We start from the raw sequence: 57,671 nt of genomic DNA, 5'->3' as shown, positions 1-57,671 counted from the left end.
CGGCAAGACCCTGAACATGAGCATGCTGGAGCAGTTCTTTTCCCTGGAATATGCAAACCGGGGCGACCTGTTCCAGGGGCTTGCCATCTGGGAGGAAAAATCCTCTGACGGAGAAAATTCTCTGGGAGGGGAAAATCCTCCGGAAGGGGATTACAAATACAGGCAGCTACAGGGGACATATCCCGTTATCAGCCTTTCCTTTGCGAATGTAAAGGAGATATCCTTTTCCAATGCCAGGAAAAAGATATGCCAGATAATCACGAACCAGTACAATAAGTTCGGTTATCTATTGGAGGGCGATTGCCTGAATGCGGATGAAAAGGAAAGATTCCACAAGGTATCTACAGAAATGGAGGATTACATCGCATCCGATTCCCTGAACGCCCTGTCGAACTATCTTTCGCGGTATTATGGAAAGAAAGTCATCATTCTGCTGGACGAATATGACACACCCATGCAGGAGGCGTATGTGAATGGTTACTGGAAGGAACTGGTCGGCTTTATCAGAAGCCTGTTCAACGCAACGTTCAAGACGAATCCTTATCTGGACAGGGCAATCATGACCGGAATCACGCGGATTAGCAAGGAGTCTCTGTTCTCAGATTTGAACAATCTGGAAGTGGTGACCACTACCTCTGATAAATATGCGGATTCCTTTGGTTTTACAGAGGAAGAAGTTTTTGCGGCACTGGAGGAGTGCGGGCTGGGAGACAGAAAGGCAGATGTGAAGAACTGGTATGACGGTTTTGTATTTGGGGGGAAACGGAACATCTATAACCCCTGGTCCATCCTGAATTTCCTGAACAAGGGAAAACTGGCGGCCTATTGGGCAAATACCAGTTCCAACAGTCTGGCAGGGAAACTGATTCGTGAGGGTGACCCCGAAGTAAAAATAGTGATGGAAGGCCTGCTGAAAGGTGAGGGCTATCATACGACGCTGGATGAGCAGATTGTTTTTGACCAGCTGGATTATAAACGCAGCGCGGTCTGGAGCCTGCTTCTGGCCAGCGGCTATCTGCGCGCGGATTCCATGGTCTTTGATGCAGAGAGCGGCAGGCAGGAATATGATCTGTCCCTGACCAACAGGGAGGTTCGTTCCATGTTTGAAGAGATGATAAGAGGGTGGTTCAGGGATTATACCCCGGCTTATAATGGATTCGTGAACGCATTGCTGAAAGGGAACCTCCGGGAGATGAACCACTATATGAACAGGGTGGCCTTGAGCACATTCAGCTTTTTCGACAGCGGCAACAGGCCTTCAGAGGCCAAGGAGCCGGAGCGGTTCTATAATAGAATCGAAGAGACGATTCTATTATCAAAGTTCTATCATGGTTTTGTGTTGGGACTGCTGGTGGATTTAAAAGGGCAGTATACCGTCACTTCCAATAGGGAAAGCGGTTTTGGAAGGTACGATGTGCTGTTGGAGCCTTGCGGCAAAAAAGACGCTTCGGCTGTGAATGGCGATGAAAAAGATGCCATTATCCTGGAATTTAAGGTTCATGACCCGGAGGACGGTGAGAAGACGCTGGAAGATACGGTGCGGTCAGCGCTGGAGCAGATTGAAAGCATGAAATATGCGGCAAGCCTGGAGGCTAAGGGCATTCTGGCAGAACGGATCCGAAAGTATGGTTTTGCATTCCGGGGAAAGGAAGTGCTGATAGGGTAAGGAAACCTGAAAGGGAAAGCAGCTTCGGGCGATATGATATCGTGCTGGAGCCCAGGGTCATCGGGATAAGTAAGGAGCCGGAGCCTCACGGCACCCAGGGCATCTGCAGCCCCGGCTGCCAGGACGCGATCATAAATAATCGCGGTAAAGATGCGATCATAAATAATCGCGGTAGAGATGCAATCATAAATAATCACAGTAAAGATGCGATTATTATAGAATTCAAGGTAAAGAACCCCAAAAGGGAGAAGACATTAGAGGATACAGTGCAGACAGCTCTTGACCAGATTGAAACGATGCGTTACAACGCAGCGCTGCTGGCCAAAGGGATTCCGGCAGAACGAATCCGAAAGTACGGTTTTGCGTTCTGCGGAAAGGAAGTACTGATCGGATAACGGCCGTCAGGCAAAGACATAAGGCAGGGGAGAGGACTGATTGAAAGATGATACAGCCGGAGATGCTTATACGGGAAATACAAAAAGGACTATTGCACTGGTACGATTTCGCGCCAGCAGCAGAAGAAAAAAAGCCCCATATCCTATACATCGGCAGACCTGAAGACCCCATAGCAGAACTGCTCACCGACCGCCTGTTCCAGGTCACGTCTGCCCCCTGCGAACAGACCATCCGGGAACCCCGGCACCAGGAGTGGCAGGGAAGCTTCGACTACATCATTTGCATAGAAAATCTGGAGCAGCACCCTGCCCCGGAAACCTTCCTTGCGTCCTGGCGCAGCCTCCTAAAGCCGCAAGGCCGCCTGCTGTTAGGCCTCAACAACCGCTTCGGCATCCGGTATTTCTGCGGCGACAGAGACCCTTACACAGAGCGCAACTTCGACGGAATCGAAAACTACCGCAGAGCCTACTCCAAAAAGGAAGATACCTTCAAAGGCCGCATGTACAACCGCGCAGAAATAAGACAGATGCTCCGGAACACAGGCTGGACATCCGCCCGTTTCTTCTCAGTCCTCCCCGACCTAAGGAACCCAAACCTGATCTACGCGGAAGACTATCTGCCCAACGAGGACTTGGCCAACCGACTCTTTCCCACCTACAACTATCCCGATTCCGTCTTCCTGGAGGAGGAGAGCCTGTATGCCGGCCTAATCAAAAACGGCATGTTCCACCAAATGGCCAATGCCTATCTGATTGAGTGCTCCCTGGACGGAAACCATTCCGACGTCCTCCAGGTCACAAGCTCCCTGGAGCGGGGCAGGGAGGATGCTATGCTCACCATAATCCGGGATGCGGCGGCCCCACAGGAAACCGCCAGCCAGGCAGGAGCGGCAGAGCATCATACAGCAGCAGTCAGCCGAAAAAACAGGCGGACGGTAGAGAAAATCGCAGCCTATCCGGAGGGGCGGACAAAGCTGGAGAGACTTGTGGAGCATGGCAGAGACCTGGCGCAGCATGGAATCCCCGTGGTGGATGCCCGGATGGAAGACGGCATCTACGTCATGCCATACATGGAGGCAGAAGTAGGCCAGGTATATTTAAAAAACCTGCTCTTGACAGATACGGAAAAATTCCTGCAGGAAATGGACAGCTTCCGTGAAATGATTCTGCATTCCTCTGAAATCCTGGAGCCTGACAAAGGAGACGGACAGGGAGCTATCCTGAAAAAAGGATACCTGGACATGGTTCCCCTGAACAGCTTCCATCAGGACGGAAAATTCCTGTTCTACGACCAGGAATTCTGCCAGGAAAACTATCCGGCCAATGCCATCATCGCCCGGATGATCGCCACATTCTATTCCGGCAACATAGAACTGCAGAAAGTGCTGCCCATAGATGTGCTCTTCCAGCGCTACGGGCTGACCGAGCGGCTGGATCAATGGAGACGGATGGAATGGGAGTTCCTGACAGCCCTGAGAAAGGAAAAAGAACTGCGCTCCTACCATGAGAAATGCAGGCGCAACGCCGAGGTGGTGAACTCCAACCGCCAGCGCATGAACTATTCGGAGGAGGAATATCAGCGGTTATTTGTGGATATTTTCCGCAATGCGGACACCAGGAAGCTGATTCTCTTCGGCTCCGGCGCCTTCACCCGAAAATTCCTCGCTCTGTACCGCCAGGATTACCCGGTCTACGCCATTGTGGACAACAGCCGGGAAAAATGGGGACAGGAACTGGAAGGCATTCCCATACAGTCCCCGGAACTGCTCAGACAACTGCAGAGCGGAGAATACAAGGTGCTCATCTGCATCAAGAACTACCTGTCTGTCATGAAGCAGCTGGATGCCATGAACGTGAAAGAATACAGCATTTACGACTCCCACAAAGCGTACCCCAGAAAGCGGAGACCCACCATGGGACGACCCGATACGCCGCCCCATTCGGAAGCAGGATGCCCCCTGGCTTCCCCAAAGCCCCAGGACGCCGGCACATGCCCGGAACCGAAAAAAGCCGGGGAAGCAGGAACTCCCACAGCCGTGCCGGAGCATGCAGAACCACAGGAACCTCCGAACCGAAAAAAATACCACACAGGCTACATAGCAGGCGTATTCGACCTGTTCCACATAGGCCACCTGAACATGTTCCGGCGAGCCAAGGAACAGTGCGACTACCTGATTGTAGGCGTAGTCACGGACGAAGGGGTCAGGAAGCATAAGGAAGTGGAGCCCTTCATCCCCTTTGCCGAACGGATAGAAATGGTGCGCTCCTGCCGCTATGTGGACGAAGCGGTGGAAATCCCCCTGAATTACAATGGCACCAGGGATGCCTGGAAACTGTACCGATTCGACTGCCAGTTCTCCGGCAGCGACTACGTAGACAACCCCGACTGGCTGGCAGAGAAAGAATTTCTGGAAAAACACGGAGCCGAGATGGTATTCTTCCCCTATACGGAAAGCACCAGCTCCACCCGCATAAAGTCCCTGATCGAGAAGAAGCTCCTGTAATCCGGTGGCCTGACAGACCACAGCCTGAGCGGAATCAAGGCTGAGAGGAGCCAAGGCTGAGCGGAGCCCTTTCCGTTGGCTTAGCCCATATATTTTGCTTGCGGAATCCTCGCCGAGGCTGAAACAACCAGGCTTTCAGCCCAGCCTTCACTGGTCAGCCGAAGCAAAACGTTGGTTGGGTAAGCCCAGGAAAGGCGAGACGTATGCTTACGGTCTCTGAAACCCTTGGTTTTACTTGGAGTGGATTCGCTTTTAGACATAGAAAGTTGACGCTACCTCAGGCAGGGAGGAGAAAATATTGAATGTGATATGCGCCCCCTCCGGAAACGTGGACACAGAACGCCCGGGACAGGGGATTTCGGACATAGCAAAAGCAGGGTTTGAAAACATACTGCTTGATTTTACAATGTACTGCCCTCCGGCGGAACTGGAAAGCGCCGGGAAACCCTGCGCCCAGGCAGGGCATCAGAACGGAACCATAATACCAAAACAGCCCTCCGCCCCGCAAAGCGGGAAACCGCCCCAATGTCCTGAGGGAACCTGGCTCCAAAGCCTTGTACAAGCCCCCGCGCAACATTCCGGTGAAGAGCTGCCGGAACATCCCGCCGGAAAACTGCTGCGCAGCTGCAAAGAGACACATCTGACCCTCCCGATAGCCACGGCCCCATACTTAAGCAGGGATACAAAGCAAAGAGACGGAAAGGAACTCCTGACCAGGCTGACCCGGGAAAGCATCCGGATCTGCGGCGAGGCGGGCAGCAGATACCTGATTGTGCGCCCCCTGCCCGCCGCCATGCCATCCGCAGAGGCATGGGAGACGAACAGGGACTTTTATCTGAGCCTTGGGGCTTCTGCCAGGAAAAGCGGCGTCACCATCCTCCTGGAGAACCAGTGCCGGAGCCTGAACGGCCATCTGATCCGCGGAGCCTGCGCCGAGGCAGAAGAGGCGGCATCCTGGGTGGACAGCCTGAACGAAGCCGCAGGCGAGGAGCGCTTCGGCTTCTGCATGAATACAGGCACCTACAACCTGTGCGGCCAGAACATGCGGGAGATCGCGGTACAGCTGGGAAGCCGCGTAAAAGCCGTGCTGCTGCGGGACTGCGACGGACAGCGGGAAAGCTCGCTGCTCCCTTTCACCGCCGTATGCGGCGGCCAGCCCCGGACGGATTGGCTGGGCCTGATCAGGGGGCTGCGGGAAAGCGGCTTCGACGGAGAGCTGGCACTGGACTTTTCGGATACGGCAGCGGTATTTTCGCCCATACTCCGCCCGCAGCTTCTGACGCTGGCGAAGTCTGTGGCCGAGTACTTCAAATGGCAGATTGGAATAGAGAATACCTTAAAAAAATACCCCTCCATCGTGCTGTTCGGCGCCGGGAACATGTGCCGGAACTACATGAAATGCTACGGTGAGAAATACCCGCCTCTGTTCACCTGCGACAACAACCCCTCCCTCTGGGGAACCACCTTCTGCGGCCTGGAGGTAAGGGCTCCCGAGAGCCTGGCCTGCCTGCCGGAAGGCTGTGCCATATTCATCTGCAATATCTATTATCGCGAGATTGCGCAGCAGCTCCGTGGGATGCAGGTCACCAATCCCATCGAATTCTTTAATGACGAATATATGCCCTCTTTCTACTTTGACAGACTGCAGAGATATTGAGCGAGCCGCAGGGAGGCGGAGCAGACAGCGGAGAGGCCGCTTCGATTATACTCACGAGCGATAAAACCTGCCGTGATGCCCACAGACTCTACGGCTCGTGAGCCTGGTTCCATGGCAAGTTTTTTGACTGGGAGTATAAGCTACGGAAACCGGAGCGAACGATGGCTTTGGACATTTGAAGCAACAGGGACAAGGCACGGAAAATTTTGTGACTGCGGGCGTAAACTGTGGAAAGCGAAGCAAACGATGGGCTGTCTGCATGGTTTTGGAACAGGGGGAACGATAGCCTTGGACATTTGGAGCAACAGGGATGAGAAGCAGGGGCAAGAGGCAGTGACAAGGAGCGGAATAATGAGGATTGGCGTACAGACCAAAAATGTCGTATATGATGACCGCCCGGAGGACGGTTTCCGGAGACTGAAGCAGGCGGGCTTTTCCTGTGCCGATTTCAGCCTGAACGGGTATCTCACCAATATCAGCCTGTATCAGGGGGAGCGGAATGCCTTTTTCGACAAATCCATCCAGGAGCTGGAACAGTACTTCGCGCCCCATAAGCTGGGAGCAGCGAAGGCAGCCATAGAAATCAACCAGATGCACATGCCCTATCCGAACTATGTGCCCGGAGGAACCAGGGAGCTGAATGCCTATCTGCGGGAGGTGGTGGCGCCTAAGAGCCTGCAGGTGTGCGCTTACTTTGGATGCCCGCATATCGTAGTCCACGGCTTTAAACTGGCCCATTTCCTGGGCTCCGAAGAGGAAGAGTGGAACGTCATGGAACAGTTCCTGGACTTCCTGGCTCCTATGGCGAAGGAGATGGGCATCACCATATGCATCGAGAACCTGTATGAGAGCACAGGCGGCCATATCGTGGAGGGCCCCTGCTGCGACGCCGGAAAAGCAGCGGAGCGCATTGACCGGATGAACGACAGATACCATGCGGAAGTGCTGGGATTCTGCTTTGACACCGGACATGCGAATCTGGTGGGGCTGGATTTTGAAAGCTTTATGACCGTTCTGGGCCCGCGGCTCAAAGTGCTGCACATACATGATAATGACGGCGTCGCGGATCTCCATCAGATACCATATACCTTTGCCAGGAGCCGCGAGAATAAGGCGTCAACGGATTGGGAGGGTTTTATCCGTGGCTTAAGGGGGAGCGGCTTCGGAGGGACGCTGAGCTTTGAGACCGCACCCGTACTGACGGCCTTCCCGGAGGGGATGAAGGACGAAGTGCTGGCGTTTGTGGCGGGGATAGGGAGGCACTTTCGGCGCGCACTATCAGACTGAACTTTAGTAAAAGGCAAATCACATGGCAGATTCCTCTTAAATACGCTGCCATAATAACGGGAAGAACAATCCAGAGCGGGCGCTATAAACGCATGTACCAAAGATAAAATGGATAGATTCTTCCCTTTTACTATATTGAGGGCAGAAGCGGGGGCGGTACAGCATGGCAAGGACAGTGTGTATTGGACACCAGGACTAGAAGGAAACGTACAGAAAGCTTCAGGGCACCTATCCGGTCGTCAGCCTTTCTTTCGTCAATGTGAAAATTCATCGCGCACTATAGAAAAAGATTGCAGGAAGCATCAAAATATGCTAAAATAAGACCCGGAAAGATATATCCAGAACGATTGGAACAAACCATTTACAAAAGATAAAATGGATATGTCTTTCTTTTTTCATGCCCATATCCCAAAACGGAAAGCAAAAGGCGCGCCAGACAACGCCTTGCATCAAATTAAAATGAGAAATAACGCGCTTCGGATCAAGGGAAATTCAGGAAGGCCTCCGAAAGTCCCAAACCGCGAATAAATCCCCCTAAACCCGCAGACCCTAAAAAGAACAATCTCGAACAGGGGGCCTGCAAATGAAAAGAAAGCGCAAATCCCATACCCGCATCCGAATCTCAATCATAATCATAGCCATAATCCTGCCATCCGCCCTGGCCATATGGACAGCCAGGGCAGAAACCTGCGCCCACTATACCCCGGACTACGCAAAAACCGACCTCCTCCCCATTCTCCAGAAGAAAACCCCGTCCTCTGCAGACTACGAAATCCTGCTCCAACAGACAGGCCTGGCCCGCCCCGGCGTAGAAGAACTCTACGAATCCAGCCAGCAATGGAAGCTCCTTGGCCTGCAGGACAGATTCCATGCCGCAGCGGAGGTGGAATGCCGCCGCGACAACCTGCTTGCCAGGAGCGAAAGATTAACGAATTTCCGTGAACTGGTATATGATGGAAATCCTCCGCAGCTGCAGGTGGCCTCCGCCGGAATGACAGAGGCGGGAACGCTGTCCGAATTCTATTTTATGCCCACTGTCCAGACCGGGGACATCCTGATCACTTTCAACGGCCATGTCTTCGGCTGGCGAAGCGGCCATGCCGCCATAGTGGTGGACGCCGAAAAGCGCCTGACGCTGGAGGCCATCATGCCGGGCTTCGATTCCGAAATCTGCTCCCTGGACGACTGGCAGGAATACCCGGGCTTCGCCTTGCTGCGCCTGAAAGGTGCCTCCCTGGAGGAGCGGGAGCAGATTGCCGCATATGCGCAGAAGTATCTGACCGGCCTGCCCTACAGCCTTACGGCCTTTGCGGACAGCGGCGGAGAGGGCCTGAGGGCTGTGCGCAGGGACTCTGCCGGAGGGGCGTTCCCGGACGCGGACGAAAAAGGAAGCGGTGATTCGGCGGATTGCCCTCCGCCCCTGTCAGGCACTCAGTGCGCCCACCTGGTCTGGTACGCCTACCGGCAATTCGGTTATGATCTGGACAGTGACGGAGGCCTTATCGTCACGCCGTATGACCTGTACCGCAGTGACCTCCTGGAGCTGGTCCAGCTATACGGCCTGAACCACGATTAAGTTCCATTAAGCCTAATTTCTTAAGAAAATCTAAAATATGCAATTTTCTTGATTAATTTTGAATTACCCCTTGAAAAAACATACGGAAAATCGTATATTATTCTTGTACACTTGATTTACTGCTTGATATGGAGGAAAGAAATGACAAAAGCAGAAGTATTAAAGAAAGAAATTTTGGGACAGTATCGCAGCGTACGTCAGTTTGCTCTGGAGATGAACATCCCTTACAGCACATTGGTGACAGCATTAGAGCGCGGAATCGAGGGTATGGCCTATGGGACCGTTATCAAGATGTGCGACAAGCTGAGCCTGAACCCGGTGGATTTCTCCTCTTTGGAGAGGGACGCTTCCCTGGGAGCCCAGCTTCTGGAGAACCGTGTGATGCAGAATTATGTGAAGCTGAACCAGGCAGGTAGAGATAAGGTGCTGGAGTTGATGGATGACTTCGTACAAATTGACAAGTATAAGGCAAAGGGGAAAAAGAACAAGCAGGATAAGTAGTTGGCATAGCCAGGATAGTCAAGCAAGGCAAGTGGTATGAAGAAGGGAGTATCACGCATGGATGCTCCCTTCTTTGGCAAGATAGAGCATAAAAAAGGCTGCACCGGAGAAGTATTTCCCCGACGCAGCCTTTTTTGACAGATTTTGTCAAAAATGTGTACTTTTTCTTAAAAATATCCGTCGAACATCATTCCGCTGTAGGCGCTGGTGATGTAAGGGTTCGGATAGTTATGACCCGGATTCTTGTAAGCTACCATGACTTTCTCCACATAGTCCATGGGATTCAGCGATACCTGATCGCTTTTGCGCAGGAGCATGTTGGAGAAGCTCTTCAGGGGACTGAAAGTCTCATTGATGTCCCGGGTCTGGGTAGCGGTCTGGCGCAAGGCATCCTTGTCGATGGCCAAAGTCCCATCCTCTTCCAGGTTCAGCCCCATGGTCTCCAGGGAATTGCCGTATACGGAAGCGATTCCTTTCATCTCACGCACCAGCTGCCTGCTTCTGGACTGTGACTCCAGGTAGGCGGATGCCGCCTTGATGAAATCATTGTACCCGCCTACCAGATGGGAGACATTGTCCGTCAGAGACTCCACATCTGTCTTCAATCCGATTTTGGCAGATTGGCCGCCGGAACTGATGCCAGTGAGCTGTACCTCGAAAAGCTTATCCAGCGTCAGGCGGTTGGATGGCGAGGTAAGCTCTTCACCGTTCACGGAAAAGCTGGCATTGGAAGCCTCTCTGCTGGTATAATCCAGCCCAAGGTATTCCACCGCCCCATGGGTCTTGCTGGTATGGTCATCGCTGATGGCAAAAATATAATCCTTACCCGAGGCAAGTCCTGTGGCCTCGGAGGTCAGTCTCAGGGAAGTGCGCCCCTCCGACTCTGCTAAAGAAGCCCGCAGGCCGATATCGGAATTGTTGATCAGGCGTACCAGACGCTCCTGCATCTCCAGATTCGTCTCGTTCTCCCCCACCGAGAACTGGAACTCGTAATTCATGTCATTGATGTTCACGTCAAAGGAATAGGTATCCGGCGACAGGGATGCACGGCCGTTGCCGGGCAGGAACAGTCCCAGATTCTCCTGTGAAGTTGCCAGTGAATGGACTTCCACCATAAAGTCGGGAACTTCCGGACCGGAACCCTCAGGACCGACATAGGAAGCAGTGGCGATACCCTCATCGGTGGAGTATGCGCGTTTCTTGCGGAACAGTCCGTCCTTTTCCAGTCCTCCAATCTGCGCGATGGTATTGCGCAGATCCCTTGCGTTTTCTTTTAAATTGACAGCATATTGCTGCGTGTCCTTGCTGGTGGTGGGCAGATACCAGGGCTCGTCTTTATTTATTTTGACAATGGAATTATATACATTCCGGAGCTCACTTTTTTTGTGGGTATCGTATTTGGTCAGCGGTTTCGACGTATAAGTGGTAAGATAATTGTTATATACCGTATTTAAAACGGGTCCCATTGCCAGGCCTCCTTTCCTTGTCTCAAAAGCAATCCGTTGCTTAGGTAATCCATTGTGTATAATATCGGATGAAAACTTCCATTCTTTAACAGTGTAACATACAAATTATTAAGAAACAAGAAAAAAGAAACGCACAAAGCCGGAAAAATGCCAGAAAAACATAGGACAAATGCGAAAAAACAGTTGACGGAGGTCAGTTTCTATGTTATAGTTGGAAAACGAGATAAGGTTTTAGGTCTTTTTTTTATGCTTAAAATAAGACGGCGAGTTTTAAAGTAAAGAACATGCGGAGGTAGCAAAATGCGTACAAAAATCACTTTGGCCTGCACTGAGTGCAAGCAGCGTAACTACAATACTACCAAGGAGAAGAAGAACCATCCCGAGAGAATGGAAATCAAGAAGTACTGCAGATTCTGCAGGAAGCACACGCTGCACAAGGAAACCAAATAAGAGCCGGGCGGCTGTGTGGGAGGATTTCCCGCGCACAAAGCGCATTTCATGCGCCTGGGAAAGGGATGGTTGAAATGGAAAATTCTGCGGAAAAGAAAGCAAAGGCCGGCCCCGGTTTTTTCAAAGGGGTAAAGGCTGAATTCAAGAAAATCATATGGCCGGACAGACAGTCCACCCTGAAGCAGTCGGTGGCTGTAGTGGCGATTTCGGTGGTAGTGGGCGTCGTCATCGCGATACTGGATTATATAGCGAAGACCGGCGTGAACTTCATTACATCAATTTAGGGCGAGGGTGATTGCATGGCAGAGGCAAAATGGTATGTAGTCCATACCTACTCAGGATATGAAAACAAGGTCAAAGCCAATATTGAGAAGACCATCGAGAACAACAAGCACCTTGCGGAACAGATTCTGGAAGTGCGGGTTCCCCTGCAGGATGTGGTGGAGATGAAGAACGGTGCCAGAAGGACTGTCCAGAAGAAGATGTTCCCGGGGTATGTGCTCCTCAATATGGAGATGAATGACGATACATGGTATGTTGTCCGCAACACCCGCGGGGTTACGGGGTTCGTGGGACCGGGGAGCAAGCCTGTGCCGCTGACGGAGGCGGAGATGAAGCCTCTGGGCATCAAGACGGAGAACGTTTCCATCGACTTTGGCGAAGGGGACAGCATAGCCGTGGTTGCGGGTATCTGGAAAGATACCATCGGTATCGTGCAGAAACTGGATTACAGCAAGCAGACAGCTACCATCAATGTAGAACTGTTTGGAAGGGAGACTCCTGTGGAGATTAGCTTTGCGGAGGTCAGAAAGCTTTAGAATCAGGTATTTCCCGCCTGAGAAGGCGGTTGGATACAAGGGTGTCGGACATGTTTCGCACACCCGAGAGTGGGAGCGGCCCTGACGTTTGGGGCTGCGCCGGATTGCCGCATGGATTTAAGCGGCTTACCACATTATAGGAGGTGCCAAAATGGCAAAAAAAGTAACAGGTTACATCAAATTACAGATTCCTGCCGGTAAAGCGACACCGGCTCCGCCCGTAGGCCCCGCGCTTGGACAGCACGGAGTGAACATCGTGGAGTTCACCAAGCAGTTCAATGCAAGGACAGCGGACAAGGGCGATGTCATCATCCCCGTAGTCATTACGGTATACGCGGACAGGTCTTTCAGTTTCATTACAAAGACTCCTCCTGCGGCGGTGCTGTTGAAGAAGGCCTGCAATCTGAAGACCGCTTCCGCAACGCCTAACAAGACGAAGGTCGCCACGCTTCCCAAGGCGAAGCTTCAGGAGATTGCAGAGATGAAGATGCCTGATTTGAATGCGGCCAGCCTTGAGGCAGCCATGAGCATGATTGCCGGTACGGCGCGCAGCATGGGTATCACAATCGAAGAGTAACGGCTTTCCAAGACACAGGCCGTCAGGCGAAAACAATTGGGAGACAATGAGATATTGTCGCTTGAACCTAGGAGGGTATAAGAATGAAACATGGCAAGAAATATAATGAAATCGCAAAGCTCGTAGACCGCGCGGCTGTCTATGAGCCGGAAGACGCAATCGCGCTGGTCAAGAAGACGGCGGCTGCGAAATTTGACGAGACGGTAGAAGTGCATATCAGGACAGGCTGTGACGGACGTCACGCTGAGCAGCAGATCCGCGGCGCTGTGGTACTGCCCAACGGAACCGGTAAGACTGTCAAAGTGCTGGTGTTCGCCAAGGGCGATAAGCTGGCAGAGGCAGAGGCGGCCGGCGCGGATTACACAGGCGGCGAGGAGCTGATTCCGAAGATTCAGAAGGAAGGCTGGCTTGACTTCGACGTAGTGGTAGCTACCCCCGACATGATGGGCGTGGTAGGACGTCTCGGTAAGACACTGGGTCCCAAGGGCCTGATGCCCAACCCCAAGGCAGGTACCGTTACTATGGACGTCACCAAGGCAGTGAAAGATATCAAAGCCGGTAAGATTGAGTACAGGCTTGATAAGACCAACATCGTGCATGTGCCCGTAGGAAAGGTTTCCTTTACAGAGGAAGCTCTGATGCAGAACTTCAACGCACTGATGGATGCCATCGTAAAGGCAAGGCCCAGCGCGCTGAAGGGCCAGTATCTGAGAAGCATCACCCTGGCAAGCACCATGGGCCCCGGCGTAAAGGTGAACGTGACCAAGTTCTAGATGCGCAGAGGTTTTTAAGCCTGCATCTTCAAAAAGCGAAAATAGGGGTTGACGCAAGGGAAACCCTTATGATATGATACAAAAGGTTTTAAACCAGGCCGAAGACAGTAGGTGCAAGGGATTCCGAGCGTAAATCCTACCGAGGAGAAGAGCGCAACGCCCATAGATGGGGCGTGGAAAAGTATTTCCTCCCTGAGGCTTCCCTGGGGAGGATTTTTATGCTATAAGTTCGCTGAAAACCGGAAGAATTCGGCAAAAAATCTAACAGGAGGTAAAGAAATGGCAAAGGTTGAGTTAAAGAAACCCATTGTAGACGAGATTTCCGCTCATATCAAGGATGCCCAGTCAGTGGTTCTGGTTGACTACCGCGGGTTGACTGTAGAGCAGGATACCAGGCTCCGCAAGAGCTTGCGCGAAGCAGGCGTCGTCTACAAGGTGTACAAGAACACTTTCATGAATTTTGCGTTCAAGGGGACGCAGTTTGAAAGCCTTTCAGAGTATCTGGAAGGACCTACCGCGATAGCCATCTCCACTGAGGATGCCACGGCTCCCGCAAGGCTTCTCACCGAGTTCGCCAAGACGGCTGAAAAGCTGGAGATAAAGGCCGGTGTGGTAGAGGGCAATATCTATGACGCCAAGGGCATGGAGACCATCGCGAGCATTCCTTCGAGGGATGCACTTATTTCCAGACTGCTGGGAAGCTTGCAGAGCCCTGTCACCAATTTCGCTCGCGTCATAAATCAGATTGCGGAGAAAAATGGCGGAAGCGACGCCGCCTAAGAACAGCTAAATTTCGCACGGAAGAATTCGCAGAGCTGAATTCTTCTTGAAAACGGAATATGCAAACAATAGAAAATGGAGGATAATGAAATGGCTAAATTAACAGCTCAGGAATTAATCGATGCTATCAAAGAGATGACCGTATTAGAGTTGAACGACCTTGTAAAGGCTTGCGAGGAAGAGTTCGGCGTATCCGCAGCAGCTGGCGTTGTTGTTGCAGCAGCAGGCCCTGCGGCAGAGGTCGAGGAGAAGACCGAGTTCGATGTAGAGCTGACTGAGGTTGGTTCCGAGAAAGTTAAGGTCATCAAGGTTGTACGTGAGATTACCGGCCTTGGCCTGAAAGAGGCAAAAGATGCCGTTGAGAGCGCTCCGAAGGTACTGAAAGAGGGCGTTTCCAAGGAAGAGGCAGAAGAGATCAAGAAGAAGATCGAGGAAGTAGGCGCAAAGGCTACTCTGAAGTAATTTTGCCGAATGGAATGAACATCTGGCCCTGTGCCAGACAAAAGGCAGCCTTGTATGGGATAGAAGGCTGCCTTCTCTTTTATATGAAAAATAAAGTTAAAATTTCCTGAATTTTCTAAAATTCAACTTGACCCCTTTTACAACTTGTGGTAATATGGATAGTGCACTATTGTGCGGTATTGTGGTGCGTTGCATGATAATGTGAGGCGTTGTGATGCAGGCATCATAATATCTTTTCATGCCTGTTTCAAGGAATGCGACAGGCTTTTTGGCTAGGAACTGTACAGTTCCTTATTCCCTGAAAGGAATCAAGTCCCGTGTCCGCAGCAGGCATAAAAGTGTGAAAACGGTTTTCAGGCAGCGAAGACAGGCTGCCAGGGAAATCCGGATTTTGCGCAGAAAGAATGGGGTGAAATGTCAATGGAGAAAAACAGAATACGTCCGACAGCCGGTACCAAGGTTACGCGTATGAGTTATGCACGACAAAAAGAGGTCCTGGAGATGCCAGATCTCCTTGAAGTCCAGAAGAATTCCTATCAGTGGTTTCTTGGCGAGGGCTTGAAGGAAGCTTTTGACGACATATCTCCCATCGCGGACTACAGCGGTTCCTTAAGTCTGGAATTTGTGGACTTTGAGCTGAGCAAGAAGGACGTGAAGTATTCCATCGAGGAATGCAAGGAGAGGGACGCCACCTACGCGGCGCCTCTGACAGTTACTGTACGCCTCTATAATAAAGAAAAAGAAGAAATCAGCGAACATAAGATTTTCATGGGCGATCTGCCCCTGATGACTGAGACCGGTACTTTCGTGATAAACGGCGCGGAGCGTGTCATCGTCAGCCAGCTGGTCCGTTCCCCTGGCATCTACTATGCCATCGGCCATGACAAGCTGGGTAAGAGGCTGTATTCCTGTACGGTCATCCCCAGCCGCGGCGCCTGGCTTGAGTATGAGACGGACTCCAATGATGTCTTCTATGTGCGCGTGGACAGGACCCGTAAGGTTCCCGTGACGGTGCTGATTCGTGCGCTGGGCATTGGCACCAATGACGAGATCAGAGAACTTTTCGGCGATGAGCCCAAGATAGAAGCCAGCTTTACCAAGGACACTGCTGAGAATTATCAGGAGGGTCTGTTGGAGCTGTACAAAAAGATTCGCCCCGGCGAGCCTTTGAGCGTGGAGAGCGCGGAGAGCCTGATTAATGCCATGTTCTTCGATCCCCGCAGATATGACCTGGCGAAGGTAGGCAGATATAAATTCAACAAGAAACTGGCGCTCCGAAACCGCATCAGGCATCAGATTCTGGCCGCAGATGTGGTGGATCCCTCCACAGGGGAAATCCTGGCGGCGGCAGGAGAGAAAGTGGATATGGAGCTGGCGGACAGGATTCAGAACGCCGCTGTTCCTTTCGTATATATTCAGACAGAGGAGAAGAATGTCAAGGTCCTCTCCAACCTGATGGTGGATCTGACGGCTTATGTGGACTGTGACCCCAAGGATTTCGGCATCCGTGAGAAAGTGTACTATCCTGTGCTGGCCCAGATTCTGGAGGAGTTCTCCGATGATCCGGAGAAGCTGGCGGAAGCCTTGAAGAAGAACGTCCATGAGCTGGTGCCCAAGCATATTACCAAGGAGGACATCATTGCCTCCATCAATTACAATATGCATCTGGAGTACGGCCTTGGAACCGACGACGATATCGACCATCTGGGCAACAGGCGTATCCGCTGCGTAGGCGAGCTTTTGCAGAACCAGTACCGCATCGGCCTCTCCCGCATGGAGAGAGTGGTGCGCGAGCGCATGACCACCCATGACGCGGACGAGATTTCGCCCCAGTCCCTGATCAACATCAAGCCCGTGACGGCTGCGGTGAAGGAGTTCTTCGGTTCCTCCCAGCTGTCCCAGTTCATGGACCAGAACAACCCGCTGGCGGAGCTGACCAACAAGAGGCGTCTGTCCGCTCTGGGGCCTGGCGGTCTGTCCAGAGACCGCGCCGGATTCGAGGTGCGTGACGTGCACTATTCCCATTATGGGAGGATGTGCCCTATCGAGACCCCTGAAGGTCCCAACATCGGTCTGATCAACTATCTCGCAAGCTACGCGAGAATCAATGAATACGGATTTATCGAGGCCCCTTACAGAAAGGTGGATAAAACCGACCCGAAGAATCCTGTGGTCACGGACGAAGTCGTCTACATGACCGCGGACGAGGAGGACAATTATCATGTGGCGCAGGCCAGTGAGGCCCTGGACGCGGAGAGGCATTTCGTCCGTACTACTGTGTCCGGCCGTTACAGAGAGGAGACTTCCGAGTATCCCCGTGCCATGTTCGACTACATGGACGTGTCTCCCAGAATGGTATTCTCTGTGGCCACAGCGCTGATTCCTTTCCTGCAGAATGACGATGCCAACCGCGCCCTGATGGGTTCCAACATGCAGCGCCAGGCAGTGCCCCTTTTGTCAACGGAGGCGCCTGTGGTAGGTACCGGCATGGAGCCCAAGGCGGCCGTGGACTCCGGCGTCTGCGTGGTGGCGAAGAAGCCCGGAACCATCGATTATGTATCCGCCTCTGTCATCCGCATGACCTATGACGACGGTGAGAAGGCAGAGTTCCACCTGACCAAGTTTACCAGAAGCAATCAGTCCAACTGCTACAACCAGAAACCCATCGTGTTCAAGGGAGACCATGTGGAAGCGGGAGAAGTCATCGCGGACGGCCCGTCCACAGCCATGGGAGAGCTGGCGCTGGGCAAGAATCCACTGATCGGCTTTATGACATGGGAGGGCTACAATTATGAGGACGCCGTACTGATCAGCGAGAGGCTGGTACAGGATGATGTATATACTTCCGTGCATATCGAGGAGTATGAGGCGGAGGCCCGCGACACCAAACTGGGCCCCGAGGAGATTACCAGAGACGTGCCCGGCGTGGGCGACGATGCCCTGAAAGATTTGGATGACAGGGGAATCATCCGCATCGGCGCTGAGGTCCGCGCAGGTGATATCCTGGTGGGCAAGGTCACTCCTAAGGGAGAGACCGAGCTGACCGCGGAGGAACGTCTGCTGCGCGCGATTTTCGGCGAGAAAGCAAGGGAAGTCCGTGACACCTCTTTGAAAGTGCCTCACGGGGAATACGGCATCGTAGTAGACGCCAAGGTGTTCACCAGAGAGAACAGCGACGAGCTGTCCCCCGGCGTGAATCAGGCAGTCCGTATCTATATCGCGCAGAAGAGAAAACTTTCCGTAGGGGACAAGATGGCAGGCCGCCACGGCAACAAGGGCGTGGTTTCCCGTGTGCTGCCCGTGGAGGATATGCCCTATCTGCCCAACGGCCGTCCCCTGGACATTGTGCTGAATCCACTGGGCGTGCCTTCCCGTATGAACATCGGGCAGGTGCTGGAGATTCATCTGTCCCTGGCGGCGAAAGCCCTTGGATTTAACGTTGCGACGCCGATTTTCGACGGCGCTAACGAGAATGATATCATGGACACTCTGGATCTGGCCAATGATTATGTGAATCTGGAGTGGGAGGAATTTGAGGCGAAGCATAAAGAGGAGCTGCGCCCCGAGGTCCTGCAGTATCTGTCTGACAACAGAGATCACAGGGAGCTGTGGAAAGGCGTGCAGATTTCCACCGACGGCAAAGTCCGCCTGCGGGACGGAAGGACGGGCGAATTTTTTGACAGCCCTGTCACCATTGGCCACATGCATTACCTGAAGCTGCACCATCTGGTGGACGACAAGATTCATGCCCGTTCCACAGGCCCGTACTCTCTGGTGACGCAGCAGCCTTTAGGCGGCAAGGCCCAGTTCGGCGGACAGCGCTTCGGAGAGATGGAGGTGTGGGCGCTGGAGGCTTACGGCGCGTCCTACACGCTGCAGGAGATTCTGACCGTGAAGTCTGATGATGTGGTGGGCCGTGTGAAGACCTACGAGGCCATCATCAAGGGCGACAATATCCCTGAACCCGGCATTCCGGAGTCCTTTAAGGTGCTGCTGAAAGAACTGCAGGCACTGGGACTGGATGTGAGGGTGCTGCGGGAGGATCAGACCGAGGTCGAGATTATGGAGACCATCGATTACGGCGACACGGATTACCGCTATGAGATGGGAGAAGACCGGAAATACGATGATTATGACAATGGCTCTCTGGGCGCGATGGGATATCAGGCGCAGGAGTTTGACCAAGAGAGCGGTGAACTTATGAGCTCCGAGGAGGATGAAGATGAGGATGAGGATTTCGAAGAGGATGAGGACCTTGATTACGAGTCGGATTCCGAAGACTTCGATGGCGGCGAGGATTTTTGATGTCAGCAGACACGGCATTTGAAGCCGCACAGAGCGATTACCGGCAGGAAAAATAGAAGGGAGTGCCATTAATGTCAGAAACAAAGAATGAAGCAACGGCATATCAGCCAATGACTTTTGACGCTATCAAAATCGGCTTAGCTTCACCTGATAAGATTCGCGAATGGTCCCATGGCGAGGTAATGAAGCCCGAAACCATTAACTACAGGACGCTGAAGCCCGAAAGGGACGGCCTGTTCTGCGAGAAGATTTTCGGACCCAACAAGGACTGGGAGTGCCATTGCGGAAAATACAAGAAAATCAGATACAAGGGCGTGGTCTGCGACCGCTGTGGCGTGGAAGTCACAAAGTCCAGCGTCCGCAGAGAGCGCATGGGCCACATCGAACTGGCGGCGCCGGTGTCCCATATCTGGTATTTCAAGGGGATTCCCAGCAGGATGGGACTGATTCTGGATCTCTCCCCCAGAGTGCTGGAGAAGGTGCTCTATTTCGCGTCCTATATCGTGCTGGATCCCGGCGGGACCGGCTTGGACTATAAGCAGATTCTGTCCGAGAAGGAATACCAGGACGCAAGGGAGACTTATGGAAATAAATTCCGCGTGGGCATGGGGGCAGAGGCCATCAAAGAGCTTCTGCAGGCCATTGACCTGGAGGCAGAGGCGGAAGAGCTGAAGACCGGATTGAAGGATTCCTCCGGCCAGAAGCGCGCCCGCATCATCAAGAGGCTGGAAGTGGTGGAAGCTTTCAGGGAGTCCGGCAATATGCCTGAATGGATGATTATGGACGTCATCCCTGTCATCCCTCCCGACATCCGTCCCATGGTCCAGCTGGACGGCGGCAGATTCGCCACCTCCGACCTGAATGACTTATATAGAAGAATCATCAACAGAAATAACCGTCTGAAGAGACTGCTGGAGCTGGGCGCTCCCGACATCATTGTCCGCAATGAGAAGCGTATGCTGCAGGAGGCCGTGGACGCCCTGATCGACAATGGCCGCAGAGGCCGTCCTGTCACAGGCCCCGGCAACCGGGCACTTAAGTCCCTGTCCGACATGCTCAAAGGTAAGACCGGGCGCTTCCGTCAAAACCTGTTGGGCAAGCGCGTGGACTATTCCGGACGTTCCGTTATCGTGGTGGGACCGGAGCTGAAGATTTATCAGTGCGGCCTGCCCAAAGAGATGGCCATCGAGCTGTTCAAGCCTTTCGTGATGAAAGAGCTGGTGGCAAAGAGCATCAGCCAGAACATCAAGAACGCCAAGAAGCTGGTGGACAAGATGGACAATCAGGTCTGGGACGTGCTGGAGGAGGTCATCAAGGAGCATCCCGTGATGCTCAACCGCGCCCCGACACTGCACAGGCTGGGCATCCAGGCATTTGAGCCCATTCTGGTAGAGGGTAAGGCCATCAAGCTGCACCCGCTGGTATGTACCGCGTTCAACGCCGACTTTGACGGAGACCAGATGGCAGTGCATCTTCCTCTTTCCGTGGAGGCCCAGGCAGAATGCCGTTTCCTGCTTCTGTCGCCCAACAACCTGCTGAAGCCCTCCGACGGCGGTCCCGTGGCCGTGCCGTCCCAGGATATGGTGCTTGGCATCTACTATCTGACCCAGGAGAGACCTGGTTCGCTGGGTGAGGGCAAGTTCTTTAAAAGTGTGAACGAAGCTATATTGGCGTATGAGAATAAATATTGTACTTTGCATTCCAGGATCAACGTGAGAGTGTCCAAGAAGAATGCGGAGGGTGAAATCATCACCGGCAATGTGGAGTCTACGCTGGGACGTTTCATCTTTAACGAAATCCTGCCTCAGGATTTGGGATTCGTAGACAGGAGCGTACCTGAGAACTTCCTGAAGCCGGAGGTGGATTTCCATGTGGACAAAAAGGGCCTGAAGAAGATTCTGGAGAAAGTCATCAATACCCACGGCGCTTCCAGGACCGCGGAGGTGCTGGATGATGTGAAATCCATCGGCTACAAGTATTCCACCCAGGCTGCCATGACGGTATCCATCTCTGACATGACAGTGCCGGCGAAGAAGCCGGAGCTTTTGTCCCAGGCCCAGGCTACAGTGGATAAGATTTCCACCAACTTCCGCAGAGGTCTGATTACGGAGGAAGAGCGCTACCGCGCGGTGGTGGAGACCTGGAATGAGACCGATAAAGAGCTGACGGACGTGCTGCTGGCAGGTCTGGATAAATATAACAATATCTTCATGATGGCTGACTCCGGCGCCCGTGGTTCCAACCAGCAGATCAAGCAGCTGGCAGGCATGCGCGGTCTGATGGCCGATACCACAGGCCGTACCATCGAGCTGCCGATCAAGTCCAACTTCCGTGAGGGTCTGGACGTGCTGGAGTATTTCATGTCGGCCCACGGCGCCCGCAAGGGTCTGTCCGATACGGCGCTGCGTACCGCTGACTCCGGGTACCTGACCAGGCGAATGGTTGACGTATCCCAGGAGCTGAGTATCCGCGAGGTGGACTGCAGCGAGGGCAGGACGGAAATCCCCGGCATGACGGTGAAAGCTTTCATGGACGGCAAGGAGACCATCGAGGGTCTGAAAGACAGAATCACGGGAAGATATTCCTGTGAGGATATTTACGATAAGGACGGGGAGCTGATCGTAAAGCACAATCATATGATCACTCCCAGCCGTGCGGCCAGGATTCTGAGCATGGGCGTGGACGGGAAGGGCGAGCCCATCGAGGCCATCAAAATCCGTACCATTCTCACCTGCCGTTCCCATGTGGGAATCTGCGCTAAGTGCTACGGCGCCAACATGGCTACCGGTGAAGCCGTTCAGGTGGGTGAAGCGGTAGGCATCATTGCCGCCCAGTCCATCGGTGAGCCCGGAACACAGCTGACCATGCGTACTTTCCATACCGGCGGTGTGGCAGGCGACGATATCACACAGGGTCTTCCCCGTGTAGAGGAGCTGTTTGAGGCCAGAAAGCCTAAGGGTCTTGCGATCATTGCGGAATTCGGCGGCAAGGCGGAGCTTCGCGATACCAAGAAGAAACGGGAGGTAGTCATCACTAACGATGAGACCGGCGACAGCAAGGCATACCTGATTCCCTATGGTTCCCGCATCAAGGTGCTGGACGGCCAGGTGCTGGAGGCCGGCGACGAGCTGACAGAAGGAAGCGTAAATCCCCACGACCTGCTGAAAATCAAGGGCATCCGTTCCGTGCAGGACTACATGCTTCGGGAGGTTCAGAGAGTGTACCGTCTGCAGGGCGTGGACATCGCGGATAAGCATATCGAGGTCATCGTACGCCAGATGCTGAAAAAGGTGCGCATCGAGAACAGCGGAGACACAGAGTTCCTGCCCGGGACGCTGGTAGATTTCCTGGAGTACGAGGATATGAACGAGGCCCTGATCGCGGAAGGCAAGGAGCCCGCGGAAGGAAAGCAGGTACTGCTGGGTATCACCAAGGCCGCCCTTGCCACCAATTCGTTCCTGTCGGCCGCTTCGTTCCAGGAGACCACGAAAGTCCTGACAGAGGCCGCCATCAAGGGGAAGGTGGACAATCTGATCGGTCTGAAAGAGAACGTGATTATCGGTAAGCTGATACCTGTGGGTACCGGCATGAAGCGCTACCGCAACACAAGGCTGAATACGGATGAGGTAAAGAACATTTCCTTTGAGGAGCTTGGGGAAGAAGAGGAGTTTGTCCCCGGGGAAAGCGGGGAGGAGACAGGCAGCATTCCGGAAGAAGCCGGATTGGATGAGGTGGACGAAATCGAAGAGATTGAGGATACCTATTTCGAGGAAGACATGGAAGAGGACGAGGACTTCGGGGAAGAGCCGGAGGACGACTTGGAAGGGACAGATTTGGAAGACGTGGATTCGGAAGATATAGAATAAGACAGCGGAAGCTGCTGTAAAGGCAGGAGGGTGTGGTTGAGAGGACGGCACCCTCTTGTCGTATAAAAAAACAGATAAGGGAGACGAATATGAAGATTCTGGTAACGGGAGTAAAGGGACAGTTGGGCTATGATGTGGTGAACGAGCTGGAAAAGCGGGGGATCCAGGCAGTGGGCGTGGACATCGAGGAGATGGATGTGACGGATGCGGAAAGCGTGGACAAGGTCATCAGGGAGGCCGCGCCGGACGCTGTCATCCACTGCGCCGCCTATACGGCAGTGGATGCCGCGGAGGAGCATGAGGAGCTCTGCCGAAAAGTGAATACCGAGGGACCCAGGAACATAGCCAGGGTCTGCAAGGAACTGGATATCAAAATGGTGCATATCAGCACGGACTATGTATTCGGCGGCGAGGGCACCGCGTTCTGGAAACCGGAGGACGCCTGCGATCCCCAGAGTGTGTACGGCATGACGAAGTACGAGGGAGAGTTGGCGGTGCAGGAGCTTCTGGAGAAGTATTTCATCGTCCGACTGACCTGGACCTTTGGCATAAACGGTAAGAATTTCGTAAAGACTATGCTTAATTTGTCTAAAAACCATGATACAATCCGCGTAGTCAATGACCAGATAGGATCGCCCTCCTATACTTACGATCTGGCAAAGCTTCTGGTAGATATGGTGCTCACGGATAAGTATGGTGTCTACCATGCCACCAACGAGGGAATCTGTTCCTGGTATGAATTTGCCTGCGCGATTTTCAGGGAGGCGGGCATTGAGATGAATGTGGTGCCGGTGACGACACAAGAGTACGGAGCCAAGGCCAAGAGACCGGCCAACAGCCGGATGGACAAGGAGAAGCTGACCCGGAACGGATTTGAGAGACTGCCCTCCTGGCAGGATGCGCTGACCAGATATATAAAGGCATTGAGGGAGAATCATTTCTTTGAGGAATGAAATCAGGACTGCCGTCCTTATGCGTCAGTGACGGCTTGCGCTTTGCTGTGGGGAGTTGGCGGGTACAGTATCTAAGGAGTAATAAAGTGAAACGTTATACAGATACCTTTCGATTTCAGATACTTTCTCTGTTCCTGCTGATCAGTATACCGGCGGCAGGCTTGTCTCTGGCGGCCAGCCACTTTAATTTCGAGGTGGCCAGCAAGCAGGTGCTGAACGCGAAACAGACCAGCATGAATATTCTGGTGGAACAGTATGATACGAGCCTGGAAGGAGTGGAGAATTATCTGAAATTGCTGCTGTATACGGACAATTCCTATGCGGCCCTGCGGCGGGAGATAACAGGCACGAGATATCAGCAGGCGAGAGTCTGGCTGAATGACGAGCTGTCTAACCTGATGAGCTATTTTCCGCTGGTGTCGGGGTTCTACGTATATGTATTCAATAACGATGATATCTATATGTCAAAACGAAAGGACCAGATTCCCATTGACGCTCAGGAATATCTGCAGCTCAGGATTCCTCTGGACAAGCCCTATATACAGCCCTGCGTGATTGAGTGTGAGGAAGGAAAATACCTGATTTCCGGATATCGGAATTCTTTTCTTGAGATTGGATTTGTGATATATCTGAACGAATTGCAGGCACAGCTCAGGACGGGTTTGGGGCAGGATGATATCCTGACACTTTCGTTTCTGGGCAGTGGGGAGGAAATATTTCTGGGGGAGGGAGAAATTCCGGATAAATCCGGTTATGCTATGCTGGAGAAGGAGTTTTCCGTGATGCCGGTGAATCTCAGGCTCTATTTCCCGGAGGACACCATGCGGAATGGAATCTCTTTCAGGGACAAGCTGCTGATGTCCATGACACTTCTGCTGGCAGGATTCATTCCTGTCTTCCTGATCGCCATTAAGAGGTGGTTCCTGATTCCCATGCGCAAGGTTTCCTCTGCCATGCAGGAAATATTGAATGGGAACATTGACTACCGAATCCAGAAGTTTTCCGACACAAGGGAGTTCTGCGATATTGAACAGGCATTCAACCACATGCTGGACTACAGCCAGAACCTGAAGATAGAAGCTTACGAACTGAAGCTGGAAAAGGAAAAGGAGGAGCTGATCAATTTAAAGCTTCAGATAAATCCCCATCTGCTCTTAAATTCCCTCAGCGTGGTACACAGCCTTGCCTTTAACCAGAAGACAGAAGAAATCAGGGACTTTACTTACAATCTGTCCAAGTATTTCCGGTATGCCCTGCGCAATGCCTCGGAATTCGTCACGGTGCGGTCTGAGCTTGAGTTTGTCAAGACATACAGTCAGGTACAGAGAGTCCGTCACCCGGATGCCTTTTATGTCATGTACGATGTAGACGAGGAGTTGATGGAGGAGCTGATACCTCCTCTGATAATACAGAATTTCGTTGAAAACAGTACGAAATATGCGATTAGGCCGGATAAGGAAATAGAGATTTTCGTCATACTGCGGAGAGATGAAGAGATGCTTCGCCTCGCCATATGCGATGACGGAAGAGGAATGGACACCGGGCTGGTGCAGAAGGTTCTGGCGGGAGAAATCGTGGAGGACAGCAGGGGGCAGCATGTGGGAATCTGGAACTGCCAGAAGCGTCTCCGCAGTTTTTATGGGGAAAAAGCGAATTTCAGGATTACTTCCCGAAAGGGGGAGGGGACGCAGGTCTGGATGGAATTTCCTCATATAGAAGCGTGAGGCGGAGCTGTCCGCATGTGTGGAGGAAAAGATGAATTTGCTGATTGTGGAGGATGAGAAGGAAATCATCAATGGAATCATGGCAGGGGTGGACTGGGAAGAGGCGGGAATCGATACGGTCTGCCAGGCTACTTCGCTGGAGGTGGCTGTCAGGCAGCTGGATGCGGTCAGGATTGACATCGTGCTCTGCGACATTGAACTGCCGGACGGATCGGGACTGGATTTTCTGGAGTGGCTCAAGGGAAAATATCCGGGAACCGTGAGTCTGATCATGACATGCCATGAGGAATTCGACTATGCCAAGAGGGCAGTTTCGCTGGGGTGCCGGGATTTTATCGTAAAGCCTATCATCTATGGGGAGCTGGAAGAGAAGCTCCGGGGCGTAAAGCGGGAGATTGCCGCACGTCAGGAGAATGACAGATACCAGGCTTTCGGCAGGGAGTGGATGAAACAGATATCGAAGGAGCAGGAATCGCCCCTTTCCACGGTCAACAAAAAGGAGCTGATCTGCCAGGTGAAAGCCTATATCACCCTGCACTTGAAGGAGGATCTGCGGGTGGAACAGATGGCCAAGCGGTTCTGCATTTCGGCGGACTATCTGTCGAAGCTGTTCAAGCGGGAGGAGGGAACCGGCATAGGGGATTACATCGTGGAGGAAAGGATGTTCCTGGCCGCGGAGCTGATGAAAGCGGGGCATGCCTCGGTGTCGAGAATCGCCTATGAGTGCGGCTACGATAATTACAGCTATTTTACAAAGGTATTTAAAAAAAGATACGGAATGACGCCCCGGGAGTTCATACAGGATGAGGGCAGCAGAGAAAATGGCAATTTGCAGGATTGAACGGCAAATTGCCATTTTTGTTCGGATAAGTTCTATTATTGTTTGGCTATAATGCATATAATAAAGGCACTGTATTAAATATGGCGGCTTTAAATATGACAATAGAAGGAGCATAAATATACGCCGGATTGTCTATCTGCTGGTAATATTTGCCGCAACTGGAGGGGAAGGACGAGGATGAAGAAAAAGAAGAAGAGAAACTGGAAGAACGCCCTGCCGATTTACTGTATGATGCTTCCGGGAATTATCTATCTGCTGGTCAACAATTATGCGCCTATGTTCGGGCTGGTAATCGCGTTCAAGAAGATTAACTGGAACAAGGGAATCCTTGGAAGCGACTGGGCAGGATTTTCCAATTTCCGCTATCTGTTCGCCTCCTCCGAGGCATTGAACATGACGAAGAACACGGTGCTGTACAATCTGGCTTTCATTGTGGTGGGAACGGTGGTATCCATCACGGTGGCCATCCTGCTTAATGAGGTCACCGCGAAGTTCGCCAGCAGGGCCTATCAGACATTGATTCTGCTTCCTTACATGATATCCTGGGTCATCGTAAGCTACCTGGTATTCGCTTTCCTCAGCGCCGAGACGGGAATGGTGAACCAGAGCATCCTGGGGCCGCTGGGAAAAGAGCCTATCGTCTGGTATCAGGAGAAAAAGTACTGGCCCTTTCTCTTGGTGTTCGCGTATCTGTGGAAGAGCGTAGGATTCTCCATGGTCATCTATCTGTCCAGCATTGTGGGAATCAGCAAGGAGTACTATGAGGCGGCCAGGATAGACGGAGCCGGGAAGTGGAAGCAGATAAAGTATATTACCCTTCCCCTGCTGAAATCAACAGTCATCACGTTGCTGATCATGAATATAGGAAGCATCTTTTATTCAGATTTCGGTCTCTTCTATCAGGTGCCCAGAAACTCGGGCGCGCTGTACGATGTGACCCAGACCATCGATACATATGTGTATAACGCGCTGATGCAGCAGGGAAATATCTCACTGTCTTCGGCGGCAGGTTTTTATCAGTCCATTGTAGGCTTTGTGCTGGTGCTGGCGGCCAATGCCATTGTCCGTAAATACAGTAAAGAGAGCGCACTGTTCTAGGAGGGGGAAGCCATGACAGGAAAAGACGAAAAAAGAATACGCATCATTGCGCATATAGTGTTGACGATTTTGAGCCTGATGTCGGTGCTGCCCTTTGTCCTGCTGATATCTTCCTCGCTGACGGATGAAAAAGCCGCAATCGTATCGGGATTCCGCTTTCTTCCGACGCAGTTCAGCACAGAGGCCTATCAGTACATCATGCAGCAGAGCACCATGATATTCCGCGCCTATGGCATCACCATTTTTACCACTCTGGTGGGAACTGCCATCGGCCTGTCCGTCACCTCCCTGCTGGGGTATGGTCTCACCAAGGATATTCCGGGAAAAGGATTTTTCAACTTTTTTGTGGTATTCACCATGCTGTTCAATGGCGGCCTGGTGCCCACCTATCTGATTTATACAAAATATCTGCACATCGCGGATACCATCTGGGCGCTGATTGTTCCCTCCCTGCTGGTGAATGCGTTCCAGGTGATGCTGGTGAGGAACTATTTCTCTACCAGTATACCGGAATCTCTGCTGGAGAGCGCAAAGCTGGACGGCGCCAGCGAGATGTCGATTTTCAGGCTGATTGTTCTGCCGCTGTCAAAGCCCATCCTGGCTACGGTGGGACTGATGATGGCACTGGCTTACTGGAACAACTGGACGAACGGACTCTATTACCTGAACGACCCCTCATTGTACTCCATCCAGAACGTGCTGAATGCCATTAACAGCAATATCGCGGCGCTGACATCCATGGCGGGAAGCGGCCTTTACATCAACAAATCAGATATCCCTACCCTGACGGCGCGTATGGCCATCGCCGTGCTGGGCGTGCTGCCCATGCTGATCATTTATCCGTTCTTCCAGAGATATTTCGTAAAGGGTATCACGCTGGGAGCGGTAAAGGGCTAGGAGGAAAATATTTTTTGATAAATGGCTTTTGCGGGAATGCATTTTTACTGCGGAAGTGATTTATAAATAGTAAACAGTGGACAAGAGGAAAAAGGAGGAAAGTATGAAAAAAAGATTGCTTACAAAAATTCTCGCGCTGGCAATGAGTGCCGTACTGTTGACAGCCTGCGGATCCGGTGACGGCGGAAATTCCGGCAGCGCCGGCAGTACATCCGAGAGTTCCGCAGAGGAACAGGGCGGAGAGCAGGAGAGCAGTTCCGAGGAGGAAAATCAGGAGAGCCAGGATGAGCAGCCGGCTGCAGCAGGAGATGCTGTTACCGTAAGGATGACCTACATCACGGGCGGCGTGGAGCCCGACGGGCTTGACCGCGTGGAGGCGGCTCTGAACGAGCAGTCTCTGGCAAAAATAGGCTGCAATATCGAGCTGGTGCCGGTAGCTCATGCGGACGAGGCCGCTACTTACAATAAGTGGTTTGCGTCAGGCGAGGATGTGGATATCATCTGCACCGTATTCCAGGATTATCTGTCAATGATCAATGCGGGGGGGTTCCAGCCCCTTGATGACCTGATTGCCGAGTGCGGAAAGGACATGCTGGAGAAAGATAAGGAGAAGTCTTTCCTGGGCGCAGGAAGATACAAGGGCCAGCTCTACGGCATCCCTACCATTCCGTCAGCGCCCGGCAACGGCGGCGCGCTCTATATCCGCAAGGATGTCCTTGACCAGCTGGACACCGAGGGTATCGACCTGGAAGGCTACATCGGATATGAGGAGCTGGACAGCCTGCTTTCTCAGATTTATGAGAAGTTCCCCGAGTACACGGCCCTCGGCGTATCCGGTAAGGACAGGACTAAATCAAATTTCTTCTTTGTAAAGAATTATGACAACCTGGGCGTCGGGGAATCCAGCGGTGTGGTAGTGGATGCCCTCAACGACACCACAGTGGAGAACCTTTATGCCACAGAGGAATACCGCGAGTACCTGGACTGGATGAGGAAATGGTATCAGGCGGGCTATATTTCCAAAGATGCGGCTACCTCCGATGAAAGCGGCGGTGACTTGTTCGACGCAGGTAAGGCTGCAACCTGTATTGGTATGAGCACTCCCGGTACAAGAGAAAATACTGAGCTGGAGAGCGGTACCGAAGTTGTACAGATTGATTTGTGTCCTACATGGATGACCACAAACGTGTATACAGGCGTTCTGTTCTTCATCCCTACCAATGCAAAGAATCCCGAGAAAGCAATGGAAGTGCTGAATCTGCTGTTCACTGACGGAGAATTTTCCAATGTTCTCGCCAACGGCGTGGAGGGTGAGGATTACACCATTACCGATGCCGAAAACGGCGTAATCGAATTCAACGGAAGCGCTGAGAAGAAGTATACCAACATGTTCGGCGTATGGGGTGATGGTGCACAGTGGTACATCAGCCCGCCTACCACACCTGATATCTATCAGCAGCGCGAGGACTATCTGGCAGAGACCGTTGCCCATACCTCCAAGGTATACGGCTATAAGTTCGATGCCAGCAGCGTAGAGACAGAGCAGTCCACAGTCAAGAATGTAATCGCCAAGTATCTGACACAGTTAGAGTATGGCACCGTAGATGTGGATACCGTTCTTCCCGAATTCCTGAACGATCTGGAGAATGCAGGGATGAGCACCATCATCGAGGAGAACCAGAGACAGCTTGACGAGTGGCTGGCCGGGCAATAAGGAGAGGCTATGGACGCTGGCTTCTGACATAATGTGATAAAGGCTATTGTTGTGTAGAAATGATATGCAACAGTAGCCTTTATTAATATTGTGGTTTACATTCTTCTGAAGATTTTCTTTTATATATACATAACCGGTTATGAAACAATAAAAATTTTAAAAAGGAGATTCGATTATGGATGAGATGGTTAGAAAGACCCAAATTTATTTGAATACAACTTATAGGAACAAACCTGGATACAACATTGTTGCCATCATCCAGGGTGCGCTTTGGTGTAAGGGATACAGCACTGGCATATATGATATAGACCAGTATAAGCTTGTGAATAGTGGTTCCCCTACAATCCGAATGATTCAGCAGAAGCTCAACCGGCGTTATGAACGCTTTACAGGCATGGTTCCAAACGCCATCTGCATGACCTGTGGCCGGGTCAGTCCAATATCCAAACGCAAGCCCTTTGAGGAATTGGCGATAATGTTTGAGGGGAGCACCGCCAGCGGCGCGGAGAGAGCGTATCGGCGGGCAGTGGAGAAATTGACCGTCCTGCTGGTGGAGGCTGGTACGCTCCACGCCATCAGGCTCCGGCGGAAGTCAGTGAAGCGGATAAAAAAGAAAATCGCCGCCGCAGTCTATGAGTATCAGGCAGACTGCGACGGCGGGTGGGGCGAGATTCAGTTTGATTTTGAGAACGGCACAGCGGTGATTGTCCGGCTGGCGGAGTGGGATACGATGGTGGGCAAGCTATTTGCGGAGCAGATAATGAAATATATCAGGGCTTGTGACGCAGATAATCTGCCGAAAAAGTCGTTACTTGCGTTTTGAGGGCGGCTGTATATAAACAACCACTTTGCCAATTAAAATCGATTCAATCAACAACAAATTCTTCTGTGGCGGGAGAACCTTGCCATGTGTTCCCGTCTGAACGGTGATACTCTCTCACAACAGAGCCATCCGTCTTTGTATAGTCAATTACGAATACCTGACCCGTTTCAACTTCCATCGGATAATTGTTGTAAGGTAAGACATTTCCAGTCGTGGAATTATCTTTGAAATCATCGTATGCGTTTTCTAAGCGCCAAAATTCCCTGTATTGGTAGTCGGGAAAAACTGCTGATAAATCTACCTTTCCAAAATATAGTGCAGTATACTCTTTCTCCCCAATTTGGATGGTATCAGTCCGAGATGCCTCATTATTGAGAGCCAGTGAAGTCAAATCTTCCGTATGCAACGCGTTACCGTATTTTTTGTAAAGCTGATTTGCCATGCAGGGAACGGAATTTGTTGCATAAGCCATCGCTTCTATGTTGGTGTGAGCTGAACCGTATATCCCCATCACATCGACACCATTCAAACTGTCAAATTCTCGAATAAAGTTTTCAACCATTGTATTTTCGCGATATGCGTTATCGGAATGCTGATAGTAATATTGCCCTTGTTCGATGTTTGCCTGTGACAGCCGGTACAGCTCGGACTGTTGCTGTCCTATGGACTCAAGGTATTCCAGAAAGCGTTTTCCTGTCGTATCATATTGATGACCAACATCTGTTCCGTGAAAAACAGTCTCCGGACATTCATTTTTAATTCGTTTGTAGAAATTGACAACCTCTTGAGAGTACATAGCCGTTCCAGCCCAATCTTGATATAGCGAATCCAAAATGTCATCGTCATCGGACTTCATCCACAAATTCATATACTCTGCTGTATAATACGGAAGTTCTACAAAGAGATCCCGCACACCGTCATTTTGATAATATGATGACCACAATTCAAATTCTTTTTCTAAAATATTTTCGACAGAGTGTTCTTCCCCGTATAAGAATATTTCTCCCGATGACTGTCCGCGTTTTGCAAAAAATCGCATAATAAAATATCCCAAAATGATAAGCGCAACAACAGCGATTGCTATTGCAATTATCATTTTCTTATTTCGCTTGGCTTTCATATTCACCACTCCTTTGTTTTTGCTTGTTTGTTCAGCCGGAGCAATTCGATTTGACACATAAGCAATCCGACTACAGAAATAGCGCCAAAAACACCCCATACCCATGTACGCATCAGGATGCCCAATACCACAGACACAAGAAACAGATAGAGCCATGGACGGCGCATCTGTTTGCAATAGTTGGCCTTATCCTCATAGGTGGTGTGCAATTCAAACGGCTTGCCGTCAGTCTCCTTTTCAACAATCAGCAGCTCCCGGTTGAATGTGGTGCTGTTTGTGGCAAGCCGTCCTCCCTGCTCAGCCCAAGGACGTACTACTACTTTTCCCACATTCCAGTTGAGGTTGATATTTTTGAAGAACACGCGATAGCCGACATCCTCCAGGAAGCGGGCGTAGTCTGCGGCACTCTCCTTTGACATCTGCCCAATAAATCCAACGCAATACTGATATTGCCCAGGGGTACATTCCTCAAATTCATAAAGCATTTTTCCTGTGCGGATCAGTCTGTATCCCTTTTCCGCCATCTTGTTAAGCCAGTTTGCCTGCGATACGAGCAGGCTGCCATAATAGCGATAGCACTTCTTACTCATAAATCCCTCCGATTATCTTTACCGCTGTCTGCGTCAATTCCTGCAACCTTGCTAGTTCTTTTGTGGCAATTTCTCTGCCGAGATCAGTGATGAGATATTCTTTTTTTCTGCCCTCGCTGTTCCCGTATAGTGAAATCCAGCCCTTTTCTTCGAGAGTATTTAATGCTCCGTATAATGTTCCTGCTCCTAAAGCTAAACGCCCACCTGTCCTTTCTTCAATAAATTGCATAATCGCGTATCCATGTTTTGACGTGAACAGAGAGAGTAAAATATAGAACGTCACCTCGGTTAGCGCACCACCCTTCGCGTTATCTCTCATAGCATCACCTCTCTATTACGGTTACTGTAAATATAATATCACTAACCGTAATAGTTGTCAACTTCTTATTTTTTCCTCACCCCGTAACAGCTGTCAGATATTGCTCAGGGGTCTCCGTTCAATATCAGGTCAGCATGCCCAATCGGGTCGTTATACACCAGCCAGTCCAATTCTGACCGCTGGCGGATGGTATGTGCAACTTCGTCCTCTACGGCTGTTCGGCTATCTGGCGCACATTATGCATGCTGTGCTGCGCTTGCAAACTATTTGTATTGCGAATTGGAACAATAAGTTAAAAAGGCTCCCCATAGCGCAATCGTGGGGAGCTTTTATAGATGGATAAAAACAGATTGGCTTGCAAAATATGTGATTCTTAGGTATGCTGAACAGAGAAAGTCATATATATGGAGGGGCGACTATGAAGCCAAAGACTTTGAAAATTCTTTTATTGATTCAGTCCATTGCAATGGTATTAGCCTTGGGGTGGCTTTGCTTAGAGATTATAATAAGTAGTGAGAGAACAACATTAATATGTGAAAATTCGCCGGATGGGGCTTATACGTTACTCGTTCACAAAAGTTCAAAGATTCTTTTATTTCATCCGATTGACCATATTCAGGTGGTGCTTTGTGATAATGATTCTGTAGGTTATAAAGCGTTCGATGTTGATATTTCTGATTTTGCCAGATGTGAGATTGAATGGGAGGAAGATGGTGTCCGGATAGTTTTGCATGGGCAAGAAGCTCTATACTATACTTTACCATTTAGAGTAGAAACAGAACAATAATGGATTATGTATTGTGAGGGAATGTATATGAAGACTAAAACTTTGAAAATCTTGCTTGTTGTTGAATTTGTGATAACAGTATTCGTTTTATATATCTTACTTTCTGCTTTTAGGGAGGGAGGGCTGGGGGACGAGATGTTCCGTGAGTTTTCACCGGATGGGAAATATGAGCTGGTCATAGAAGGAAAAACTGCTCCAAATGGACTTTATTCCGCGGTTTCCTTTTTTAAAGTGAAGCTCTGCGAGAACAAAGCCGAAAATCCTTATATTGTCTGGTTCCGTGCACAGATTTCCGATGAAGGCGGCCCTCCGAAATATGAGGCTGAATGGATGGAGGACGGTGTCAGGATAAATTTGTATGGCAGGAGGCTTGTAAGCTACGAATATATTTTACCGTTCAAGACGGCAGAGGATGCAGAGAGGCCTCGGCAATGACTGGTCTATAAGAAGTTCTAAAGACATTTCAGGTTTGTCCACTGAAGCCCGATTAGAGGCTGTATGAATTTCCGCAGAGTCCCTGTCCCTGACCAGGGACTCAGAAACTATTGATGGTTTTCTTTATTGACATATGATTCTACAAGATGTAATATAAAAACACTACAACTTGTAGGACAGGAGGCGGCAGCATGGGCGAATTGAGAATGGGGACGGCAGAAGCGAGATTTGCGGATATAATCTGGGACAACGAGCCGATTTCATCAGGAGATCTCGCGAAGCTGGCAGACAGGGAATTCAAATGGAAGAAGACAACCTCGTTTACGGTATTGAAGAGGCTGTGCGAGAGGGGGCTTTTCCAGAACCAGAACGGGACGGTCACTTCCCTGGTATCCAGAAAGGAGTTCTACGCGCGACATAGCCAGCAGTATGTGGAGGAGGCGTTCGGCGGCTCCCTGCCTGCTTTCCTGGCAGCGTTCGGCACCAGGAAGAAGCTTTCGGAGCAGGAGATTGAGGAGATTCAGGGCATTATCGATTCCATGAGGGGGTAGGCATATGCTGGAGCAGATTTTCCTGAAGGTGCTGGATATGAGCCGGACGGCCGGCATGATTATCGTGGTGGTATGCATTGCGCGCATTTTCCTGAGACGGTTCCCCAAGTGCATCTCCTATATGCTCTGGAGCGTCGTCCTGTTCAGGCTCCTCTGCCCGGCCACCTTAGAGCTTGGAATCAGCCTGGTTCCGAGCCTAGAGCCTGTGCTCTATGAGTACGCAGCGGAAAAAGGAGGGGCCCCGGCGGAACAGGCAGACAAGGCAGCCGTGGCCGATACGGGCAGTAGGGCAAAGGAGAGCCAGGGAAAGGCGGAAGGGCAGGAAAAACAGGAAAAGTCCGGATCCGGACCGACAGCTCCCATGGAATCCCTGCCAGAGAGAGATGCCAGGGCCGCGGAGCCTTCCTGGCAGGAGTTGTTCCTCTTATATGGAAAATATGTGTGGATATCCGGGGCAGGCATCATGCTCCTGTATTTTCTGGTATCCACTGCCAGGATTCGCAGCAGGGTAGCGGCATCCATTCCCCTGAAGGAGAATATCTATATCGTAGACGGAAGGATGTCCCCTTTCGTCATGGGCATCATAAGGCCCAAAATATACCTGCCAGAGGGCCTAAGCGGGAAGGAGCAGGAATACATCGTCCTGCATGAAAGGCTCCATATCAGGCGGCTGGACCATATCGTCAGGCCCGTGGCCTTCGCCGCGCTGTGCGTGCATTGGTTCAACCCGCTGGTATGGGCAGCGTTCGTCCTTTCCGGCAGGGACATGGAGATGAGCTGCGACGAGGCGGTTGTGAAAAGGTTGGGGGAAGGCATCCGGGCGGACTATTCCGCGTCCCTGCTGGCCCTTTCCGCACAGTGCCCCGCCATCCGGGGGATTCCGGTGGACTTCGGGGAAGGGGACACAAAGGGCAGGATCAGGAACCTGGCATCCTTCAGGAAGACCGGGAAGGGCGCATTAGCGGTGCTGGCTGCCGGGGCCGTCATCCTTATCGTATGCCTGGCAACGACCCATAAGACGCTGGTTCCGGACACGGGCGATTCGGAGGCCGGAACAGAGGTGGCTGCAAACAGGGGGATGCAGGACGGACCTGAAGCAGATGGGACGGAACCGGCCCGGACCGGGGCTGATGCCCCCGAATCTGAGGGGCCGGACGGATTAGAATCGGACGCGCCAGAGCCTGACAGGCCCGAACCCGGTAAGCCCGATGAGGCGGAGGCCCCAGAGCCGCTGAACGTCTCCCTGGACATCAGGGAGCACTATGCCACGCTTAAGGCAGGTCCGCATAACCTCTTTTATATTGATGGGGACAATGTGCTATGGGGGAACGGGGGGAATGAGTACGGGCAATTGGGGCAGGGGACGCAGGGCTATGAGTTCCATGATGAAATGGTGAAGATTGCGGAGGGGGCCGTCCATGTAGACTATTCCCAGAATGGGTTCGCCATCTTCCTGACGGAGGACCATAAGCTCTACGGCATGGGGAATGCCGGGTGCGGGGCCCTGCAGCAGTACGAGGAATTCGACTGGGGGCGATATACGAACGGAGAACATTATACAGTGACAGAGCCGATTCTCCTTATGGAGGATGTGGCCTATGCATGCTGCGGCAGGACGGACGTTGTGTGCCTGACAACGGATGGGACGGTCTGGACTTGGGGAACCGTTTATTTTGAGGGCGCCTATTATTCGATGAATGTCTATTATTTGCAAAATCCCAAAAAGATTTTAGAAGACGCGGTGCTGGTCACCGGAGGCTGGTTCAACCATGCGGCATTGCTTCGGGACGGGACAGTCTGGACCTGGGGGTACAACATGTCCGGGAATTGCGGTGTTGAGGACCCGGCCCCAATCGGCGAGCCGACGATGGTGGCGGAGGATGTGGTCATGGTGTGGACAGACCTTGAAGTGGGCTATGACTTAGAGCCAGGCACAGAAGATGCGGTAATGACCTGGCTGGGAAAACAGAAATATAATATGGAATATGACGGCATGGCAGAATCTGAGGGTGTCTTTCCAAGACATTTTAATAATACAGTGATTCAGAAGTCGGACGGCTCATATTGGGCATGCGGCGAGGACGTGGGTACGGAAGAGAAGTCGGTGCGCGGCCAGGAGGCGTACTATACTGTTATCTGCACGCATGAGTTCCAGCCATGCAATTAGCCTGGCGGCAGGGCGGAGATGCGGGAAGGGATTGAGGTGGTGAGATGGATAAACGGACAGGAGCTACATGTATACTGATATTGCTGCTTTTAGGATGCATCGTATTATTGAAGAGGAATGACGCAGGGAACCATGAGAATCCATTCCCCATATCAGTCATTGGCGGAGAGCTGCTCATGAGTTCAAGGGAGGGATTCGATTCTGTTACGATATACAGGATGGGGGATTTATTGGTCATCAATGCGGAATCGGATGCGGAATTTTTTGATGGCGCGCAGTTTACGGTGGAGCCTGAGGGGGAGATAGGGCCTGAGGATATTGAAGTCATATGGACGACCCTGGGCGGCAGAATCAGAAGAGAGGATGAGGGGGCAGAGGATCATGACTTTATTATCGCGGAGATTAAAATCACAGAGAATGGCGAACTGATATTCGACACCAAGGTCAATTTTGCGAAAAAGGCTTTTGAAGCAATTGATGAGTTTCTCCAAAGGAATGAGTAAAAATATAAACTGAACCATTACCGGCTAAAGCCGGTTGTTAAAGACATGGTTTTTCATGTATAATAAGTGATAGATTAAATGCCGTTTCTATAGAAAACTTTGGAAAATATTATGAAGTAGTAATGGGAAGAGGCAGTGCTATGAAGAAGATTATAGGTATTTATATGGCTATTCTGATAGGTGTTCTATGTACGGGATGTGCGCCCGAACATCGTGAGGAAGTTTCAATTGAGCCGAGTTTTGTGTCAGAAACTAAGCTTGGGGAGATTCCTGTCAGCATTCAAGTCTTTGTATCAGAAGATGCGAAGGTTACACCGGAAATCGTAGAATATGACTTTGAAAGTGCCTGTGAAAAAGGGGAAAAACAGCAGATATACGGTACATTGCCGGGAGCATCTGAAGGCAGATGGTATATCATAACAGTAGACGGCGTGGAATATTATTATGGGAGGTATGACTTTTCAGCTGACAGAACGGAATTGTTTGGATATGCTATTGTGAGCGGGGAGTATTCATTGGGAAATGGGATTTCCGTGGGCATGACGAAAGGTGAGATTATTGAGCTTTACCCTGCCATGGCAATGCTGGATATGGAAAATAATATCCTCAATGGAGTGGTTGGACATATGGGGTGGAATTCGACAGCTTATCCTCGCAGCCCTGCAGGCATGGATGAAGAATTGCAATATGCTGACGGAAAAGAATATCGCTGGGATAATCAGTTTGATTATGTTATGATTGCGGAGATAGAGCAGCCGCCAGACACCATTCCTGTTTATGTGGCACTGATGATGAAAGATGATATTGTTACGGCGATTACTTTTTATTATCCGACTGCAGGTTAAGCGGATAGGGGGATAAATAATCAGTGCCGTTTGCCAAGCACAAGGGAACATGCTATACTGGAACGGTGGTAGATGTCCGGCCCCACCTGCGGCCATTGACCAGTATGGAACGGAAAAATCGCGATGACCAAGGAGGAAGCAAAGTATGAGCAGAAAGTGGAAGAAGTTCGGGGAACTGACAAGAAAGTGCTACATGGACCTGGCAGGGCTGGAGAAGAGCCTTAACTGCTGGGACGAGGCATTCGAAGCCTTGAAGGAGGCAGTGGCCGCGGAGAGAAGGGAAGAGCCGGAATACGCGGCGGAGCTGTATGCGCTGGACGAGGAGACGGATTACGAATATGACGTACAGGGATGGCTGGAGGATTACCTGGACGATTTGGACATGCGGGAGAGCAAGGAGAAGCTGCTGGAGGTATGCGATGAACTGATCGGGCTCTTTCGCTGGGAGGAGGAGAAGCCGTCAGACATCAGATTCCTGAAGGTTTCGGCATTGAAGAGCCTGGACAGGGCGGAGGAGGCGGTGGCATTCTGCGAAAAGTGGCTGGATCAGGAGCCGGACGATTATGTGGCGGTGGCAGCGGGGATTTACGCATTCCTTGAGATCCGGAATATGGAGGCGGCGGAAGGGCTCATACGGCAGCATATCCATGAGGACACGGAATGCACGGATGAAAACGATATCCTGTTTACGGCGGCGGCTACCTATTATAAGGCGGCCGGAAAGAAGGAGGAAGAGAAGCGCATCCAGAAGGCCCTGGACGAGTATGAGGAACAGTTGGAAGAGCTGTTTAGCGGATTTGGCGGAGAGGACGACGAGCTGGAGTTTTTCTAGGAGGGACGGATAAGCAGGAACAGCGCTTCATATTTGATGAGATAGGAGCAAGCATGGAAGAATTGTTCGAACTGGCAAAATTCGATTCCTACAAAGAAGATAACCGCAGGGAAGTAAAAAAAGCAGAAGGCGGACTTCCAAATAGTCTATGGGATACCTATTCTGCTTTTGCCAACTGCTATGGCGGAGTCATCATTGTTGGTGTGAAAGAGGACAAAGACGGCAATTGGCATACAACCGGGCTGAAAAATGCGGCAAAACTGAAAAAAGATTTCTGGGATACCATTAACAACCGTAAAAAGGTGAGCGTCAATCTTTTGAAAGACGATGATGTGGAAACTTTCCCAATGGCTGGCACAGATGACGTAATCATGATAATCTGGGTGCCGGGCGCAAAGCGGGAGCAAAAGCCAGTATACATCAATGACGACTTGTTTGGAGGGACCTTTCGAAGGAATTGGGAGGGGGATTACCACTGCACCAGACTGCAGGTAAAAACTATGCTGAGGGATCAGGCAGAGGAAACCATGGATATGGAAGTGCTTGAGGAGGCTGAGATTGAAGACTTGAATCAGGATTCCATTCGCGGTTACCGCAACAGCCATAAATCCTTTAAGCCAGGACATCCTTTTGAGCGGTTGGATGACAAGGAATATCTCAGGGTGATTGGCGCAGCGGGTTTTTCGAAAGACGATAAAAGGCTCCATCCTACGGCTGCCGGAATGCTTATGTTTGGAAATGAGTATGATATTGTGAGATATTTTCCGGAATACTTTTTAGATTACAGGGAGAATCCGGATACGGTAATCAGATGGACGGACAGGCTTCAATCATCATCCGGCGAGTGGTCGGGAAATGTATTTGACTTTTATTTTCGTGTATACAATAAGATTACTCGAGATATCAAAGTGCCATTTAGGATGGAGGGCGGTTTTCGGGTCGATGATACGCCTGTTCACAGAGCGCTGAGGGAAGCGTTGGCCAACTGTATCATCAATACGGACTTTTATGGAAAATATGGCGTTCTCATAATCAAGCAAGACGATAAAATCATATTGGAGAATCCTGGTTATATCAGACTCGGCAAGGAACAGATGCGCAGGGGAGGAAAATCTGACCCAAGAAATAAGAGCCTGATGAAAATGTTTAATTTGATAGATATCGGTGAACATGCGGGAAGCGGAGTGCCCAATATTTTTAACGTATGGGAAGACGAAGGATGGGAAGAGCCTGAAATAAAGGAAGATTTTGATCCGGACAGGACATCGCTGACATTAAAATTCATAAAAAAACAAGCGATAAAAACAAGCGATAAAAAACAAGCGATAAGAACAAGCGATAAAAAACAAGCGATAAAAACAAGGAACAATCAGGAAAAAATCAGACTGTATCTACAGGGGAATGAAGCGGCAAAAACCAGGGATATTGCAGAATTACTGGGTTTGAGCATGGCAAGGACGAGAGAGATACTCTCCGCGATGGACGATGTGGAAGCGATGGGGAGAAATAAGACAAGGATATATCGCCTGCGAAAGGAAACGTAAAGGGCAGCAGGCTCTGACCTGACACAGGCGGAAAGGAGATGGCGTACATGCGGATCGGGCTGTGCGATGATTCGCCAGGGGACCAGGCGGCAGCCCTGGAGGTGCTGGAAAAGCTGGGCCTGCAGGCGGATGTGTTCGGCACGGGGGAGGCCCTGCAGGCGGCTTTCTGGAAGCAGCCCTACGACCTGGTGCTGCTGGACATCGAGATGCCGGGGACCGGAGGCTACGAACTGGCCCTTGTATTGAAAAAACAATATGAAGCATGCGAAATCGTGTTTATCACCGAACACATGGAGCTGGTGCTGGAGGCCTTCCGGTTCAAGCCCGCGGCCTTCGTGCCGAAGGGGCAGTTGGCGGAGGAGCTGCCCAGGGCTTTGAGGCGGATTCTGGAAAAGGGCAGGGAGAATCCTGTCTTCGTCACCCGGAAAAAGAACCGGGACAGGATCGTGGAGCTGAACCAGGTGGTGTACCTGAAATATATATACGACCATGAGGTGCAGTTTACCCTGAAGGACGGCAGCAGCTTCTCCGAGACCGGCTCCATGAAGCAGTTCGAGGCGGAGCTGTCTCCCAAAGGGTTCCTAAGAATCTACAGCAACTGCATGGTGAACGCCCTGTACATCGTCCGGATGGAGCGGGAGGCGGTAGTATTGGCAAGCGGCGAGCAGCTTGCGGTGGCCAGGGAGCGGAGAGAGGGCGTGCGGAAGGCTTATATGGAGTATTTGATGAAATGTTAGAGGGAATCGTGGCGGCGGGATTTCATTGTTGCTTTTTCGGCACCGGCAGGGGCTGGCTGCGGGCGGGGACAGGAACCGCGGCGCTGGCCCTGGGCGGGTTCTTTCTGCCGGGGATACGGCCTGCCGTTCCTTTGTTGACGGCCCTGTGGATTATGCTGACGGGATTTTGGCTCCACGAGGGGCGGCGGGAGGAGGGTTTCCTGGCAGGGGGCCTCTGGCTCATGGCGCTGGCTCTGGCAGAGGGCCTGGGGGCTGGGCTGGGCCTGGCAGGGCTCCTGGCCGGAAGGGAGACAGAGCTGGCGGCAGGTCTGGCAGCGCAGGTGCCGACAGGGGAAATGGGCGCAGGGAATCCGTCCGCGGCAGGTCTGTGGACATGGATGATATTCGGGGAACCGCTTGAGAATCTTTGGGAAAACGCGTGCTTTCCGGGAGAAGCGCAGGCGGCATTGGCCGCGGCCCTTATCCTGATGGCGGCGCTGCATCTGCTGGGCAGGGGAGGGCTGCATCCTTTGTGGATGGCGGCGCTGGTGTTGCTGTGGCTGCTTGCGGGATTCCTGGGCAGCATCGAGTACGCCCGGCCCTGGCAGGACCGGGTGATGGGGCTGGCCCTGTATCTGACTGCCGGGGGGCTGCTGGCCTGCCAGCAGGTTTTCTGCGCCAGGCAGGAGCTGGAGCGGGCCTTCTGGGCGAATGGCAGGGGCGAGTGGCCGGGGTATCCGGGAAGCGCGGGAAATCCCGGCGGCGCGGAGGAGCCGGAAAATCCGGAAGCGCCCGCGGCTGGCCCTCCGGAGAAAGCCATCCGGAACCTGGCGGGAAAGCGGCGGAAAAAGGGGGGAGATGCACCAGCCGCGGCGGCCGGGGCATCCTTCACGGGCGGAGCCCGGGACTGGCGGCAGGCGGCGGACAGGGAATTCCGCCGGATGCAGATATTTGAGCATGACTTCCGGCACCACCTGGATATGGTGGCGGCGCTGTACGAGGAGGGCGACCCGGCGGAGGCCAGGGCCTACCTGGAAGACTTGAAGCAGTCCAGGGTGAGCCGCCAGGGCCGCAGGATCGGCGGGGAGCGGGAGCTCTCCTATATCATGATGGCGAAAAGGGAGGCTTGCAGGGAGGCCGGGATTTCCTTTTCCTATCAGATCGTGGGCAGCCCCCGGGGCATCGCCCAGATGGACATGACGGCGCTCCTGCTGAACCTTCTGGACAATGCCATCCGGGCCTGCAGGGAAGCGCCCATGCCCCGGAGCATATCCGTGATGCTCCTTGCCAGGGGGGAGCTTTGGGAGATCGAGATGACCAATTCCGGGAACTATCGGCCCGGACAGGAGCCGGGCAGCAGCCCCGGGAAGGAAGGGGACGGAGCCGTCCACGGCCTGGGCCTGGTGAGCGTGGGGCAGATCGTGGAAAAGTACCAGGGGAGCAGCAGGCTGTGGCAGGAGGATGGCCAGGTGCGGCAGAAGGTGATCCTGGTGCAGCGGAATGCGGAATAAAGAGAAAAACCGACGGAAAAAGGAGAAGTGGTTGCAAAGGCCCTTCTCCTTTTGTATGATTTATACTGACGATCGCCAAAATCGAGAAAAGAATTTTGGAGGCATGACAATGTTGTTTCAAAATATCCGATATGTGTGCAGGCTCTATTTCCGCAGCACCCGTTCCATCTTCGCCTATCTTCTGATAAGCATGGCGGCCCTGCTGCTGGCCCCGCTCTTAAGCGTGTACCTGCCCAGGGTGGTGGTACAGGCCGTGACGGAGGGCTGGGCGTTCCCCAGGCTGGCGCTGTGGGTGGGGGCGCTGGCCCTCGGCATCGCGCTGCTGAACGTGCTTTCCACGGTCAGCGGCATGAAATACGGCGAAAAGGCCGGCATAGGCCGACTGGAGATCGGGTTGGCGCTGGAGGACGTGATGATGGCCTGCCCCTATGCCCTGACGGAGGATCCGGCGTGGCAGACGAAAATGGGGGAGGCGGGGGACTACATCTATTCCGACGGCAGGACAAGGGGCGTGGCCGGGATGGTATTCGGCCTGCGGGATTTCGGCATCAGCGCCATGGGCGTGTTCACCTTTTCCGCCATCCTGGGCATCCTGCATCCCGCGGTGCTGGCAATCCTGGTGCTCACCTGTGTGGTGCCGGGGATGATCGGCAACCGGCTGAGCCGCTATGCCTTCGGAAAGCGGGAGAACTGGCTGCCCTACGACAGACAGATTGATTATATCTACCGGAACGTCACTACGGCCCGAATGGGGAAGGATGTGCGCCTGTACAAGGCCGGAGGCTTTTTCCTGGAGAAGATGGAGGAGGCGGTCCGAAAGCGGCTGCTCTGGGCCCGGAAGATGCTGCGCCGCCAGTTGGGGGCGGACGGGGTCTCGGCTCTGATGCTGGTATTGCAGAACGGGTTCGCCCTGGGGTGGATTGCCGGTGAGATCGCCCGGGGGAAGATCGGCGTGGCGGATTTCACCTTCTACTCCGGCGCGGTGATCCAGTTCACCCAGTTCATGAACAGCTTCGTGCAGTCCTACGGCATCGTCAGGCAGTGCAGCCTGGACGTGGGGGCGGTGCGGGAGGCCCTGGCCTATCTGCCGGAGGGAGGGAGCGGCGCCGTCTGGAACCTGGCGGATCGTCCTGCCCCGGAGATCCGCTTCGAGCATGTGACCTTCGCCTACCCGGGCAGCGGGGAGCCTGTGCTGAGAGACATCGACTTCTGCGTCCGCCCCGGGGAGAAGCTGGCGCTGGTGGGGGCCAACGGCGCGGGGAAGACCACGCTGGTGAAGCTTTTGTGCGGGTTCTATCAGCCAACGGAAGGACGCATTTTGATAGACGGTGTGCCGACTTCAGAAAGGGAGGCTGGGGAGCTCTACGGCTTGTTCTCCGCAGTGTTCCAGGATATGCTGGTGCTGCCCTTCACTTTGCTGGAGAACGTGGCGGTGGCGGGGGAGGCGGATGTGGAGCGGGTGCGGGAATGCCTGGAGAAGGCGGGACTGAGCGAGCGTTTTCCCGATTTGAACCAGCCCTTGGTGAAGGGAATCCAGGACGATGGGGAGAACCTCTCCGGCGGGGAGGAGCAGAAGCTCCTGCTGGCCAGGGCGCTGTACAAGGAGGCCCCGGTGCTGGTGCTGGACGAGCCCACGGCGGCGCTGGATCCTCTGGCGGAGAGCGAGCTGTACGGAAAGTACAATGCGTTCACCAAAGAGAAGACCTCCTTTTTCATCTCCCACCGGCTGGCCAGCACGGGATTCTGCGACAGGATCCTGCTGCTGGAGGAGGGGCGGATTCTGGAGCAGGGCTCCCACAGGGAGCTTCTGGCCCTGGGGGGCGTTTATGCCCGTATGTTCCATGAACAGAGCAAGTATTATCGGGAAAACAAAGATGCGGAATCGGAATAAGAATCAGAATAAGAATGAGGACCGGAATAAGAATCGGAACAAGAACAGAAGTAAGGACTGGAATAGGAGATTTTTGGGATGAAACGGATTAGGGACATACTGGCATTTTTCGGCAGGATGGACAGGGGATTCTATCCGGTGCTGGTGGCCGCGGCGCTGCTGGAGACGTTGGAGGGGTTCGGCGTGCTGCTGATATCCTCCACCATATTGAACCTGCTGGTGGCGGGGGCTGGGCCGGAATCCATCCTGTCCGCCACCCTTGTCATGACAGGCGGCTACGGCGCCCTGCACTGGCTGCGGCTTTTGGCAGTCCGGCACAAGGACTACAGGCAGCAGCGCCTGCGCTACCGATACTGGTGCTTTGTGGTGGAACATGTGTTCCGGCTGTCCTATTGGTATCTGGAGAAAGAGGACTTCGTGGAGACCCTGGAGCAGATCTGGCAGAACGACCGGACCTATGACCTGACCATGGGCACCCTGAACCAGGCCTACGCCATGGTGAGGAGCGGCTTTTCCGTGCTGGTGGCCTGCGTCTCCTTCCTGCGCCTGTTCGGGGCGGTGCGGGGGCTGGGGGATTCGGCTTTCCTGGTGGGGATGCTGATTCTGGGGCTGTTCGTGCTGATCCTCCTGTCCACGGGATACATTGTCTGGCAGCGGAAGCGGAACGCCCAGGACATGGTGGGCTTCATGGAGGAAGTGGTGAAGCGGAACAAGGTGGCCATGTACCTGCTTGGCCAGGTGATAGCGAATTACCCCAAGGGCAAGCATATCCGGCTGTACGGCATGCAGGAGAAGCTGCGGCGGGAGCAGAGGAAGCAGACGGCCGGTTTCGGGCACCTGATCGCCCATCAGGGCCGGATGGAGCTGAAGCCCGGCCTTGCGGGGGACATTTCCTCCGTGGCCATCAGCGCTATGGTCTATCTGACGGTGAGCGCCATAGCCATGGCCGGAGGGCTGGGGGCGGGGAGCATCATCTGGTACGCCGGTGTGGTGCAGCAGCTTCTGGAATCGGTACGGCGGCTGATCGGGCTGGCCAGCGAGCTGTACGGAAACTGTACCAGGCAGCAGGTCATCTTCGGCCTGACGGAGGCCGTAAAGGAGGTGGATTCCGGTGCGCGGGGCCTGCCGTCCGGGGAGGAGCACACGCTGGAGTTCAGGGACGTCTCCTTCGCCTATCCGGGGTCTGACCGGATGGTGCTGGAGCATGTGGATTTGCGGATTTCCGGCAGGGAGCGGGTGGCCCTGGTGGGGCCCAACGGCAGCGGCAAGTCCACATTGATCAAGCTGATCTGCCGCCTGTACGAGCCTGTATCGGGGCGCATCCTGCTGGACGGGGCGGACATCCGGGAAATCTCCCGGGAGGCATACACGGACTTCCTGTCCGTGGTGTTCCAGGATTACCAGATCTTCGCCGCCACCTTGGGGGAGAACATCGCCATGGAGGCAGGGGCGGACAGGGCGAGGGTGGAGAAGGCCATGGCGGAGATGGGCCTGCGGCTGAACGGACAGGATACGCCCCTGCGCCGCGACCTGGAGGAGGACGGCGTGGAGGTGTCCGGCGGGGAGGGACAGAAAATCGCCATCGCCCGTGCGCTGTACAAGGACGCGCCCATGGTGATCTTAGACGAGCCCACAGCCTCCCTGGATCCTCTCTCGGAGAGCGAGATCTACGGGAAATTCGGCAGGCTGGTGGAGGGGAAGATGGCCATGTTCATCTCCCACCGCCTGTCCAGCTGCCGGTTCTGCGACCGCATCCTGGTGCTCCGGGACGGCAGGATCGTCCAGGACGGAAGCCATGAGACCCTGGCCGGGGAAGAGGGCGGGCTGTACCGGGAGATGTGGGAGGCCCAGAGGCAGTATTACAGGTAGGACGCCCCCGTAAACACCAGGACGATGGCCCCGACAGCGATGAAGCACAGGGAAATCCCCGCCCTTTTCTTAAGGGAGGCCATAGCGGCCCTGTCGCTTTCGCCAAGTTCGATGGGATATTTCTTCCGCCCGATCAGGTACAGGAAGAGCCCGCTGCTGTTGCCGCCGCTAATGGAGAAGAATCCCCAGAATTTCGGGTGGTTCAATCCCCGGCAGCGGGCGTCCAGCTCCGTCAGCCTGTAGACATGGTAGGTCAGGAAGAAGGCGCCCAGAAGGACCACGAATACCATCACAATCATAATGACAACCATAAAAACTCCTTTCCGGCCTCAGGGCCTAAAACTTCTTGATAAGCTGATAGAACAGCACACAGCTTCCTGCAATCCCTAGGGAAGCGCTGGCCGCGATCAGGTAGGGATTGCGGGTGATGAACCCGTTGAAGAGGATGAACAGAATCAGCAGGACGATGTTCATCCCCGCCGCCAGGATCAGCTTCCGGTTGCTGCTTACCACGTCGGTGCTCTCATTTAGATGTTCGATCATTTTCCGGTCTCCTTTCAGCAAATCGTCGAGGCTGATGCCATAGAGGTCGCTCAGGCTGATGACGCTGACGATGTCCGGGTAGGATTTCTCATTCTCCCAATTGGATATGGTCTGGCGGGATACGCCGATGGCCTCCGCCACATGCTCCTGGGTGAGCTTCGCAGTGAGCCTGGCCTGCTTCAGCTTTGTTCCTATGTCCATAGTCATGGCCTCCTGTTTTTGTCGCTACGTTCCATTGGTACCCTTGCAAGCGGGACTACATTTGCGTAATAAATGTGCATACCTGGAATGCGGTCCGATACGGCTGGAACATGGTCTTATTATGCTGTGCCAGAGCCTGGCTGTCTATCAAAAGTCTTTTCCATGGAGGGAAAATGGCTGTCAAAATGCTTTTACATGGCTGTTTTACTGGGATTTTCGCATGGATTCGGCTTCGGCCGTTCTATTTCCCATGGGAGAGGGGAGACCCGAATCAAAGCAGCTGCTTTCCCAGATACACTTCCGCAATGGTAGCGGCAGCCAGCCGGGAGCCTGCTTCGGAGGCATGCTGCCCGTCCGCCGCATAGAGCTCCGTCTCCGGGTGCTCTCTGTGGTATCTCCACCAGTTTTGCCCCACAGGGGCCACCTCGCAGCCGGTCTCCCGCTGAAGGGACAGGTAAGCCTGACTCATGGCGTCCTGTGCGGTCTCCCCGTCCTCTTTGGTGGTCCAGGTCATATAGAGGATGGGCCTTGCGCCTGCCTCCCGGACCCAGTCGATCAGCTTCCTGCCGCACCGGGCCATGACATCCAGATCCCCCATGGGGTGGGCCGTGTGCTGCAGGATTACGGCATCGTAGCCGCCGTAGCGTATGTTGAACCGCACCTCCGGCTCCTCCAGGTGGAAGTCCCATCCCCTGCCGCCGTGGGCCAGCATGGCCACCTCCACCTCCGCCTGGTTCTCCCGGCAGATTTCCGCGAACAGATGGGGCATGTCGTTAAAATAAGTATGGCTGTTTCCGATAAACAGGACTTTCATGATTCGTCTCCTCCGCAGTGGTTTTGTCTTGTGAAATTGGATCACAGCTTTATTATGCCCCTTCGGAGAGGATTTGTCCATCGGTTTATAAGCCCCAAAGCACGGGCAGAATACAGATTGACGGATCAGGACAATTCCGGGCAGAAAAAGGCATGACTTCTGCCGCCGGGTATGATATTATGAACAGGAAGTCGCGCGGCGGACATGGCCGTCCGGATCCGGAACCGGATGGCAGAGGAGGAAGAATGGACTGGCTAAGCAGCTTGAGGACGGCAATCGACTACATGGAGGAGCATCTGCTCCAGGAGATCGGGGCGGAGGACGTGGCCGGGGAGGTGCACCTGTCTCCCTTTTATTTCCAGAAGTGCTTTAAGATAGTGACGGGCTATACGATCGGGGAGTACCTGCGCAACCGCAGGCTGTACCTGGCCGGGCTGGAGGTGCTGGGGCGGGAGGCGTCCGGGGAAGGGGCGCGGAACGGCTCTGGCGGCGGCCGCGGCGCAGAGGGGAAGGTCATCGACCTGGCATACAAGTACGGGTACGATACGCCGGAGGGCTTTACCAGGGCCTTCGCGCGCTTCCACGGCCTGTCTCCCATGCAGCTGCGGGCCCAGCCCTACCGTCTGAAGGTCTTTCTTCCATTAATAGTAGAGATTTCTGTAAAAGGAGGCAGCAGAATGGATTTCACGATTGAGAAAAGGGAAGCGATGAGGATGATCGGGTTTGAGAGGACTTTTTCCTTTGAGGAGGCCTACCGGGAGATTCCAGGGTTCTGGAAGGAATTCTGCGGGAAATACTGCGGGCAGGACGCGGCCCGGGAGGCGGGGGAGGAAGCCGTCCGGCAGACCGTGGCGGAGTGCATGGTGGGAGAGTTCGGCGTCTGTGTGGAGGATGAGGCGGACATGGAACATTTCCGTTATTATATCGCCGGAGCCTACCAGGGCGGCGAAGTGCCAGAGGGGATGAAGGTGTTCGAAGTCCCCGCCGGCGAGTGGGCGAAATTCAGGTGCATCGGGCCTATGCCGGAGGCGCTGCAGACGGTCAACACGCGGATCTTCAGCGAATGGCTCCCCGGGAACAAAGAGTTCGAGGCGGCGTTCCATATCAACATCGAGTGGTATTCCGGCGGGGATACCGAGAGCGAAGGATATGAGAGCGCCATCTGGATACCGGTGAAGCGCCTGGGCGGCCAATCTTAAAACAATGGCCTTAAAATAAGCTTTAAAATAATATCGAAAAACTGTTGACAACACATCCGCAAGTGGCTATAATGATAAAGCATGCGTGCGGATGTGTTTTTTGTGCAACTAAAAATGCACGGATATCCAGCCGCAGGCATGGCAGACAACAAATGCCAATCCAAGAAAGAGGTGAAACAGAATGCCAACATTTAACCAGTTAGTAAGAAAAGGACGCAAGACTTCCACAAAGAAGTCTACGGCACCGGCTCTGCAGAAGGGCTACAACTCCCTTCACAAGAAAGCTACGGATGCGCCGGCTCCCCAGAAGCGTGGTGTGTGCACTGTCGTGAAGACGCTGACCCCCAAGAAGCCTAACTCTGCTTTGAGAAAGGTTGCCAGGGTACGTCTTTCCAACGGAATCGAGGTTACCAGCTATATTCCCGGCGAAGGTCACAACCTGCAGGAGCACAGCGTTGTTCTGGTCCGTGGCGGCAGGGTAAAGGACTTGCCCGGTACAAGATATCATATCATCCGTGGTACCCTTGACACTGCAGGCGTTGCCAACAGGAAGCAGGCTCGCTCTAAGTACGGCGCTAAGAGACCTAAGGCAGCAAAGAAATGAGATTTCTTAGAAATGAGATTTCCTGGAAATAGGATTTCTTCTGCGTTAGGAAGCGTCGGTCCACAAAACGAAACTAAGAAAGTGTTGGAATTCTGTGTTATACCATTAAGGAAAGCCGCCTGCGGCTTCCCGCAGTACAGATAGACAGCGCGAACACTTGGGGAAACACTTGTGAGTACCGATGATTTATTTCGTGCGGTGAGCCGCACAGAATGTGGGAGGCAGCGCCTTTCGCATTTATTGATAAGGAGGGAAGAACCGTGCCACGTAAAGGACATATTCAGAAAAGAGATGTATTGGCAGATCCTTTATACAATAGCAAGTTAGTAACTAAGCTGGTCAACAATATCATGCTTGACGGCAAGAAGAGCGTCGCTCAGAAGATTGTATACGGTGCGTTTGCCAAGGTAGAAGCCAAATCAGGAAAGCCTGCTTTGGAGGTATTCGAGGCGGCTATGAATAATATCATGCCTGTCCTGGAGGTAAAGGCCAGACGTATCGGCGGCGCCACCTATCAGGTGCCCATCGAGGTGAGGGCTGAGAGGCGCCAGGCGCTGGGACTGCGGTGGCTCACCATGTTCTCCCGCAAGAGAAGTGAGAAGACCATGGAGGACAGACTGGCGAACGAGATTCTTGACGCGTCCAACAATACCGGATCCGCTGTCAAGAGGAAAGAGGATATGCATAAGATGGCGGAGGCCAACAAGGCGTTTGCGCACTACAGATTCTAAAAGCATATTTTCTTGTACCGAAAATAAGTTAGGAGGAAAAAATCTTGGCTGGAAGAGAATATCCGTTAGAGAGAACCAGGAATATCGGAATCATGGCCCATATCGATGCTGGCAAGACCACATTGACAGAGCGTATCCTGTATTATACTGGCGTGAACTACAAGATAGGGGATACTCATGAAGGCACTGCCACCATGGACTGGATGGAGCAGGAGCAGGAAAGAGGCATCACTATCACTTCAGCGGCTACGACCTGCCATTGGACATTGGAAAAGGAAACCAAACCTATGCCGGATGCCCTGGAGCATCGTATTAATATCATTGATACCCCGGGACATGTGGACTTCACTGTAGAGGTGGAGCGTTCCTTGCGCGTACTGGACGGCGCAGTGGGTGTTTTCTGCGCGAAAGGCGGCGTGGAGCCACAGTCCGAAAACGTATGGCGGCAGGCTGACACTTACAATGTGCCTCGTATGGCGTTCATCAACAAGATGGACATTCTGGGAGCGAATTTCTACGGCGCTGTAGAGCAGATTAAGACAAGGCTTGGCAAGAACGCAATCGTTATCCAACTGCCCATCGGCAAAGAGGATGAATTCAAGGGCATCATCGATTTGTTTGAGATGAAAGCCTACATCTACAATGATGACAAGGGCGACGACATCACCGTGACAGATGACCTTGGAGATATGGCGGATGACGCTGAGCTGTATCGTTCGGAGATGGTAGAGAAAATCTGTGAGCTGGACGATGACCTGACCATGATGTATCTGGAGGGCGAGGAGCCTTCCGCGGAAGTACTGAAGAAAGTGCTGCGGAAAGCCACCTGCGAGTGTACCGCGATTCCGGTATGCTGCGGCTCCGCTTACCGCAACAAGGGCGTTCAGAAGCTCCTGGATGCTATTCTGGAGTATATGCCCGCACCCACTGATATCGCTGCCATCAAGGGCACAGACCTGGCGGGCAACGAAGTGGAGAGACATTCTTCCGATGATGAGCCTTTCTCCGCACTGGCTTTCAAAATCATGGCAGATCCTTTCGTAGGAAAGCTTGCATTCTTCCGTGTGTATTCCGGTACCATGAATTCCGGTTCCTACGTGTTGAATGCGACAAAAGATAAAAAAGAGCGCGTGGGACGTATCCTGCAGATGCATGCCAACAAGCGTGCGGAGCTGGATAAGGTCTACGCAGGCGACATTGCTGCGGCGGTAGGATTCAAGATTACCACTACCGGTGATACGCTCTGTGATGAGCAACATCCGGTCATCCTTGAGTCCATGGAATTCCCCGAGCCTGTTATCGAACTGGCCATCGAGCCCAAGACCAAGGCAGGCCAGGGTAAGATGGGAGAAGCGCTGGCGAAGCTGGCAGAGGAAGATCCCACTTTCCGCGCGCACACCAATCAGGAGACAGGACAGACCATCATCGCAGGCATGGGCGAGCTCCATCTGGAGATTATCGTAGACAGACTGCTGCGTGAGTTCAAGGTAGAGGCTAACGTAGGCGCTCCTCAGGTTGCCTACAAGGAAGCGTTCACCAAGGCTGTCGAGGTGGATTCCAAGTATGCGAAGCAGTCAGGCGGCCGTGGCCAGTATGGTCATTGTAAGGTCAAATTCGAGCCCATGGAGGCGAACTGCGTGAAGTTCGAGTTCGACCCCAAGGCCAATGTCCTGATTAACGACCCTCCCACATTGCTGTTCGAGAGTACCGTGGTGGGCGGCTCCATTCCCAAGGAGTATATCCCTGCGGTAGGCGAAGGCATCCAGGAAGCTGCGCAGGCAGGTATCCTGGGCGGATTCCCTGTACTGGGCGTGCACGCCAATGTATATGACGGCTCCTACCATGAAGTGGACTCCTCTGAGATGGCGTTCCACATCGCGGGTTCCATGGCATTCAAGGAAGCCATGCAGAAAGCAAGTCCCGTACTGCTGGAGCCTATCATGAAGGTAGAGGTCACCATGCCGGAAGAGTATATGGGCGATGTCATCGGCGATCTGAATTCCCGCCGTGGCCGCGTGGAGGGCATGGACGATATCGGCGGCGGTAAGATGGTGAAAGCTTTCGTGCCCCTTGCCGAGATGTTCGGATATGCTACCGACCTTCGCTCCAGGACTCAGGGACGTGGAAACTACTCCATGTTCTTTGAAAAATACGAGCAGGTGCCCAAGAACGTACAGGAGAAGGTTCTGGCCGCCAAGACGAAATAGACCGAAAAGGGTCACCCCTCCTGTGGAGAAGGTTCTGGCCGCCAAAAAGTAAGACTTTTTTGAGAAAATATGCCAGTAATCTTTAAAAATAGCTTGAAAAACCTCTGGTTATTTACTATAATCAGAGGTAGCCGAGAGAAAAGCGCCGAGTGTGCGGAATGCGCTTCGGCGAGTAGGAAAGAAATAAAAAGTTTCATTAATTGAAGGAGGACTTTAATAATGGCAAAAGCTAAATTTGAAAGAACTAAGCCCCATTGTAACATTGGTACCATTGGCCACGTTGACCATGGTAAGACCACTCTGACCGCCGCTATCACCAAGACCCTGAACCAGAGACTTGGCACCGGCGAAGCTGTTGCATTCGACATGATTGACAAGGCTCCCGAAGAGAGAGAGCGTGGAATCACCATCTCTACCGCACACGTAGAGTATGAGACTGAGAAGAGACACTACGCGCACGTTGACTGCCCTGGACATGCTGACTATGTAAAGAACATGATTACCGGTGCCGCTCAGATGGACGGCGCTATCCTGGTAGTGGCTGCTACCGATGGCGTTATGGCCCAGACCAAGGAGCACATCCTTCTGTCCCGCCAGGTAGGCGTGCCTTATATCGTAGTGTTCATGAACAAGTGCGACATGGTTGACGATCCCGAGCTGTTGGAGCTGGTTGAGATGGAAATCACTGAGCAGCTGGAAGAGTACGAGTTCGAGGGCTGCCCTATCATCCAGGGTTCCGCTCTGAAGGCGCTGGAAGATCCCAGCAGCGAGTGGGGCGACAAGATTCTTGAGCTGATGAGCACTGTTGACGAGTATATCCCCGATCCTCAGCGTGACACAGACAAGCCTTTCCTGATGCCTGTAGAGGACGTATTCACCATTACCGGACGTGGTACTGTTGCTACCGGCCGTGTAGAGCGTGGTACCCTGAAGCTCAACGAGGAAGTTGAAATCGTCGGTATCAAGGAAGAGACCAGGAAGACCGTCGTAACAGGTATCGAGATGTTCCGCAAGATGCTGGATCAGGCTCAGGCCGGCGACAACATCGGCGCTCTGCTTCGTGGCGTTCAGAGAACCGAAATCGAGAGAGGACAGGTTCTGGCTAAGCCCGGCAGCGTTACCTGCCACAGAAAGTTCACCGCTCAGGTGTACGTTCTGACCAAGGACGAGGGTGGCCGTCATACGCCTTTCTTCAACAACTATCGTCCTCAGTTCTACTTCAGAACCACCGACGTTACCGGCGTCTGCAACCTGCCCGCTGGTACCGAGATGTGCATGCCTGGCGATAACGTTGAGATGACCATCGAGCTGATTCATCCCATCGCTATGGAGCAGGGTCTTACGTTCGCTATCCGTGAGGGTGGTCGTACAGTTGGTTCTGGTCGTGTGGCTACGATTATTGAGTAAATAGAATTCTGACGAAGTCATTAGTAAAAAGCTAAATTTTATGGGGCTTTCCGAGAAATTGGAAAGCCCTTTTTGAAATTTTACTACAGCAAAAAAGTGCAAAGCGGTGCCAAAATGGTGCTAAGACGAAATAAAGACGAAATAAAGATGGAATTAGATTTATCAAAAAGCTTGCGGAATTGAAAAAAATGGGTATAATTAACTAGAATAGACATAGAAAGGAGAAAAGATATGGCATATATTTCTTCATTTACATATTGTGATAGTATTCAAATGGAAATGACACCACAAGGTTCAAGAAATCAGATTGTAAACCCTTTGCAAGTTTTAGCGCCGATTGCGATACCGGGAAATTATTCTTTTGCGATTGCTTGTAATGTTGCTGGATTTGATGTTGAGGAAGAAAATAGTGTACGAATACAGTTTGTGTCATCTAGTAATCAAATACTAAATGATACAGGTAATATTAAGTTTCAAATACCAATTGACCAAATCAAATTAGATAAACCTAGTGTTATGCAGTTTAATTTAGATATGAGAAATTTGATATTACATGAGGTGGGTTTATATTCGACTAAGGTATTTGTAAATGGTGAGCAAATAGGTGAGTATAAGATACAAGTGATAGTAGGTGATAGGATATGATGGCAGTGAATCAAATGGCTAATATAAGCATTAATAGGGTATATAGTACATTTGCAGGTGGTGTTTTAGCAACATCCATAATTATTATGGGAAATGGAGCAGTTACTTTAGGGCATAACTCTGATTGCTTAGGACAAATAGTCAGTCATTTTAATGAGAAAACAAATATATATACACCATTTTCTTCTAATCCTTGCATATCCTTTAATGTACCTGGATATAGTAATAATAAAAGTGTTATTTCAGGTGTTGATAAAGTGACAGTAAATGAAGAAAAATTACAAAATATAAAGAAATTAGAAACAATTGCTATGTTGCAAGACAATTGGAATCCAAATGGCGCAAAGGCATTTTCAGCTAATTTAATTTCGAAAGTACGAAATATAATTGTATTTTTGGAAATTCAACCAGAGGTGTTTCCGACAGCATGTGAGTCTTTACAGTTAGAATATGACAAACAAGATGGCTCACATATGGAAATTGAATTAACAGAAAGTGATAATGCAGAGATTTTTGTAGTTGATAGTATGGGATGTGAAAGTATTAGAACTATTCAGGCTAGTATTGAAGTAATAAATAAGGCGGTGAGTGATTTTTATGGATAATACATTTGATGATAAAGAAAAATTGTATCGTGCTGTATATCCCCCATCTCATCCGGGATTGTTTTGGAAAAAAGATGGAAGAATTTCTCCATCAGCGTTTGCAGATTCCAAAGGATTATCAGTTGAAAGAGGTTACTATCGAAAATCTGAAGAAATAGTTGAGAAAATGAAAAAGATATTTTCAGGGTGCATAGTTTCTTTAAGTGTACGCAATTGCCGAGATGTGGATGCAGTAGTAAAGTATTTGCCATCTAAAGATAATAGCTACCATTCGGAAGTGTATGGCAGTGATGATGTTGTTTTATTAAGTAAGAGTCAGAGATTTCATTTAGCAGAAGTTGCAAATGAAGGATATATGGAAGAATGAAAGGGTATGTTAGAGTTTTAATACATACTCTTTTATTTTTACCATCCTTTAATTTGTGTCTGCTGATTAAGTGAAAATCCATTGATTTCACTGACTTTTACAGCATTTTATGATAAAATAAATGCAAGGTTTTTAGCAAAACCACTTCATTTTTCTTGCAGTTTTCATAGAAGACTACCTGCATAAAGGAGCAAAAAAGCATGTACAAACGGTCGGATACTTCACAGCACACTTTCCTTGATTTCAACCAGCCCCTGGGCCTGCATATGGATCCGGCAAACCGCTGGGTCAGGATGGCAGACAGAATCCCGTGGGACGAGTTTGAGCGCAGGTATGCAGGGCTGTTTGAAAGCGGTACCGGAAACCCGGCCAAGCCGCTGCGCCTTGCACTGGGCTGCCTGATCATCCAGGCCCGGTACCAGTATCCGGACAGGGAGCTGGTAGAACAGCTGAAAGAGAACCCATACTACCAATACTTCATAGGCCTTCCCGGGTATCAGGAGAAAGCGCCGATAGATGCCAGTACCCTGGTGCTCTTCCGCAGACGCCTTACAGCGGACATCCTACGGGAGGCCAACGAGTACCTTCTTGAGAGACAGGACGGGGAAGAGGGACAGGATGACGGCCCGCCTGCCTCCGGCGGCAGTGGGGGCACCGGGGAGGAGGCGAACAGCGGGACGCTGATACTGGACGCCACATGCTCCCCTGTGAACATCCGTTATCCCCAGGACTTCGACCTCCTGAATGAGGCAAGGGAGAAGCTTGAGGCAACCATCATCCGTTACTGCAAGGGCCATGGCCTGCCACGCCCGAGGATGTACCGCCGCCAGGCAAGGAAGGACTACCTGGCACTGGCGAAGATGAAGAAGCGCAGCGCGAAGAAGATACGGGCAGCCATCCGCAGGCAGCTCTCCTATGTGCGCCGGGACCTCAGATACGTAGGCGGCCTGAAGGAGAAGGGATATGTGCCAACCTAAAAGTTGTAAAATATATACTCAAAACATCAACTGATAGTCACCCCAAGTTTTTGTAAATAAAGCTCATCGCGCGATGTGATCTCCGTAGTCCATCTGCGGCTCTTGAGCTTTTCCGATATGTCAACGCTTTCCACTGTATCAAACCATTGCAGCTGTAGATATAGAGGGGTATTGCAAAGCCATGACTTCAACCTGGATTCATTGTTCAGCACGGCTTTGGTATCATGTGCTGCATCGCCGTTTTCCTTGCCCAGGCTTTTTTTGAGTTTCCGGATCTCTTCATTCAGGTACTCATAATAACAGAGGGACACAAACTGGACAAACATACGGCCGCGAAGGGTGTCGGTATTCCATACCCTCACCCTGTTGCCGTCAGCATGCTGTTTCCCGGCTTCAAAAAAGGATTCTATCGTCTCCCTTTTACGGTACTTGCGCAGACATTCAAAAGGATCTTTTTCCTTATTGGACACAAGGACAAAGTAACCGTGGTATTTGTTCGCGTCTGCGATGGCTTTGTTATTGGGAACCACAGCGGTTTTGCCGCCCCATTTTTTGATG

At 52.2% G+C, this 57,671-nt stretch carries 52 protein-coding genes, 1 pseudogene and 1 other annotated feature (1 of these 54 running past the window's edge); of the genes and pseudogenes, 44 read left to right on the top strand and 9 right to left on the bottom strand.

Features of this window, described 5'->3' with window-relative positions; translation table 11 throughout:
* The 7 genes from NFS35_RS19000 to NFS35_RS18970 all read left to right on the top strand — a co-directional run.
* Positions 1-1,666: the 3' portion of an AAA family ATPase gene (locus NFS35_RS19000; RefSeq protein WP_251208671.1), read on the top strand. The gene continues 143 nt to the left of window position 1, outside the view; the window shows 1,666 of its 1,809 coding nt (coding positions 144-1,809); its start codon lies beyond the left edge, outside the window; the stop codon is at positions 1,664-1,666.
* 41 nt (positions 1,667-1,707) lie between these two features.
* Entirely contained in the window at positions 1,708-2,061 is a 354-nt protein-coding gene (locus NFS35_RS29385) for a PD-(D/E)XK nuclease domain-containing protein (RefSeq protein WP_330640356.1), read from the top strand.
* Between the two features lie 47 nt (positions 2,062-2,108).
* A complete protein-coding gene (locus NFS35_RS18990; protein ID WP_251208670.1) occupies positions 2,109-4,565 on the top strand; it encodes an adenylyltransferase/cytidyltransferase family protein in 2,457 nt (818 codons plus the stop codon).
* Between the two features lie 304 nt (positions 4,566-4,869).
* Positions 4,870-6,222: a sugar phosphate isomerase/epimerase family protein gene (locus NFS35_RS18985; RefSeq protein WP_251208713.1), complete on the top strand. Its 1,353-nt coding sequence runs from the start codon at positions 4,870-4,872 to the stop codon at positions 6,220-6,222.
* Positions 6,223-6,573: 351 nt separating this feature from the next.
* Positions 6,574-7,509 carry a sugar phosphate isomerase/epimerase family protein gene (locus tag NFS35_RS18980; protein WP_251208669.1) on the top strand — a complete coding sequence of 312 codons (936 nt, stop codon included), beginning with the start codon at positions 6,574-6,576 and terminating at the stop codon, positions 7,507-7,509.
* A gap of 583 nt (positions 7,510-8,092) precedes the next feature.
* Positions 8,093-9,085 carry a hypothetical protein gene (locus NFS35_RS18975; protein ID WP_251208668.1) on the top strand — a complete coding sequence of 331 codons (993 nt, stop codon included), beginning with the start codon at positions 8,093-8,095 and terminating at the stop codon, positions 9,083-9,085.
* A 141-nt stretch (positions 9,086-9,226) separates the two neighbouring features.
* Entirely contained in the window at positions 9,227-9,586 is a 360-nt protein-coding gene (locus NFS35_RS18970) for a transcriptional regulator (RefSeq protein ID WP_251208667.1), read from the top strand.
* 167 nt (positions 9,587-9,753) lie between these two features.
* On the opposite strand, the gene fliD is transcribed toward NFS35_RS18970, so the two are convergent.
* The gene (gene fliD, locus NFS35_RS18965; RefSeq protein WP_251208666.1) at positions 9,754-11,052 is read right to left on the bottom strand and encodes a flagellar filament capping protein FliD; all 1,299 of its coding nucleotides are present in this window, start codon (positions 11,050-11,052) and stop codon (positions 9,754-9,756) included.
* A 300-nt stretch (positions 11,053-11,352) separates the two neighbouring features.
* Here fliD and rpmG point away from each other — a divergent pair, with 300 nt between their 5' ends.
* The 16 genes from rpmG (at position 11,353) to NFS35_RS29380 (ending at position 31,133) form a co-directional block, all read left to right on the top strand.
* Positions 11,353-11,502, top strand: a complete 150-nt coding sequence (gene rpmG, locus NFS35_RS18960) for a 50S ribosomal protein L33 (RefSeq protein WP_251208665.1) — start codon at positions 11,353-11,355, stop codon at positions 11,500-11,502.
* A gap of 74 nt (positions 11,503-11,576) precedes the next feature.
* The gene (secE, locus tag NFS35_RS18955) at positions 11,577-11,786 is read left to right on the top strand and encodes a preprotein translocase subunit SecE (RefSeq protein ID WP_251208664.1); all 210 of its coding nucleotides are present in this window, start codon (positions 11,577-11,579) and stop codon (positions 11,784-11,786) included.
* A gap of 15 nt (positions 11,787-11,801) precedes the next feature.
* Complete coding sequence (nusG, locus tag NFS35_RS18950) at positions 11,802-12,320, top strand: transcription termination/antitermination protein NusG (protein ID WP_251208663.1); 519 nt, start codon at positions 11,802-11,804, stop codon at positions 12,318-12,320.
* A 151-nt stretch (positions 12,321-12,471) separates the two neighbouring features.
* Positions 12,472-12,897: a 50S ribosomal protein L11 gene (gene rplK / locus NFS35_RS18945; RefSeq protein ID WP_251208662.1), complete on the top strand. Its 426-nt coding sequence runs from the start codon at positions 12,472-12,474 to the stop codon at positions 12,895-12,897.
* An 83-nt stretch (positions 12,898-12,980) separates the two neighbouring features.
* Entirely contained in the window at positions 12,981-13,670 is a 690-nt protein-coding gene (rplA, locus tag NFS35_RS18940) for a 50S ribosomal protein L1 (RefSeq protein WP_251208661.1), read from the top strand.
* Between the two features lie 80 nt (positions 13,671-13,750).
* Positions 13,751-13,898 (top strand) — a sequence feature (ribosomal protein L10 leader region).
* Between the two features lie 51 nt (positions 13,899-13,949).
* The gene (gene rplJ / locus NFS35_RS18935) at positions 13,950-14,450 is read left to right on the top strand and encodes a 50S ribosomal protein L10 (protein WP_251208660.1); all 501 of its coding nucleotides are present in this window, start codon (positions 13,950-13,952) and stop codon (positions 14,448-14,450) included.
* Positions 14,451-14,540: 90 nt separating this feature from the next.
* Positions 14,541-14,912 carry a 50S ribosomal protein L7/L12 gene (rplL, locus tag NFS35_RS18930; RefSeq protein ID WP_251208659.1) on the top strand — a complete coding sequence of 124 codons (372 nt, stop codon included), beginning with the start codon at positions 14,541-14,543 and terminating at the stop codon, positions 14,910-14,912.
* Positions 14,913-15,332: 420 nt separating this feature from the next.
* A complete protein-coding gene (gene rpoB / locus NFS35_RS18925) occupies positions 15,333-19,217 on the top strand; it encodes a DNA-directed RNA polymerase subunit beta (RefSeq protein WP_251208658.1) in 3,885 nt (1,294 codons plus the stop codon).
* Between the two features lie 71 nt (positions 19,218-19,288).
* Positions 19,289-23,083 carry a DNA-directed RNA polymerase subunit beta' gene (rpoC, locus tag NFS35_RS18920; RefSeq protein WP_251208657.1) on the top strand — a complete coding sequence of 1,265 codons (3,795 nt, stop codon included), beginning with the start codon at positions 19,289-19,291 and terminating at the stop codon, positions 23,081-23,083.
* 89 nt (positions 23,084-23,172) lie between these two features.
* Positions 23,173-24,036 (top strand): dTDP-4-dehydrorhamnose reductase, encoded by an 864-nt coding sequence (gene rfbD / locus NFS35_RS18915; RefSeq protein ID WP_251208656.1) that lies wholly within the window; start codon positions 23,173-23,175, stop codon positions 24,034-24,036.
* An 86-nt stretch (positions 24,037-24,122) separates the two neighbouring features.
* Positions 24,123-25,760 carry a sensor histidine kinase gene (locus NFS35_RS18910; RefSeq protein ID WP_251208655.1) on the top strand — a complete coding sequence of 546 codons (1,638 nt, stop codon included), beginning with the start codon at positions 24,123-24,125 and terminating at the stop codon, positions 25,758-25,760.
* A gap of 31 nt (positions 25,761-25,791) precedes the next feature.
* Entirely contained in the window at positions 25,792-26,601 is an 810-nt protein-coding gene (locus NFS35_RS18905) for a response regulator transcription factor (RefSeq protein WP_251208654.1), read from the top strand.
* Positions 26,602-26,778: 177 nt separating this feature from the next.
* Positions 26,779-27,699 carry an ABC transporter permease gene (locus NFS35_RS18900; protein WP_251208653.1) on the top strand — a complete coding sequence of 307 codons (921 nt, stop codon included), beginning with the start codon at positions 26,779-26,781 and terminating at the stop codon, positions 27,697-27,699.
* 12 nt (positions 27,700-27,711) lie between these two features.
* Positions 27,712-28,596, top strand: a complete 885-nt coding sequence (locus NFS35_RS18895; protein ID WP_251208652.1) for a carbohydrate ABC transporter permease — start codon at positions 27,712-27,714, stop codon at positions 28,594-28,596.
* Positions 28,597-28,699: 103 nt separating this feature from the next.
* Positions 28,700-30,310 carry an ABC transporter substrate-binding protein gene (locus tag NFS35_RS18890; RefSeq protein ID WP_251208651.1) on the top strand — a complete coding sequence of 537 codons (1,611 nt, stop codon included), beginning with the start codon at positions 28,700-28,702 and terminating at the stop codon, positions 30,308-30,310.
* A gap of 175 nt (positions 30,311-30,485) precedes the next feature.
* Positions 30,486-31,133, top strand: coding sequence for a hypothetical protein (locus tag NFS35_RS29380; protein ID WP_330640352.1), 648 nt, complete (start codon positions 30,486-30,488; stop codon positions 31,131-31,133).
* 43 nt (positions 31,134-31,176) lie between these two features.
* Here the strand turns inward: NFS35_RS29380 and NFS35_RS18880 are convergent, their stop codons facing one another.
* The 4 genes from NFS35_RS18880 to NFS35_RS29375 form a co-directional block, all read right to left on the bottom strand.
* Positions 31,177-32,253, bottom strand: coding sequence for a hypothetical protein (locus tag NFS35_RS18880; protein ID WP_251208650.1), 1,077 nt, complete (start codon positions 32,251-32,253; stop codon positions 31,177-31,179).
* 2 nt (positions 32,254-32,255) lie between these two features.
* Positions 32,256-32,843: a DUF2812 domain-containing protein gene (locus NFS35_RS18875; RefSeq protein WP_251208649.1), complete on the bottom strand. Its 588-nt coding sequence runs from the start codon at positions 32,841-32,843 to the stop codon at positions 32,256-32,258.
* Positions 32,836-33,162, bottom strand: a complete 327-nt coding sequence (locus NFS35_RS18870) for a PadR family transcriptional regulator (RefSeq protein WP_251208648.1) — start codon at positions 33,160-33,162, stop codon at positions 32,836-32,838. The genes NFS35_RS18875 and NFS35_RS18870 overlap by 8 nt, the downstream gene beginning before the upstream one ends.
* A gap of 104 nt (positions 33,163-33,266) precedes the next feature.
* On the bottom strand, positions 33,267-33,332 hold the full coding sequence (locus NFS35_RS29375; protein ID WP_330640365.1) for a DUF6061 family protein: 66 nt from the start codon (positions 33,330-33,332) through the stop codon (positions 33,267-33,269).
* 248 nt (positions 33,333-33,580) lie between these two features.
* Between NFS35_RS29375 and NFS35_RS18860 the strand changes: the two genes are divergently transcribed.
* From NFS35_RS18860 to NFS35_RS18805, 12 genes are all read left to right on the top strand, one after another.
* Positions 33,581-33,949: a hypothetical protein gene (locus tag NFS35_RS18860; protein WP_251208647.1), complete on the top strand. Its 369-nt coding sequence runs from the start codon at positions 33,581-33,583 to the stop codon at positions 33,947-33,949.
* A 27-nt stretch (positions 33,950-33,976) separates the two neighbouring features.
* Complete coding sequence (locus tag NFS35_RS18855; RefSeq protein ID WP_251208646.1) at positions 33,977-34,384, top strand: hypothetical protein; 408 nt, start codon at positions 33,977-33,979, stop codon at positions 34,382-34,384.
* A gap of 191 nt (positions 34,385-34,575) precedes the next feature.
* Positions 34,576-34,935, top strand: coding sequence for a BlaI/MecI/CopY family transcriptional regulator (locus NFS35_RS18850; protein WP_251208645.1), 360 nt, complete (start codon positions 34,576-34,578; stop codon positions 34,933-34,935).
* A gap of 4 nt (positions 34,936-34,939) precedes the next feature.
* Complete coding sequence (locus NFS35_RS18845; RefSeq protein WP_251208644.1) at positions 34,940-37,102, top strand: M56 family metallopeptidase; 2,163 nt, start codon at positions 34,940-34,942, stop codon at positions 37,100-37,102.
* 44 nt (positions 37,103-37,146) lie between these two features.
* Complete coding sequence (locus NFS35_RS18840) at positions 37,147-37,605, top strand: hypothetical protein (RefSeq protein WP_251208643.1); 459 nt, start codon at positions 37,147-37,149, stop codon at positions 37,603-37,605.
* Between the two features lie 140 nt (positions 37,606-37,745).
* Positions 37,746-38,450 carry a hypothetical protein gene (locus NFS35_RS18835; protein ID WP_251208642.1) on the top strand — a complete coding sequence of 235 codons (705 nt, stop codon included), beginning with the start codon at positions 37,746-37,748 and terminating at the stop codon, positions 38,448-38,450.
* Positions 38,451-38,595: 145 nt separating this feature from the next.
* Complete coding sequence (locus NFS35_RS18830) at positions 38,596-39,282, top strand: hypothetical protein (protein WP_251208641.1); 687 nt, start codon at positions 38,596-38,598, stop codon at positions 39,280-39,282.
* Between the two features lie 53 nt (positions 39,283-39,335).
* Entirely contained in the window at positions 39,336-40,826 is a 1,491-nt protein-coding gene (locus tag NFS35_RS18825) for an ATP-binding protein (RefSeq protein WP_251208640.1), read from the top strand.
* A 38-nt stretch (positions 40,827-40,864) separates the two neighbouring features.
* Entirely contained in the window at positions 40,865-41,563 is a 699-nt protein-coding gene (locus tag NFS35_RS18820) for a LytR/AlgR family response regulator transcription factor (RefSeq protein WP_251208639.1), read from the top strand.
* Positions 41,557-43,053: a sensor histidine kinase gene (locus NFS35_RS29065; protein ID WP_275564708.1), complete on the top strand. Its 1,497-nt coding sequence runs from the start codon at positions 41,557-41,559 to the stop codon at positions 43,051-43,053. The genes NFS35_RS18820 and NFS35_RS29065 overlap by 7 nt, the downstream gene beginning before the upstream one ends.
* A 109-nt stretch (positions 43,054-43,162) precedes the next feature.
* Complete coding sequence (locus NFS35_RS18810; RefSeq protein ID WP_251208638.1) at positions 43,163-44,944, top strand: ABC transporter ATP-binding protein; 1,782 nt, start codon at positions 43,163-43,165, stop codon at positions 44,942-44,944.
* A gap of 78 nt (positions 44,945-45,022) precedes the next feature.
* Positions 45,023-46,813, top strand: coding sequence for an ABC transporter ATP-binding protein (locus NFS35_RS18805; RefSeq protein ID WP_251208637.1), 1,791 nt, complete (start codon positions 45,023-45,025; stop codon positions 46,811-46,813).
* Here the strand turns inward: NFS35_RS18805 and NFS35_RS18800 are convergent.
* From NFS35_RS18800 to NFS35_RS18790, 3 genes are all read right to left on the bottom strand, one after another.
* A complete protein-coding gene (locus NFS35_RS18800) occupies positions 46,804-47,124 on the bottom strand; it encodes a hypothetical protein (protein WP_251208636.1) in 321 nt (106 codons plus the stop codon). The two genes, NFS35_RS18805 and NFS35_RS18800, sit on opposite strands and share 10 nt — an antisense overlap.
* Positions 47,125-47,149: 25 nt before the next feature.
* A complete protein-coding gene (locus NFS35_RS18795; RefSeq protein ID WP_251208635.1) occupies positions 47,150-47,557 on the bottom strand; it encodes a helix-turn-helix transcriptional regulator in 408 nt (135 codons plus the stop codon).
* Positions 47,558-47,828: 271 nt separating this feature from the next.
* On the bottom strand, positions 47,829-48,371 hold the full coding sequence (locus NFS35_RS18790; RefSeq protein WP_251208634.1) for an SGNH/GDSL hydrolase family protein: 543 nt from the start codon (positions 48,369-48,371) through the stop codon (positions 47,829-47,831).
* Between the two features lie 245 nt (positions 48,372-48,616).
* On the opposite strand from NFS35_RS18790, the gene NFS35_RS18785 reads away from it, so the two are divergent.
* The 9 genes from NFS35_RS18785 (at position 48,617) to NFS35_RS18745 (ending at position 57,113) form a co-directional block, all read left to right on the top strand.
* On the top strand, positions 48,617-49,570 hold the full coding sequence (locus NFS35_RS18785) for an AraC family transcriptional regulator (RefSeq protein WP_251208633.1): 954 nt from the start codon (positions 48,617-48,619) through the stop codon (positions 49,568-49,570).
* Between the two features lie 181 nt (positions 49,571-49,751).
* On the top strand, positions 49,752-50,174 hold the full coding sequence (gene rpsL, locus NFS35_RS18780) for a 30S ribosomal protein S12 (protein ID WP_251208632.1): 423 nt from the start codon (positions 49,752-49,754) through the stop codon (positions 50,172-50,174).
* 260 nt (positions 50,175-50,434) lie between these two features.
* Positions 50,435-50,905 (top strand): 30S ribosomal protein S7, encoded by a 471-nt coding sequence (rpsG, locus tag NFS35_RS18775; protein WP_251208631.1) that lies wholly within the window; start codon positions 50,435-50,437, stop codon positions 50,903-50,905.
* A 44-nt stretch (positions 50,906-50,949) separates the two neighbouring features.
* Entirely contained in the window at positions 50,950-53,112 is a 2,163-nt protein-coding gene (gene fusA, locus NFS35_RS18770; protein ID WP_275564707.1) for an elongation factor G, read from the top strand.
* Between the two features lie 219 nt (positions 53,113-53,331).
* Positions 53,332-54,519 (top strand): elongation factor Tu, encoded by a 1,188-nt coding sequence (gene tuf / locus NFS35_RS18765; protein WP_251208630.1) that lies wholly within the window; start codon positions 53,332-53,334, stop codon positions 54,517-54,519.
* Between the two features lie 231 nt (positions 54,520-54,750).
* Positions 54,751-55,164, top strand: a complete 414-nt coding sequence (locus NFS35_RS18760) for a DUF6941 family protein (RefSeq protein WP_251208629.1) — start codon at positions 54,751-54,753, stop codon at positions 55,162-55,164.
* On the top strand, positions 55,161-55,769 hold the full coding sequence (locus NFS35_RS18755) for a hypothetical protein (RefSeq protein WP_251208628.1): 609 nt from the start codon (positions 55,161-55,163) through the stop codon (positions 55,767-55,769). Before NFS35_RS18760 ends, NFS35_RS18755 begins: the two co-directional genes overlap by 4 nt.
* Complete coding sequence (locus NFS35_RS18750; protein ID WP_251208627.1) at positions 55,762-56,136, top strand: hypothetical protein; 375 nt, start codon at positions 55,762-55,764, stop codon at positions 56,134-56,136. The genes NFS35_RS18755 and NFS35_RS18750 overlap by 8 nt, the downstream gene beginning before the upstream one ends.
* Positions 56,137-56,336: 200 nt before the next feature.
* Entirely contained in the window at positions 56,337-57,113 is a 777-nt protein-coding gene (locus NFS35_RS18745; RefSeq protein ID WP_408629643.1) for a transposase, read from the top strand.
* 26 nt (positions 57,114-57,139) lie between these two features.
* Here the strand turns inward: NFS35_RS18745 and NFS35_RS18740 are convergent.
* Positions 57,140-57,671: pseudogene (locus tag NFS35_RS18740) on the bottom strand (IS1634 family transposase); the annotation flags it as partial.

The organism is Acetatifactor aquisgranensis, assembly GCF_943193215.1.
Taxonomy (GTDB): domain Bacteria; phylum Bacillota; class Clostridia; order Lachnospirales; family Lachnospiraceae; genus Acetatifactor; species Acetatifactor aquisgranensis.
This window is presented reverse-complemented; position numbering and strand designations above follow the sequence as displayed.

Coding starts and splice junctions, on each gene's coding strand:
- NFS35_RS18990 (WP_251208670.1), top strand. CDS start 2,109: ATGATACAGCCGGAGATGCTTATACGGGAAATACAAAAAGGACTATTG.
- NFS35_RS18980 (WP_251208669.1), top strand. CDS start 6,574: ATGAGGATTGGCGTACAGACCAAAAATGTCGTATATGATGACCGCCCG.
- NFS35_RS18975 (WP_251208668.1), top strand. CDS start 8,093: ATGAAAAGAAAGCGCAAATCCCATACCCGCATCCGAATCTCAATCATA.
- NFS35_RS18970 (WP_251208667.1), top strand. CDS start 9,227: ATGACAAAAGCAGAAGTATTAAAGAAAGAAATTTTGGGACAGTATCGC.
- fliD (WP_251208666.1), bottom strand. CDS start 11,052: ATGGGACCCGTTTTAAATACGGTATATAACAATTATCTTACCACTTAT.
- rpmG (WP_251208665.1), top strand. CDS start 11,353: ATGCGTACAAAAATCACTTTGGCCTGCACTGAGTGCAAGCAGCGTAAC.
- secE (WP_251208664.1), top strand. CDS start 11,577: ATGGAAAATTCTGCGGAAAAGAAAGCAAAGGCCGGCCCCGGTTTTTTC.
- nusG (WP_251208663.1), top strand. CDS start 11,802: ATGGCAGAGGCAAAATGGTATGTAGTCCATACCTACTCAGGATATGAA.
- rplK (WP_251208662.1), top strand. CDS start 12,472: ATGGCAAAAAAAGTAACAGGTTACATCAAATTACAGATTCCTGCCGGT.
- rplA (WP_251208661.1), top strand. CDS start 12,981: ATGAAACATGGCAAGAAATATAATGAAATCGCAAAGCTCGTAGACCGC.
- rplJ (WP_251208660.1), top strand. CDS start 13,950: ATGGCAAAGGTTGAGTTAAAGAAACCCATTGTAGACGAGATTTCCGCT.
- rplL (WP_251208659.1), top strand. CDS start 14,541: ATGGCTAAATTAACAGCTCAGGAATTAATCGATGCTATCAAAGAGATG.
- rpoB (WP_251208658.1), top strand. CDS start 15,333: ATGGAGAAAAACAGAATACGTCCGACAGCCGGTACCAAGGTTACGCGT.
- rpoC (WP_251208657.1), top strand. CDS start 19,289: ATGTCAGAAACAAAGAATGAAGCAACGGCATATCAGCCAATGACTTTT.
- rfbD (WP_251208656.1), top strand. CDS start 23,173: ATGAAGATTCTGGTAACGGGAGTAAAGGGACAGTTGGGCTATGATGTG.
- NFS35_RS18905 (WP_251208654.1), top strand. CDS start 25,792: ATGAATTTGCTGATTGTGGAGGATGAGAAGGAAATCATCAATGGAATC.
- NFS35_RS18900 (WP_251208653.1), top strand. CDS start 26,779: ATGAAGAAAAAGAAGAAGAGAAACTGGAAGAACGCCCTGCCGATTTAC.
- NFS35_RS18895 (WP_251208652.1), top strand. CDS start 27,712: ATGACAGGAAAAGACGAAAAAAGAATACGCATCATTGCGCATATAGTG.
- NFS35_RS18890 (WP_251208651.1), top strand. CDS start 28,700: ATGAAAAAAAGATTGCTTACAAAAATTCTCGCGCTGGCAATGAGTGCC.
- NFS35_RS29380 (WP_330640352.1), top strand. CDS start 30,486: ATGGATGAGATGGTTAGAAAGACCCAAATTTATTTGAATACAACTTAT.
- NFS35_RS18880 (WP_251208650.1), bottom strand. CDS start 32,253: ATGAAAGCCAAGCGAAATAAGAAAATGATAATTGCAATAGCAATCGCT.
- NFS35_RS18875 (WP_251208649.1), bottom strand. CDS start 32,843: ATGAGTAAGAAGTGCTATCGCTATTATGGCAGCCTGCTCGTATCGCAG.
- NFS35_RS18870 (WP_251208648.1), bottom strand. CDS start 33,162: ATGAGAGATAACGCGAAGGGTGGTGCGCTAACCGAGGTGACGTTCTAT.
- NFS35_RS18860 (WP_251208647.1), top strand. CDS start 33,581: ATGAAGCCAAAGACTTTGAAAATTCTTTTATTGATTCAGTCCATTGCA.
- NFS35_RS18855 (WP_251208646.1), top strand. CDS start 33,977: ATGAAGACTAAAACTTTGAAAATCTTGCTTGTTGTTGAATTTGTGATA.
- NFS35_RS18850 (WP_251208645.1), top strand. CDS start 34,576: ATGGGCGAATTGAGAATGGGGACGGCAGAAGCGAGATTTGCGGATATA.
- NFS35_RS18845 (WP_251208644.1), top strand. CDS start 34,940: ATGCTGGAGCAGATTTTCCTGAAGGTGCTGGATATGAGCCGGACGGCC.
- NFS35_RS18840 (WP_251208643.1), top strand. CDS start 37,147: ATGGATAAACGGACAGGAGCTACATGTATACTGATATTGCTGCTTTTA.
- NFS35_RS18835 (WP_251208642.1), top strand. CDS start 37,746: ATGAAGAAGATTATAGGTATTTATATGGCTATTCTGATAGGTGTTCTA.
- NFS35_RS18830 (WP_251208641.1), top strand. CDS start 38,596: ATGAGCAGAAAGTGGAAGAAGTTCGGGGAACTGACAAGAAAGTGCTAC.
- NFS35_RS18825 (WP_251208640.1), top strand. CDS start 39,336: ATGGAAGAATTGTTCGAACTGGCAAAATTCGATTCCTACAAAGAAGAT.
- NFS35_RS18820 (WP_251208639.1), top strand. CDS start 40,865: ATGGCGTACATGCGGATCGGGCTGTGCGATGATTCGCCAGGGGACCAG.
- NFS35_RS29065 (WP_275564708.1), top strand. CDS start 41,557: ATGTTAGAGGGAATCGTGGCGGCGGGATTTCATTGTTGCTTTTTCGGC.
- NFS35_RS18810 (WP_251208638.1), top strand. CDS start 43,163: ATGTTGTTTCAAAATATCCGATATGTGTGCAGGCTCTATTTCCGCAGC.
- NFS35_RS18805 (WP_251208637.1), top strand. CDS start 45,023: ATGAAACGGATTAGGGACATACTGGCATTTTTCGGCAGGATGGACAGG.
- NFS35_RS18800 (WP_251208636.1), bottom strand. CDS start 47,124: ATGGTTGTCATTATGATTGTGATGGTATTCGTGGTCCTTCTGGGCGCC.
- NFS35_RS18795 (WP_251208635.1), bottom strand. CDS start 47,557: ATGGACATAGGAACAAAGCTGAAGCAGGCCAGGCTCACTGCGAAGCTC.
- NFS35_RS18790 (WP_251208634.1), bottom strand. CDS start 48,371: ATGAAAGTCCTGTTTATCGGAAACAGCCATACTTATTTTAACGACATG.
- NFS35_RS18785 (WP_251208633.1), top strand. CDS start 48,617: ATGGACTGGCTAAGCAGCTTGAGGACGGCAATCGACTACATGGAGGAG.
- rpsL (WP_251208632.1), top strand. CDS start 49,752: ATGCCAACATTTAACCAGTTAGTAAGAAAAGGACGCAAGACTTCCACA.
- tuf (WP_251208630.1), top strand. CDS start 53,332: ATGGCAAAAGCTAAATTTGAAAGAACTAAGCCCCATTGTAACATTGGT.
- NFS35_RS18760 (WP_251208629.1), top strand. CDS start 54,751: ATGGCATATATTTCTTCATTTACATATTGTGATAGTATTCAAATGGAA.
- NFS35_RS18755 (WP_251208628.1), top strand. CDS start 55,161: ATGATGGCAGTGAATCAAATGGCTAATATAAGCATTAATAGGGTATAT.
- NFS35_RS18750 (WP_251208627.1), top strand. CDS start 55,762: ATGGATAATACATTTGATGATAAAGAAAAATTGTATCGTGCTGTATAT.
- NFS35_RS18745 (WP_408629643.1), top strand. CDS start 56,337: ATGTACAAACGGTCGGATACTTCACAGCACACTTTCCTTGATTTCAAC.